The sequence below is a fragment of the Kitasatospora sp. NPDC050463 genome, from assembly GCF_040655255.1.
In the GTDB taxonomy this organism is placed as follows: domain Bacteria; phylum Actinomycetota; class Actinomycetes; order Streptomycetales; family Streptomycetaceae; genus Kitasatospora.
The window spans coordinates 1-56,046 of the sequence record NZ_JBFAJO010000056.1 but is presented as its reverse complement, the minus strand read 5'-3'; the positions used below and the strand labels follow the sequence as shown (position 1 = coordinate 56,046).

Sequence of the window (56,046 nt, the reverse complement as noted above, 5' to 3'; positions counted from 1 at the left end):
CGACGGTGACCTGCCAGGTGGGCGGCGCGAAGGCGTCGGAGTGGGCGTTGATCATCCACAGGTCGCCGCGCTCGCCTTCGGGGAGGAAACCGGTGCGGACGGTGTGGTCGGGTGTGGTGACGAGGACGTTGCCCAGGTCGTCGCGGCTCAGGGCCCAGCCCGCGTCGAGCAGGGGGATCAGACCGGGGTCGCCGGTGTGGGTGGGGCCGGCGAGGAAGCGCGGCGCGACCTGGTACTCGCGCGCCGGGGCGGTGAGGTTCGGCATGGAAGGCCCCAGGGGTCAGCGGCGCCGCGCCGCGGGCGCGGGCCGGGAAGCGGGCGGTGTGGAAGGACCGGACCAGGACGGCGGCATCGGGCGGGTGGGGGTGGTCCGGGAAGGGCGCCGTACGGTCACGAGGGCCAGGTGGCGGGTCGGTATGTCGCCGACGAGCCGCTGCACGGGCGCCGTGTCGCTGAAGGCGCGGGCCGCGTGCACGAGGGGGTAGAACGGCACGCCGATCGTGAAGTCCGCACGCCACGAGGGGTGTTTCGGATCGCCGGCGAGCATGCTCCACGACGGCGGGGCAAGGCCGGAGACCTCGACGTCGGGGGACTGGTATCCGACGCGGTGCCGGTAGACGGCGGTGTGGTCCGGCGCGACCTGGTCGTGGAAGCCCTTGGGAGCCTGGTCGGGCCGCCAGCCGCGGTCGGCCAGGACGGAGGCAGGAGTGTCGGGGTGGTAGTGCCGGCCCCCGCGCAGGTAGTCGCGGTGCCGGGTTCGCAGACCGTCGGCGAGGGCGGTGGCGAAGGCGGCGGTGATCTCGGCGGGGGTGCCGGTGCCGAAGCTGGCCCGCCACAGGGGATCGGAGCCGGCACTGGCGTACCCGCGTAGGGTCCAGGCCCCGGGCTGGCCGGTGGGCCCTTCGCCGGTGAGTACGGCGGTTCGGCACGGGCTGGTGAGACGGGCGGCGCCGTCAGGCGCGTGGTCACGGGACCAACCGTGGATGTCTGCCAGCGCGGTGACGGCGAGCAGAGGGTCGCCGGGACCGGCAAGTCGAAGCGGCTGGACAAGCAGAGGGACTGTGGAGCGCACCGGTGGTTCCTTGCACTGGTGGGGAGCGGGCCCGGCCGTCGAACGATTCGGCGCTCCGGCGTCCGGGCCCATGGCAGGGGAGGTGGGCGAGTCTGCGTCTGGTGATCACGGCGTTCACCGCCCGCGGGCAGGGCTGGCGGCGGACGGGGCAGCAGGGGTGCGGGGCTGTGGCTGGGAGGAGTGGCTGAACAGGGCGGCCGGCACCGCGCTTCGGCGGAGCGCCGCTGCGGTGCGGATGCCGTCGCTGCCGAGGGCCGGGGCGGGGAGGGTGCGAACAGCGGTCGGCACGGGAGCAGTGGGTACAGCCGTGTGGCGCTCTTCCCAGCGCTGGACGGAGGCGTAGACCGGCTCGAGTGCCTGTCCGGCCTCGGTCAGGGTGTACGGGTCGCCGTGCCGGGTGCCGGCCCGGGTGACCAGGCCGTCCTCCTGGAGCCGGGCGAGCCGGGGAACGAGCAGCGCCTCGTAGACGTCGGCGGCCTCGGCGAGATGGGTGAAGCGCAGGCTGCCGTGCTCGGCCAGCAGTTGGACGACCGTGGTGGTGTGGCGCGGCTGCAGGCGACTCAGCGCGTCCTCGATCCGGTCGGACCTCCCCTGGGGGCTCCGGTCGATGTGCTCCGACGACCACTGAACCAAGGACCGGTACACGGGGCCGAGGGTGAGTGCCCGCTGGCTGAGGCGGTAGGGCGCGGTCCGGTCGAACTCGGCGTCCCGCCGGAGAAGGCCGGCCTCGTGCATGGTGGCCAGCCGCTTGCTCATGAACGGCGCACCGACCGACGGGAAGTACCGCGCGAGGTCGCGAACCCGCATCTCCGGGCCGTACTTGGCGATGGTGTGGACGATTCCCGTGGTCCACTTCGGGGCGAGCTGGCGCAGGGCGCCTTCGACGCGCTGCGGATCGGCACCTGGGATGGTGGCAGTGGCGGGCTGAATGGGCATGATCGTTTCTCCAGGTCAACGGGTGCGGGCAGGAGGGGCCGCCGGCACGCCCGGGGCCGTGCTCGGCGTGGGCCCGCTACTCGGGTCGGCGGCAGCGCTGCGCAGAAGCGCGGCGTGCATCCGTCGGCGGTCGGAGGTATGCGCGGCATCGAGTGCTTCGAGTGCTGTCTCGCCTCGCTGCGTCAGAGAGAGCCGTTGGCCCGGCCGATACGAGGGAGTACTGGTGTCGGCGGCGATCAGGCCGGCCACGATCAGGTTCTCCACCGTTTCGAGGTGGACGGGTGCACCGCCGCCGTTGGTGTAGTTGATGTACTTGTCGCCGTGGACGGGGCTGGTGCTGAGACAGAGGTCGCCGCGTTCGACGTCCCGCAGCGCCTCCCGCTCGAAGCCCTCCGGGTCGGGGCGGGCTGCTGCACAGAGATCGGTCGATCCGTTGGCCGGCGACTGGCCGGGCGTGACGGGTGCGTTGTCCCGCACTCGCTTCCGTTCTGGCGCCGTCGACGGTGGTCCGGCTTCGGCGCATCGCTCGTAGGCGTAAATCGCGCGGGTGAGCTGCTGATAGGCCGCGCCTCGTCGAGCGGCGAGCAACTCGACCTGGAAACCGGTGGATTGGATGACGCCGTTGGTGCCGCGCATGGCGGCGTGGTCACCGCGGGCGATCGGCTCCAGGCGCTCGATCACGAGCTGGGCACGGGTGGTGAGGTCGCGGTGGAGGTCGTCGACGTCGCGGGAGGTGGTGGCGATCATCTGGGCGAGGTGGGCGATCGGGCTCTCGTGCAGGTGCCCTGCGGCCAGGGCCTGGGGGTCTTCGGCACCGAGCCGGTCGAGAAGACGATGTGGGCGCCGGGCTTCTTGAGCGGGTCGTGGGGGTTCACTCGACCGCCTCCATGCGGGCGAGCAGGGAGCGGACCAGGGTGGGGAGGCTGCCGGGGCCGTCGCTGATCCGTACGTCGCTGGTGGCCTCGTCGACGATGTACTGAGCGTCCTCGATCAGGCCACTGCTGATCTCCATGCAGGCGTCGGTGATCGTGGCGGCGGCCCGCATGGCGTCGGCGAGAACCTCGACGTAGGCGCTGGGCGTCATCCCGGCGGCGTCGGCAGCGGTGCGGATCGCGGCCAGCTCCAGCGCGCTGAAGGAGTAGTCGAAGCCCTCCTCGTCCTCGCTCAGATCGAGGACGGCCTCCGTCCCGGGCTCCAGCGCAGGGATGCCGGCGCGGGTGCAGATCGCGTCCACGGCCGTGGTGAGCTCTGCGAGAGACTCGGTCAGCCAGCCTAGGGCGGAGGCGTAGGAGGCGAGGGCGAACAGGCCGACGGGGGTGGCCGGCAGCGGTTCGTCGAGCAGGTCCTCCAACCGGAAGTTCAGTTCTTCGACTACGCGGGGCCCGGCGGCGAGCGGCCCGAGGACCGGGTGGAGGTAGGAGCGGGTGGCCGGGGTGGAGTACTCGGCGGTGAGGATTCCGGCGACGTCCTGGGCGGCGTCGGTGAGCCAACCGGCGAGGTCGGAGCGGGTGGGCGTGCTGTTGGTGGTCATCATCGGGCCTTCCGGGCAGAGGTGGTGGGGGCGAAGCCGGGCGAGGCGGTCGTGTATGCGGTGCCGGCGGGGCCGCGATTCTGCGGGGGGCGCGCAGAGCGCGCACGGGCCGCCTGGACCCGCGGCTCCTGCGCCGCCCGGACGCTGGCCTCCTGGGCCGGGTTCATGCCGGGGGCGACGGTGAGACCGGTGCGACCCAGCCGGTTCTGGGCTGAGCGGTAGACCGCGTAGTCGAGGCGCGGGCCGGCGGCGACGAGGTAGACCTCGCGGGCGTGCTTGGAGGTGGGCGGTGCCTCGCGGAACTGCACGACCAAGCGGTGGGTGGCCCAGTCGCCACCAGCCCCGAGGACGACCTTGTGGCAGCCCTCCAGGCGTCCGTCGAGGCGGCTGGCGACGCGCTCGCCGTGGACCATGTCCTGGAGGTGCAGCAGGGCCTGGTCCCGTATGGGTTCGGGAAGTTGGCGCAGGTCGGCGATGGCGTCGGGGTGCGCGGCGAAGGCGAACTTGGCGCGGCTCACAGCGACCTCCGGGAGGACCGCGGGGAGTTGACGGGTGTGGCCGGCGAGGCCGGGCTGGTGCTGGCCGCCAGGGGGAGCGAAGCGGTGCGGGAGAGTGCGGCGCTGGTCCGCAGGGCTTCTGTGTCGAGGCGGTACTCGGGTGCCTCGGGAAGCGGGGTGGAGCGGTGCTCCAGCCAGGTATCTGCGGCAGCGTGGTCGGCGAAGGCCCCCTCGCGGACCGTGTAGGTGAACTGGTCGGGCTGGAGGGTCTCCAGGAACAGCCGGACGGGCAGGTCCTTGTCCTGGCGGTCGACGGCGATGCTCCAGCCCTCGACATCGGATCCGTCGATGACCTGGTAGCCGACGACCTCAAGGTGCTCGCCGGAGCGCCGGATGCGGTCCTCGACCCGGACCGAGAGATCGTCGGCAGGGGTGGGGGCATCGATGGTCGGTGCGAGTGCGTCCGGCGGGCAGCCGCGGTTGACGAGCCAGTTCTGCGCGAACGCGAAGGTGGCGTGCTCGGCGCGGCGCATGCCGAAGGCGGCCTGGCTGCTGTCACGAATGATGTCGAAGGAGACGATGTTGGGCATGTTGGGGTAGCCCCAGGTCGCCGAGGTGTCGAAGGCGATGATGAAGCTGCGCTCGCCCGCGTCGTGCTGGGAGATCGTCTTGAAGTCGCCCACCCAGGTGCAGTCGTAGAGGTCGGCGCTGAGGTCGTCGGCGGGCTCCAGGCCGTCGAGCCGGAAGTCGATGGCCTTCATGCGGCGAGCCCCAGCTGGTCGGGCGACGCCAGGACACGGTGGTTGGGCCGGGCCGGGCTGGTGGTGCACGCTCCGAACGGGCCGTCCGGGGCCCGGAGCTGGAGAAGCGTGTGGTCGAGATGGTCACGGTGCCAGGTCGACGGGCCGCTGAGGCCGGCCTCGGTGTCGGTGAGCTGCTGCCACGCGAGCCAGAGCCCGTGGAGTCGGGCGACGGCCTCCTGGTGCTCGTACCAGCGCGAGCACCACGGCCGGGTCGAGCTAATCTCCCGGCCGTAGGTCGGCAGGAGCACGTGGGTGACCCAGTTGCCGAGGCCGGCAAGCTCGGCGGCGTACTCCGCGCCGCCCATGGCCAGGATGAACACCGAGGCCGGGCCGTCGCCTTCGGCCTCGGTGGCTTCCGACTCGGGCTCCTCGCCACTGGGGCCGACAGGGTCGGCGCCGAGACGGTCGAGGAGGACGCCGTGCTGGCGGACCTCGGCGATGGTTCGAGCGAGGGTGCTGGCGAGGTCGTCGAGGTCCTCGTCGGGGATGCGGATCGGCTCGGGCTCGGTGGAGCCCGTCGTCGGGTCGTCGGACATGGCACATCCAAGTGGTTCGGACGGGAAGGGAGCGCGAAGGAAGGCGAGGACGGTCCTCTGTGGCGGGTCACGGGCGTGCACCAGGTGTGTGGGTGGGAAGAGGATCCGCGGATTCGGCGGTTTGGTACGGCCGCCAAGTCGTTCTAGACGCAGGCCAGATGGGCCGTTCGGGCGATGAGCTGCGACCCGAGGGCGACGGCGTCGGCGAGGGTGTCCGCCACGTGGTGCCCGGCGGCGGCGAGCTTGGCGGGGTGGTGGAGGCCACCGGTGTGGAGGACCACGTGCGCGCCGTTGGCGTGGGCGGCGTCCGCGTCGTCCAGGGCGTCGCCGACCAGCAGCACCCGGTGGCCCTGGCCGGCGAGGCCGAGAGCGTCGAGGTGGGCGGCCAGCGGGGCCGCCTTCGTGCCTCCGGACGCACCGGTGCGTCCGTCGACGCGGTCGAAGAAGTGCCCGATCCCGGCCTCGCCCACTTCGGCCAGCAAGGCGTCGTGCGGGCAGAGCGACAGCAGCGACTGGGTGTGGCCAGCCTCGTGTAGCGCCGTCATCAGCTCGACCGCACCCGCCCTGACCCGGACGGGCTGTGCGCGAAGGTGCTCCAGGAACGCGCCGTCGCTGTCCAGCCACTCCTGCTCGGTGATCTCGCGCCCGAGTAGCCGGGCGTAGAAGTTCGGGATCGGCACGGTGTGCTTGGCCCGGTAGGTTTCCCGGTCGACGAGGTCGCCGCCGAGGGCGGGCAGCGTCGCGTTCAGGGCGTTGACGTGGTCGTCGAGGTCGTCCTTGACCGTGCCGTTCCAGTCCCACACAACGTGCATGGTGGGCAGGGGAGTTACGGGGGCGGTGTTGGTGTTCATGGTGGTTCTTTCAGCTGGAGCGGGGGGTGGTCAGGCGGAGAGCAGGTGGTTGAAGCGGCGGAGCAGCCAGAGCGCGGCGCAGGCCCCGGCGAGCGGGACGAGGGCGACGAGCAGCGGTCCGCCGGTGCTGGCGAGGGAGGCGAGGCCGGTGCCGGCGGCCTGGCCGATGCCGATGCAGGCGATGAGCCAGGCGAAAGCCTCGGTCGATTGGCCGTCGGGAGCGAGGCGGTCGACGGTCAGGAAGCTCGCGGTCAGCAGCGGGGCGAGAAAGGTGCCGGGCAGGATGGAGCCGAGTGCGGCGACGGTGGGCACTGGGTCGGGTAGCAGCACCATCCACCCGGCGGCGAAGCCGATCGAGGCGGCCACCAGGTGCCGGGCCGGAGCACCGGGCCAGACGTGGCGACCGTAGGCCAGGCCGCCGAGCATGCTGCCGACGGACAGCGCGGCGGGCATCACTCCGGACAGCCATCCGGCGTGGTGGCGCTCGGCGGAGGCGAGGGCGAGCACGTTCACCGCGCCCAGGGCGATGCCGGTCCCGGTGAGAGCGGCGAACAGGACCCGCAGACCCGGCACCCGAAGCGGCCCCAAACGGTCTGCCCGCTCGGGCGTGGTGGCCGGCCTCCACCTTGCAGAGGGCTTACTCGTGATCACCAGGCCGGTGCCGAGCAGGCCGAGCGCCGCGGTCGCCGCCAGTGCAGTAGGGGCTCCGGCCCCGGCAGCGAAGCCGGTTGCCAGCAGTGGGCCGACCACGAACACCAGACCCTGAGTGCTGCTGTCGAGCGCAAGCGCGGCACGCTGGCGGTCAGCGTCAGGAAGGACGTGCGGCCACAGCGCCCGAAGACCGGCCTCCAGCGGCGGAGTCGCGAGGCCGGCCACCAGGACGGTCAGCGCGCCGAGCACCGGGTGCCGGGTCGGGTCGGTGCACGGAAACAGCAGGAAGGCCGCGCTCGCGGCTGGGGCTGCGGTGTAGAGGACCACGGTCTGGCCGTAGCGGTCGACCAGGCGGCCGAGCATCGGCTGGCCGATCGTGGCGGCCAGGCCGTACAGCGCACCGAGCAGTCCGGCCATGGCGAGCGAGCCGTGCTCGGCTCGCACCAGCAACAGGATCGCGACCGGGGCCATGCCGGTGGGCAGCCGTCCGATCAGGGTGCCTGAGAGGAGGCGGGCGACGTGCGGGGCGCCCAGGACAGCCCGGTAGCTGCTGTCCTGGGCCCGGCCGGAGACGACGGGGGTGGTGCTCAAGGGGAGTCCTTCGGTCGTGCGGTCGGCGGCGCGCGGGCGGGTGCCTGGCGACCCGGGGCATGCGCAGGCATGGCAGCCCTCTCGGTTCGTGCGGCTGCCGGGAGAAGAGTCCGGAGAATCCGCGATTTGGTACGGCCGGGATAAGCCGGTAGAAGCCCCTACCGGACCCGGAACAGCGGGCAGTGGGACATCGGCGGCCCCAGCAACTCCAGAGCCCTGGCGGCCGAGTTCGGGCGCATCCGCGAGGAGCTCGGGGACTTCCCCGGCAAGGTCGTCGATGCCGCTCGGCTGCGGTCGATGCTGGTCAGCCCGGCGCGAACCTACTACCCCGGCATGCCGAACGACTGCTACTTCGAGGCGTCCACCGCGCTTTGTCTATCCCGGAGGCCGGGCACGGAGCCGGTGATGAACCACTGCCAGCCGGCGAAGTGCCCCAACTCCTGCGTGCTGCCCCGGCACTAGGAGGCAATCGATGTGGTGAACGCGGACGCCCGCGGCCTCTTGGCGATCCGGCCGATCACCGCGCTGCAGCGGGCAGCACTGCAGCAGCAGATCGAGCAGATGGGCCGCATGCGGGCCCAGGCCGGGCAGGAGAAGACAGGATGAGCACCATCGAGGACGTCGCAGCGGCCCTGGAAGCCGCGATGGACCGGCTTCTGGCCGACGAGCCGATCCGCAGCGATGGAAGCCTCACCGTCGCCTCCCTGGCGCGGGAAGCCGGGGTGAGCCGGGCAACGGCCTATCGCGCCGCAGAACTCCTCGAACGCTTCCGGAGCAAGATCGAGGAGCGCACCACCGACCCCGATGCCCCGGCGACGCTGCGAGAGCAAGTTCGAGAGCTCAAAGGGGAACTCCGCGAGGCCAAGCGCGCCCGGCATGAGGAGATCCAGTGTCTTCGTCGATCTGTTGACGCCCTGGCTCAGCAAGTCCAGGCGCTGACCCTGGACAACTGTGCTCTTCGGGACGCCCTCGCCCGGTCCGCGGCAGTCACAGCTCTACCCGTTCGACACCCCGGTTCGGTCGAACCGGTCACCTGACGAGGCATCACCGCAGGTCAGGAGGCTCGCTCAATCGGGTACTGCCGTCGCGAGTTGCTAGGTGGTGATTTTCGGCACCGCCATACGTCTAGGTCAGTGAGGCCCACAGTCCAGCCTCCTGCAGTCGCCGCCGCCAGCGGTGCACAGCAGAAGCCGCCACGACCGAAAGGAGCTCCGCCGATGCGACCACCCGCTCGCACCGGGAGTTCCCCAGACCAGCCGCCGCCCCCACAGCGGACCCAGCCCCCAGTACCTCTCCAACCCTTGGGCAATGGACTCACGAGACCACCCGACGGGAGTGACTTGGAGAGGTCAGAAAAAGTCGAGCCCTATCAATCGGCGACCATTGACGAAGGTCTCCCGAACTGGGCACAACAAGCGAGGGAGGACGGCAAGCTCTATGCCCGAGCCCGTTACCTAACAGGAAATCCCGACGACGCCGACGATCTCATCCAGGAAACGTACGAGAAGGTCTGGAAAGCGCGGGCGCCGATCAAGCCGATCGATAACCCGGTTGCTTATCTTCGCACGGCGCTGAGTCGACTTCATATTGACTGGCTCAGAAAGAAGAGAGTGCGGCCATATGAAGTCCAGGTCGACGATCTGCAGGACTTTGACAAGGCATGTGAGGGCGTCGAAACGCAGATAGACCTGTGTGACGAAGAGGTTCGCCAGGCTCTCCAGAGCCTGGGGGCTCGGGAGCGTCACCTGGCAATCCTGGTTGATATCGAAGGTTATACAGTCAAAGCGGCCGCCGAAGAGCTCAGGATGAGCTACACAATGGCACACAAATATCACCAAATGGCCACAAAGCAGCTCCGCACCGCTTTGGCGCATCGAGATTGGAAACTTAAGGAGGGCCGGCATGAGCTTGAATAGCGAAGGATACGGCCTGGAAGGGCTTCCTTCGAGAAGCGTCTCGTTTTGGAAGGTTGCCGTTGACCTATTCTTCTTCAAGGGTCACCGCTCAGCCCAAGTGAAGGCGGAGTCCGGTCGCAAGCCAGCGACCGGGCTCCGCCCCGGGGCGGCAGCAGCAGGCAATCTCGTCAACGACCTCAGGGCAGGGATCTGCCTGGTCAAGGCAGAGGAGGTGTCCGGCCGCAGGGGGGCGGCCGGGCCCCGCCCGGCGGACCGCGCGCCTGTTGATCTGTTGTGGGAGATCGCACCTTACGCTCAAAGGACTGTTGAGTGTGAGATTGACGTGCTTCTGGCTGAGCTCAATGAATCTGACTCGCCAGAAAAAGAAGAGCTTGCATACACCATGCTTCGACTAGCTGAATTGGTCGAAATGCGCCAGGGCGAACAGGCGGCAGCCCTTTGGTTTAGGTGTGCGGCAGCACTCGGCAGTAAGGACGCTCGCGACTATGTTGAAAACTATCTATAGTCGCTGCGCGCGGGTCTGTGGGAGGCAATGCCTGCCACAGTTGTGCGGCAACTCGGTCGACGTATTGGAAGAGCGAATGACTAGGGAGGTGGGTCAATGGCCTTGGAGCTAACATCAACTTACCGATCCAGCGGAAGATCTAACATTGGAGGACGGATGAGGTAGCAGTTCTCGCACTATTCCTTGAAGCAAGAATCACCGTCATTGCTGTGGCTCGTGCAGGCTTCTCGATCTCGCGTCGAGAGGGCGTGCCACCTGCTCGGACGGTTAGGCTTGCCTAAGGAAGCCTGAAGGGGCCTCCTAGCCGAGCTGACGGTTAGGAGGCCCCAGTGCGTCCTGGTTATTTTCCGTGTCCCCATACGTCCTAGTCGATGAGTGCAGATCTACCGACGATTAGGAGGACCGGGGTGACCCGAGCTAAGAAGAGCGGCCGACTGGACAGTGGGACCGCCCTAGCCGTTCTGGACGCTGTTGTGTTTATCGGAATCTTGGGGTGTGCAGTCGCCCTGGCCCTTGCGGGGGTTGGCGCGGCCATGCTCACCGCGATCGCAACCTTCGTTGCGATCGCGTTCCGTGCCTGGCTCGGCCGCCGGCGGACTGGCCAGCATGAGGGGCCGAAGTCCGAGATGGCGATTGACTGGAAGATCGACACGAACCGCGGTGCTTCCACCTCAGGCCGCTGGTCGCGTACCGACAGCGCTACGGCTGACGCGGACACCCGCTCGATTGAGTGAAGTCCTCAGGTGACGCCCTGATTGCTAAAGCGCTGGTGAGACATCGGTCTGCCCACATAACGGGGTGCAGCAGCAGGGTCTCCGACAGGGGGCTGTTCACGGGGTGCTCCGCGGGTGGAAGGAGGGAGAAGTGCGGCGGTGTGGTGCGGTGCCCGACCGGGCGAGGGGAGTTGCCGACGGGGCGGCCTTCGCGGTCGCTGGCCGTGGGGAGCTGCGGGCCAGCGCCGCGTGCACCCGGGCCGCAGGATCGGAGGGTTCCGCCGGGCCGGCCTTATCGGTGCCTGGGGAAGGGCGCCCGTTGGCCGTGCGCCAGCGGGCGTGCACCTCGTCGAGCGGGCCGAGGGCATGCAGGGCCTGGCCGATGAGACGGCCGGGTGCCATGGCCTCGTTCTCGGCCAAGGACCTGATCGTGGTGGCGGCCCCGGCGGCGGTGCGGACGACCGAGGAGCGGATGACCCGGTCGCCCAGCCACTCGGCCGAGCCTGCTCCCGGCCCGCCGAAGACGCTGTCGAGGTGCTCGTGCGAGAGGGTGCCGTTGGTCAGCAGGCCGCGCCGCTGGACCTCCCACAGGGCGGTGACCTCGTCGATCGGCTCGCCCCGGTGGTGGAGGGCCCCCAGACACCGGTAGACCTGGCCGTTGCCGGGCTCGGCGAAGTCGCCAGGCCGCAGCCAGTCATAGACCTCGGCCATCGCCGTGGGCTGGCTGACGAGGACGGCCAGCAGGAACTGCTCGTCCTCGGCCTGCGCGGGTGCGACGGGCGACGGCGTCGCCTGCGCGAGTCCCGCAGCGGTGGGTGCCGGAGCGAGTGGACGGGGCTCGGTGCCCCAGCGGCGGGCGAGATCGCCGAGCACACCCGCCAGGACGTCGGCGTGGTGCAGCACGCCGTCGACCTGCTGCTGCTCGGCATCGACCCGGGCGACGTGTTCCAGGCGAACGGCGTGCTCCGTCACCGTCCGGTGGATGGAGCCTTCGAGCACCATCCGGCCGTAGACCGGAGCATTCTTCGGACGCGGGCACGCGGCGATCAGGGTGTGTGCGTACGAGGCGCTCAGCCCGCGCACGTGGTGGCCGGCCTCGGTGACGGTGCCCGTCAGCCAGGACATCGGCACCGTGCCGTCCGCCTCCCGGGTAGGCAGTTCCTTGGCGTTGATCGTCCGCATCGCGGCGAAGAGGGCCTGGTGGGCCGGTCGGTAGAAGTCGGCTGGCGTCAGCCAGGGCAGCCTGTCGAGCTGGGCCGGGTCGAGCAGGACCGCGCCGAGGACGGCCTGCTCACCCTTGAGCAGGGCGTCCATCACGGTCCCTCCTTCCGGGCGGCTGCCCGCTCGTCCCGGATCCGGGCGACCTCGCGGTCGGCGGCGGCCATGGCGGCGGCGAAGCGATCCAGCTCACCGGTGAAACTCGGGTCGTTCGCCAGGATCGACCCGGTACTGGTGACGAGCCACCACTGGCCACCCCGACGGACGACCGGAGAGCCGGCCAGCCGCTCGGAGTGGGGGACAGGAGACGAAGAAGTGCTTTCGAACATGGTCAACTCCAGGACTCGACAGGGGTTAAGCAGCGAGCGCGAGGTTGCCTACCGCAGGAGCACCAGACCGGCAGGACCACGGGGAGCAGCCGTCGGCCTCGCCGTTCTCCATCTCGGCGTCGGCGATGGCGTCGAAGATGTCGCCCTGGCGGCCCGACCACTCATACGCGGTGACTCGGTCGACCGGCGCCTCGTCGAGCGGGCGGCGGCTGCGGTGCAGGTATGCCTGGCCGAGCAGTGGGGAGCCCTCGGCGGTCGCCCTGGCGTTGCCCGCCCGGATCGCGTGGTCGAAAGCGACGACGTCCTTCCACTCCTCGGGCGAACCGTCCCGCAGCGCCCGCCACTGGGCGTTGCCGTGGTACGGGCACGTTATTGCGAATATCTGGTAACGATGCCCAGAGCCCTGGGTAACTGCGCGGCTGGCGTCGCCAGACTTGGAGACATGGACGAAGCGGTGGTGGCGGACGACGGCGTTCGACTGTGGGCGGAAAAGGCGGGCCATGGTGGTCCGGTCGTCTTCTGCCATGGTGGCCCTGGCCTTTGGGACACTCTCGATGACGTGGCGGGGCTGCTCGTCGACAAGTTCGCCGTGTATCGCTGGGACCAGCGGGGAGCCGGGCGGTCGCAACGATGCGGGCCCTATTCCGTCAAGCGGTCGTTGGCGGATCTGGATGCGGTCCGGTCGCACTTTGGCCTGGCTCGCATTGCCCTGCTTGGCCACTCCTGGGGGGCTCAGCTGGCGCTGGAGTACGCGATCAGGTTCCCAGAGCGGGTGAGCAGCGTCGTCTACGTCTCCGGTACCGGCATCGACCCGAGGACAACCTGGCGCGACGAGCACGAGCAAAGGCTCCGGGAACGGCTGGGCGATCGACTCGGCAGGTGGGCGGAACTCAACAACAGAGAGCGGACCGAGGATGAGGACCGCGAGCTCTGCGTGCTGCAGTGGTCGACGGACTTCGCGGAGGACCACCGGGCGCTGGCACACGCCGAGCACATGGCCACCCCCTGGTTCGGAGTCAACTTCGAGTGCAATGCGGCCATCAACGCGGAAATACGAGCGTGGGATGCTCCGGAGCTGCGCGTGAGGTGCGAGGCTCTGCAGGTGCCGGTCCTCATCGTCGATGGTGCAGAGGACCTTCGACCGCGCAGTTCGGTGGACTCGCTGGAACAGGCGCTTCCCGATGTGTCCCGGGTGACCTTGGCTGAAGCCGGTCACCTGCCATGGGTGGAGGATCCAGGTGGCTTCCGAAAGGCTGTCAGCAGTTTCCTGGCTGCTGACCGCTGATATCGGGTCGTTAGGTCCGAGCGGCTCCAGCTCCGGCCTGGAGCCGTTCATTCGGTCTCCTCGGTATTGAGCTGGCCGGTCGCTGGGGGGAGGCTGCTGGTGAGGGCGGCGAGTGGGATAAAGGCAGGCTGTGTTGCTATCTCCTTGGGCGTGGGGCCGGCCGGGGTCGGGATGTCGGCGAGGCGATCGATCAGGGCGGCGACGGCGGCGCGGTCTCCTTCGAGGGCTTCGCGTTCGTCCTCAGTAAGGTTGAGCTGTTCGAGCATCTGCTCGATGCCGTCCTTGACCGCGAGCAGTTGTCCGCGCCGGGAGTCCTTGGGGACGTAGAAGGGGCAGCGGGCGCAGGCCAGGCGGTGCGGACACTTGGCGAAGAAGTCGTAACTGCAGTAGCCCTCGCCCAGGTCGTAGTACTTCCAGGGCTGGTCTCCGCTTGCTGCGGCGCCGGTCAAGATGGCGTCGCGGTCGATGAGGACCTGGATGGTGCGGACGTTGCGGGCGAAATATTCCGCCTTGCGGTAGGCGGCTGTCAGTGTGCGCTGGAGGATCGCGGCGTAATGGCGGGTGCTGGCGGCGTGCTTGTGTCCCAGCCATTGCTGCAGGTCGGCGAGAGATAGCGGCTCGCGGGCGTTCAGGAGTTGGGTGGCGATGGTGGCCCGGGCGCGGTGGCTGGTCAGGGCTCCGCGTGAGTCGGATTCGGGGATGCCGGCTTTGCTGCAGAGGATCGGGATGATCTTGTCGTTGAGGTAGGCCTTGCCGATGAGTTGGGCCCGGTGGCAGAACAGGTGCTGGCGCAGTCGACCGGTCTTCCGGTCGACGAGGTCGGGCTGGGGCGGGCGCACGGCCTGCCAAGCTTCGATGAGTTCGCCGACCAAGAGGTCGACCGGCTTGGTGAACGCTCCGGAGGTCTTGTTCTGCGGTATTCGCAGCAGGCAGATCCGGAAGTTCTCGCCAGTGGTGTCGTCGGTTCCTTCGTCCCAGTCGACGCAGTCCCGTTCCAGGCGGCGGATCTCGTCGACGCGCAGGCCGCCGAACAACCAGACGCCGACCAGCGCGCGGATCATCTCGATCGGGTAGTAGTTGCTGTGCCAACCGGATGCCTTGGCCGCGGGCGTGCCGTAGGCCAGGAGGTCGTCGGAGGTGAGGGTGAGTCCGGCGGCCATGAGTTTGGCCCAGGAGGCGTCGTCGATGATGCGGGGGTTGGGGCCCATGCCGGCGCGGATGGACAGCGGCAGGCTGAGCACCCGGCGGGGGTCGAACCGCGCGTTGATCCACTCCCACTCGATCAGGTCCGCGAAGAACCCGCGGATGCTGTCGATGCGCTGGGCCTTGCCCACTGCGGAGAGCTCTTGGCCCCAGCGGGACTTGTTGCGGTTGTGTCCGGCCCACTGGCCGATCACGGCGTGCAGGGTGTCGGCGACGTACTCGGCTGCGATGTCGCGCGTCCAAAGGTCCGGGGTCAGCGCCTCCGGGTGCTTCTCGACTGCCCAGCGGCCGGCGATCAGGATCACCGAGAACATCGAGCGGATCGTGCCGGCCTCGTGGGTGGAGAACTTCCGCCAGCGCATTGCCCATTCCAGCCACTCCGGCGGGACCGTGGCCAGGGTCTCGGGCTGAGGGCCCCGGTTGTGGTGGTTGCTGGTCAGAGGTTCGGCGATCAGTCCTTTGGCCGCCAGGATGCGGGAGAGCTTGAAGACGCCGTGGCGGCGGGTCTTCCCGGTCTCTCGGTTGTCCGCGACCAGTTCGCGGAGCTTCTCGTCGGTGACGTCTTCCAGTCGAGGGCTGCCGCAGCTGAGCAGGACGTCGACGGTCGCGGGGACCATCGCCTGGGCAAGAGCTTTCGGGGAGCCTTCCCACTGGCTCATCGTTGCGGCCACGTCGTCCAGTGCCGGCTGGACTGCGTCGGTGCCGAAGACCAGGTCCGCGATCTTCTTCAGATGGGTGGCGCGCGCTCGGTGGTGCAGTCGCCGGTGTCCACCGAGCAGGTTTCCCAGCGCGATGAGTTGGAAGCGGGCGTGTTGGTTGGCGGACTGTTCCGAGGTCGCCAGGGTGACCCAGACCTCCTCCTTCCAAGCCCAGTAGGCGCTCTGCTGGCGGTGCATTTCGCCGAGCAGGAGATGACGGGCGGCGACGGTCTGTTGCTCCGCCCACGATCGGGCGGACACTGTCTGCCGATCCGTGGACCAGACCTGGCCGATCTGTTCGACGGGGTCGATGAGGCGGGCCAGGGCCGTACGGCTGGCGAAGCGTACGTTGATGTGGGCGAAGTCGCTGACGCGGGCCAGCGCGGCCTTCTCGTTGTCCGTTAGCTCGGGGTTCTCGCCGTTGATGGCCGCGCAGATCTCGGCCAGCTGGGAGACGACCTCGCCGTGGACGGGGAGGCGGGCGGGGACGGTCATCGTTGCTCCGTCAGGGTGGCGAGCAGGCGCTCGCGGTCGATTTGGATCGAGGCGGCGGCGCGGTGCAGCTTGGCTGCCAGTTCCCGTCCGCTGAGGTGGATATAGCGCATCGTGGTCGACAGGTCGCGATGGCCGGCGTAGAGGGCGATCTGGTCGATCGTCCATCCGGCGCGGGCGAGGTCGGTCAGCCGCAGATGCCGGAAAGTATGCGTCGACAGGCGGGACACGCCGGCCTTGTCGGCAAGTCCTTCGACGACCTTCGACCAGCTCGAAAGTCCCAGTCCTGCACCATAGTTGCGCCGCGACACGCTCCGCAGCAACGGCCCGTCGATGCGGCCGAACAACGTCCGGCGCTCGCTCAGGTACGCGGCGAACAGTTGCGAAGTGGCGTCCCCGTAAGCGACCTCCCGGGATCGCTTGGACTTCGTGGTGGCCGCCCGCAGATGGATCAGTCGGTAGGCGGGTTCGAAGTCGCCGACATCGAGCTGCACCAGTTCCTCACGCCGAAGCGCACCGTCGTAGGCCAGAGCCAGCATCAGCCGGTTGCGCAGAGGCATCGCGTGTGCGGCGTCGAGGACCGCCTGCCAACCGGTCTCGTTCGGTATCCACGGTGCCTGCTCGACACGGCGGACCAGCCCCTGTTTGGGCCGGCGTCCGCCCCTGCCGGACTGGCCGCGGCGCACCGGGTTGCGCTCGCGCAGGCCGTCTTCTACCAGAAAGTCGTAGAACGAGCGGACGGCCACGACCCGTTGCTGAATCGTCGCGTTGGCCAATCCGGCGCCGGAGTCCAGGTGGACGACCTTCGCGGCACGCGGGTTCGGCCGCTCCAGCATGTCGCCGATCCAGGCGGCCACCACGTCCGGGCGGATCGTCAACGGGTCTGCACCGACCAGTGCGCAGAACCGCAGATGATCCTCCACAGCTCGCCCGTAGGCGTCGACGGTGTTGTCAGCCCGTCCGATGTTGGCCGTGAACTGCAGCCACCGTCGGCCCTCTTCATGCCTCGCCAGCAGCGGAAACCTGCTCCACATCACAAGAACCATGACCCGTAACCGTAGCCAGGTCAGATTCCACATAAGACACCCCAGGCAGGCCGACTTCGGGGTCGATCCGAAGCCCCGCGAGCGCAGCAGTCGCAGGCAGTCCGAGCGGGAGAAGCCCCGCTCGATCAGGGGGAAACGGTTCTTCATGTAGGCGACGTCGGCGTCCTTCGCCCGGTGGAACTCGTCGACGCTGATGCCGATCCACTGCTCGACGAACACCCCGGGCGGGATCCGCTGCGGGTGCGGGTAGCCGAGCAGCTCCCGGACCTTCTCCTTGATCGGCCGGATCTTGTACTGACCCGTGCACTGCCTACGTGACATGCCCTCGCCACCATCGGGGTTGAGGATGTGCAGCGGCATCGAGGCGAAGCGCTTGGCCGGGTCGAGGGCGTCGTCGCGGATGTTGCCGGAGGAGACTCGCAGGATCGGGATCCCGGCCGGTTCGGCGATCTCCCGTTCGAGTCGGTCGAGGTGCTTGTAGACGGCTCGGGGCTCCCAGCCGGTGTCGGCGAAGACCGCCAGGTCGAGACCGGGCAGGTGGCCCTCGGCGGCCAGGAGCAGCAGGACAGAACTCTGGACTCCGGCCCCGAGCGAGAGCACTCGAAGCGCGGGCTCGCCGGGTGCGGACACCCGGAGGCCGTCAGCGGGAGGCGGGGTGGTGACGGGCATCGGGGGAAGACCTTCGGTGGGGGAGGGGAGGGTCAGCGGCGGGCGGCGGATGGTGGCGCCGGGCGTGCGGGCGGCGGTGGAACGGCCGGGGCGGGAGATGGTCCGGGGAGGGCGCCGCTGGGCGAGGCGGCGGTGGCCGCGTGGACCCTGGCCTCGTCAGGTGCGGACCGGCTGCCGTTGCGCAGTGCTTCGACGGTTTCGGCGAAGCGGCGCTGCGAGGCTTCACGGCCCGACGGCGGTGCCCAGCGGGCGGCGTTGGCGGCGAGCACTGGGGCGAGTGCGCCGACCTCGCCGGCAGTGGCCGAACCGCGGGCGAGCAGCCGGTTCTGTGCTGACCACAGATCCAGGAACCAGCTCCCGTCGTCCAGCAGGCCCGCTTGCACACGGGCAGCCCCGGGGCCGTTCTGGTAAACCCATGTGCCGCGCCGCACGTGGCGCCAACTCGGTCCGGCGAACGCAGGATCGGGCTCCGTGTCCTTGGACAGGCGGTCGGGCCACCGGCTGGTGGTGCGCCGGGTGCTCACGACGCCAGACCGAAGTTGTCGCGGTCAGCGCCGGCCTTGGCGAGGGCGCGCTCGGTGATGGCCTTGGTGGCGCGGGCCGAGGCCGGGCCGATCTCCTTGGCGGCCCGTTCCTTGTACCAGGGCTTGAGGTCGAGCATCGCCACCCGCATGCCGGTGGCGAACAGAAGGATCTTGCCCTTGGGCAGCGCGCGGATGGCGTCCGGCGGCAGGATGCGCTCGGTGCGCATCGACACGGAGGTGGACTTGCCGCCGTCGCTCGTCGACACCGAGGTGGTCTGGACGTCGTGCTCGCCGATCTGTCGGGACAGCTTGTCCGCGAAGTCGGCGTCGTCGATGCCGCTGCCGATCACTTTGACGGTGGCGGCGGACCAGAGGGCGTCCATGCCGGCCTCTCCCCAGCAGCGCTGGCCCTGCCGGTAGCTCTGCAGGATGGTCATCGGGATGACGCCCCGGCTGCCAAGGTGGGAGTAGAGGTCCGGGAGGTCGCTGATGCGGCAGACGTTGGCGGCCTCGTCGAGGACGCACAGCGCGGGCGGGTCGAGGCGTCCGCCGGAGCGCTCTGCGACGATCACGGCCGCCCGCATCACCGCGTCGGCCGCAGCGGCGATGATCGCGCTGGCGCTGCCGCCGCCGTCCTTGCTGAGCAGGTACAAGGTGTCGCGGGAGGTGGCGAAGTCGAACGGCTTGAACTCCGGGAGGCCCTCGGTGGGGGTGACCCACGCGGCGATCTCCGGGTCCAGCAGGCAGCTGGCGTACTGCCTGGCCGTCTCGTAGATGCCGTCCCTGGTCTCCGTCGCGCCGGAGACAGTGCCCTGGAGCTGGGCGGAGACGGCGTGGTGGCCGGCATCGGCGAGCAGGTCGACCGGGGTGCGGTCGGCCGGAGAGGCCAGCCAGGCAAGGACGTCGGTGATCGGGCGGCAGTGGCTGGAGGCGGCGAGGAAGAGGGCGCCGAGCGTGTTGCTCGCCGCGGTCGACCAGAAGTCCGAGCCGCTGGACTCGTCCACGCTGGCGGTGACGAAGTGCCCAGCGAGTCGCTTCGCGCCGGCGAGGTCGCGGGCGTCGGCGAGGATGTCCCACCACATCTCGCGTGGGTGGTGGGCGATCTGCTGCGGGTCGAGCGTCCAGACGGTGCCCACCTTCGACCGGGCGTCCACTGTGGTGGTGTAGGCGTCGTTCGCCGCCTTGTTCGAGGTGAGCAGAACAGGACCGGGTGCGGCGAGAATCGCCGGGATCGCCAGTCCGGAGGTCTTACCAGAGCGCGGCGCCATGATGGCGACGAGGACGTCCTCCCAGGAGGCACGGACCTCGGCCTTGCCGGGGGAGAGCGTGCCGACCAGGATGCCCCGGTCGTTCGGCTCGACCTCTTTTACACTCCCGGTCGTTCAGGCTCGGGCGCAGGCTGCGGGCCTTCGCGGTGACTTCCTTGTCCAGCAGCGGGGCAAGGTCTGCCTTGCGGGCGAGGCCGGTCTTCGCGCCGCCGCGCCAGCGCATCCACAGCACCAGGCCCGTGATCGTCAGGACGATGGTGAGCAGGCCGGGGATGACGCGGGTGCCGACCAGCAGTGCGGTGGTGCTCAGCTGCGGCCACAGCACGTCGGGGTGGAGCAGGGCGTCGGTGGCGCGGAACGGGGCCCACGGGCCGCTGCCGACAAGGGCGTTGGCGATGTTGCCGGTCACCCAGGCGAGGGAGCCGAAGGCCAGTGCGGCGCCGAGGACGCCGAAGAGGAGGTAGAGGAGCGCGTCGGACCCGGAAGTGGTCGACGGCGCGCTGGTACGCGGGGCAGGCAAGGGGGTTCCTGGTGTGTGCGAGCGGGCAGGGGCGGGGCGCGCTCGGCTCTCGTGCGGTTCACGGGCCTGCTCCTTGCGGATCTAGAGGGAACGTTTCAGCTGGTGGCGGCCGGAGGTGTGACAGCGGACGGCTGGTCGGCGGACACGTTGTCGTGGAGGTCGAGGAGGTTCTCGCCGATGAAGCCGTAGACCGAGGTGATGGTGTCCAGACGCCGGGAGATGCTGAGGAACTGGTCGGCGATGGCTCCGGCCTCCTCGGTGTCGAAGGCGGCCAGCTTGTGTGCGGCGGTCCGCGCGAAGTTCTCGACGGCGACCAGGACGCCCTCGCCCTCGTTGAAGATCGTGTCGGCGATGCGCGCAATGTCGGCAACGTCCTCGCAGCGGTACAGAGAGTCGGAGAGCTCCTCGATATCGGCTTCGAGGGATTCGGTGGGGCTGAGCCGGTAGGTGAACCGCTCGGCGTGGCCGTGGATCGTCTTCAGCTCGGGCGGCATCGTGGTCACGTACCGGGCGGCGCTGAGCATGTGGTTGGCATAGGCGAGCGCCTGGCGTGTCGCTTCGAGCCCCAGATCAGCAGGAAGGGAAGGGAACTCGAAGGGGATGTCGGCGTCGCCGGTGAAGCCGGCATGCGCGAGGAGTTCGGCGACCAGACCGGGGTTGAAGTCGGCGTCGGCAGTGATGTTGCCCTGGGAATCCCGGGTGAACGTGACCACGGGTGCGGGAGTGAGCGCGGAGTACATGGAGCTTTCCTGTTCGGGAGAGGGCCGGGAGTCGGGTAGGGCTCAGCGAGTGCGGCCGAGAGTCTGCCCGCCGACGTGGGGGGAAGGCGCTGCGGTCGGTGCAGCGGGTCGGACGCCGGACGGGGCGGGGGCATTGGGCGATCCGGTGATGGCGGCCTGCCGCCGCTTCGCCTCGGGGTCGTTCGCGGGACGGCCGGCCCCCATCACGTCGTGCAGCAGCTCCCGGGTCCGCAGGACCTGGACGAAGTCGTGGTTCCGGGAGGCGCTCACTTCCTCGGGCAGTGCAGCGATGCCGTCGACAGCGGCCTCCAGATCCTCCTGGACCTGCGACAGCATCCGGTGGGCGGAGGCCAGTCGGGTCCACACCTCGAAGGCGTGGTTGCTGTGCGGAGCGTCGAAGTCGAGCCGGGCCCTGGCCCAGTCGGCGGACGCGGCGACCAGCTCGGTGAGCTGCGGCACCGGACCGACGAGGGCGCTGGTCGTCTCTTCGACAATCCCGGCGACGTCCTGGGGGCTGGCCGTCACTTCGAGCCGGGAGATCATGCCCGGCATCGAGTAGGGGTCGACGGAGGGCGGAGGGAAGTACCGGACCTGGAGGGGCGGGTCGGGATCCGGTCCGTGGGCGAGGCGGATGTTGTGCCGCATCGCGGCCCCGAACGCCTCACCGATCGACGGGTAGTGCTCAGGCATCGAGCCAACTCCTCTGAGACGTAGGGGGGTGGTCACCGCGTGCGGACCGGTGTCCGGGGCCCCGCTACGGACGGTGGTGCGGTTTCGGGCACCGCGGTGGCGTTCATACCGCGGGCGGCGACGGCCGGCGAGGTGGCGCGGGCGGCGCGGACTGCGGCTGAGTAGGAGGCGGACGCCCGATGGTCGGCGGCACCTGCGGTGTGGGACTTGGCGCCCTGCACCTCGTCGACAGCCCCGGCCAGTTCGGCCTGGGCAGCGACGAGGTGATCGGAGGCGACGCCGAACCGGTCCGAGAGTTCGTACTGCTCGGCGTCGAGGTCAGTGATCTGCTCGGACGCGATCTCCAGGGCTTCCTGAAGGCGGACGAGCGCTCCGTCGTCCGGGTCGAGCAGGTTGTCGAGCACGCCGGCGAGTTCGTCGAACTCGGTGGCGGCGCGGAGCTGGTCGGTGAGGTGGAGAAGCTGCTGCCCTGCGGTGTTGAGCGGCTCGATGTCGAGCTGGGGGTCGAGGTCGACGTCGTACCGGGCGGCGCGCAGCATCTCTGCCGCGTGGGTGGCGATGGCGGCACGGTCGGGTCGGGCGGTGGTGGTGGGAAGCCGGTGGCGTCGGCCGTGCCAGTCCTCGATCTGCTTGAACCCCGCGTGCTTGAGCAGCGCGGCGGACAGGTCGTCGGCGGAGCCCTTGGCGACGACACTGCCGCTCGGTTCGAGGCTGATGGCGATCACGGGCGTGGGCATGCGGTAGTCCTTGGCAGTGGTGACGGAGGGTGCCGATCGGTTGAGGTGGCCGAGGTCGGCGGCGATGCGGTGGCATTCGGCCTGCGCGTGGAAGGCGTCCCGGTAGGTGCTGTGCACGCCGCCGTCCTCGCGGACGACGGTGGCGACGATGTGCACCGAGCGGTCGAGGGTCCGGATCGCGGCCCATCGGCAGCCGTTCGGGTCGCCTGCGGGGGCGAGCCCGGTCGCGGTGACCAGGCGCCGGGCGACGTTGGCCCACTGGGCGTCGGTCAGGTCGGGGTGGCGCGGGTCGGAGCGCACGGAGCACAACCACACCGGGCGCTCGGGTGCCCGGGAGCCGATCCGGGCGGCCGGGGCGTCCAGGACGCCGCCGCCGAGGACCTCCTGCGGGTCGCCGAAGAGGGGGAGTTGCTTCCCTGCTCCGCGGTAGTCGGCACCGATCAGCCGGGGCCGCAAGCGGTAGCGGGGGTCATCGTGCCCGTAGAGGGCGGGAATCAGCGCGGCCGTGGTGGTGGCGCGCTGCAGATGGGCGATCACGGCGTCCCCTCTCGGACGGGCGGCGGGGCCCGGCGGGCGGGCTGGCAAGGAGAGGATCCGCAGATCCGGCGGTTTGGCCTGGCCGAGGTTCGGTGGTAGAAGCCGCCGGCCGGGAGCAGGCCGGTGTCGGCGTGGCGACGCCGTGCTGTGGCCGGTGCCCTGCGCCGTGGCAGGGCACCGGCACGTCACACGAAGGGGTTCTCGGTCGGCCGGTCCGCGTCCACTGCTGCGTCCAGCAGTTCCTCCAGGTCGCGGGGCTCGGACGCGCGCTGGTCGATCCACCAGCCGGCGCGCGTGACCGTACGGGCCCGCTCCTCGATCTGCTCCCAGTCAGTCTCGGACAGGCCGTCCTCCAGGACGAGGACCGTGTAGGCGGCGGCCAGGAGCTGGTGGCGGCAGCGCACGCCCCAGGCCCGGCCCCGGTCGGTGCCCTCCAGCGGCGGCATCCGGTACTGCTCGGACCAGGCGTCCGACTCCGCCTGCTCGGCGGCGCGCTTCGCCTCCAGCCAGGCGGCCTTGTCGGTTTCGCCTCCGTCCTTCGCCGCCCGCCAGCAGTCGGTGCAGTCCTGCTTGGCGAGCCAGTCGGCGAACCCGGCGCGGCGGTCGGCCGGGCGGTCACCGAGGTCACGCTCGCTCTCGTGCCCGCACGAGTGCGAGATCTTCCATACCTTCTTCACTGCCATCTCGGGTCCTTCGTCTGGTTAGGGGCGGTCTGGGGTCAGCGGGCACGGGCGAAGGTAACTCGCGGATCTGCTGCAGTAGGTGGCGGGCCCGACGGAACAGCGCCCTTCGCGGTGGTCACCGAGCGGGCCGCCGGGCTCTTGGCGAGCGCGGCCTCGTCGACGCGGAACCTGCGCGTGGTGAATGCCTCGCTGGCCGGGGCCCTGCGGGCGGCGACGGAGTCGGCGAGCTGCGGATGCATCGCCACCTGGTAGTTGCCCCGCTGCAACGCCACCGTGGTCCTGGCCACCGCGTCGAGGGACTGCGCCCGGGTGGCGGCCGGCGGGGCGAGGTAGATGTCCAGCTCGCGGTGGTGGCGCCAGCCGTCGGTCTCCAGGAAGACGGCCGGGCTGAGCGGCTGGTTGCCGCCGACGGCGGCGACGACGCCCAGCCGCGAGTGTTCTGCGAAGGCGACGTCAGGGCCCGTGTCCACTTCGTGGGCCGGTGGTTGGCGGGGCGCGTCGATCCGCGTCGGCGCTGTTTCGGTGGCGTTCGTGGGCGCAAGGGACAGGTCGGTGTCGACGCGGTAGCCGGCCCCGTTGAGGAGCTTGGCGGCCCAGGCCGCCCGCTCGGTCGGCTCGCGGTGCTGGTCGGTCAACGTGTACAGGCTCGGGTGGCCGGGGACGGGCTGGAACTCGAGCCGCTCCAGGAACCACTGGGCGGCGGCCGACTGCGTGGGCAGGGCCGCGACGATGCCGTGATCGGGGTGGTGGCCGAGGGCGACGTGGGGCAGGAGGTCGGGTGAATCGGCAGACATGAGGGGGCTCCGCTTCGGGGCACGGGCGGTGGTCGGTTGACGGGGCGGGGTCTGCTCGTACAAGGCATGTGCGTGCTCCTTCCGGGCGGTGGTGGTCAGCGGCGGGGCCCGGCCGGGCGCACAGCGGCGGCAGCCGCAGCCAGGGCGGGCTCGGCGGGGTGGCCGGTGAGGGTGCGGATTGCCGTCGGGGAGGCGGCGAGGGCGGCGGCAGCTCTGGCCTCGTCGGCGGCCGTCGCGCGGACGGGCGGGGGTGCCGACCGGGAGCGGCCGGGATGCGGGGCGTGCCGGTCGGCGAGGTCGCCGCGCATCGCCCGGACCTCCCGCACGTAGCCCCCGACGTGCTCGGAGATGTAGCGCAGGCGCGCGGCGTAGTGCGGATCAGCGGCGCCGCCGAGGCCCGCCCACCACTCGGCGGTCTGGTCGAGGACACCGATCACCTGGACGCCGTCGCCGGGGGCGGTCAGCTCGCTGAGCGCCTCGACGACCTCCCGCGTGTGGCCGGCCTCGGCGATCGTCCGGCCGACCGAGGGCAGCGAGACCCCAGGCTGGTTGCGCGGGGCTGCGGTGGGTCGCGGATCCACAGGGCGCAGGTCAGCGGGGAAGGCGTATCCGTACCCCTCGTCGCGCAGGAGGTCGAGAGCCCGGCCGAGCGCTGCCTGCCGTTCGCCGGGATCAGCCATGGCAGCGGGCAGCCGGTGGTAGGTGTCGCGGAAGCGGACGACTGGGACGAAGCCAGCCCGGTGCAGTAGCGACGCGGCGCGCTGCTGCAGCGCCGCCGCCTGCTCCCGTGTCGCGACACCCAACTCGTCGAGGCGGGCGTCGACCCCGGCCAGCAGGTGCGGAACGCTCCCCGCGTTGAACTGCGCCGGGCCGCCGGCCTGGCTGTCGTAGACGATCTCGAACAGATCGGGGTCGTCGGGGTTCGAGCGCGTCACCAGCCAGCCCGGAGGAGTGTCGTCCGGGTAGTCGGACTGCTCCGGCGAGATCGTCAGATGGCTGCCGTCGGGAAGTTCCGCGTTGACGATGTAGTCGTCGAGGCCGAAGTCCACGGTGCAGTCGAGTCCCCGCTGTTCGAGCGGGACGGTGATGTCGGCGTAGCGCTGGCGGTTGGCAGTGTCTCCGGGCTTGTCAGGGGTGAAGGGCCCGAAGACGCGGGCGTTGATGCCTCCGCCCTTGTCGCTGAACAGCACGGCTACGCAGTCGGGATCCACGGGCTCTCCTTTGAGAGGGCGGCCTGGCGGAGCGCCGGGGCCGGCGGGCGGTGAGGGGGCGAGAACGAGGATGCGGAGATCCGCCGGTTTGGCGGGGCCGCAATCCGGTGGTAGCGCCGGTCAGGGCGAACGGCGGCGTCCGGGCGAGGCCGCAGCGATCGGCGGCCGGCTCCGGGGCACCGGGGCCGGCCCCTGCACGCCCTCCCGGGCGGCGGCCGGAGCCACTGAGGTGGGAGCGGGCCAAGGCGGACGCGAGGGGGACCGGCTGACAGCGGCGGCCAGCCGGTTGCTCTGGGAGACAAGTTCACGGCCGAGGCTGTCGTTGACGAGGTGCTGCTCCTCGCCGAGGTCAGCGACTCGGTCCGCCAGAGTCTCCAACTCGGCCCCGTACTGACGCGCGTCGTGGTCCCGGCACCAATCTGCAGCAGCGCTGAGCAGTTCGTGGAGCTGGTCGGCCATACCGAAGCTGCTGCTGACGACTTGGCCGCACAGGCTCGGGAACTCCGTCTCGTCGGCGGCAGCCAGACGGCGCGTGGCGCGGTCGAGGCTCTCCGACGAAGGCGCCTGCACCCGGGAAGGGGACGGGCGGTAGAGCGGCGAAGCGTTGTCGGGGAGCAGGGCCGGATCGCTCGCCAGTTCGCCGGGCCTGCGACGGCTCCCCTCCTATACCCAGTAGCCCAGGTTGCTCATGATGGTGAAGTCCCTGCCCAAGTCGGTTGGCGGTTGGAATCATTGCCTGCGGTGCCGTAGCCGCATAGGGCGCGAACGGTCAGCGAGTGCGGCGCACTGCCGGTGCGGCGGGGGCCGCCTCGGCCCCGGCACCGCGGCGTCCGCCGGTGCTGCGGGCGAGGGCGACGGCGGTCCTCTGCCGGTCGGCCCCGGCCGGGGTGTCCGGCAGGGCCTTCCCATCCCGGCTGCACTTCATCTCGACGTAGCCCAGAGGCGCCGGGCGGGTGAGCCGTTCCTCCGGAGCCGGGCGGAAGACACCGGTGGTGTGCAACCACCCGTTCCTGTCCGAGCCCTCCGCGGTGAGGACCAGCTCCCAGGTGTCGTCGTGGCCGCTGCCCGTGGCGATGTGCTGGGCGGCCATCAGGGACTCGAAGGCGGTGAAGTCCTCCTCCGTCAGCTCGGAATGGTCGGTATAGACGGTGCGCGGGCGGCCGGTGTGCGACGATTGTCCTCAACTCGGCTTATTTGACGGGTAGTTGATTTAGGCCGCCATGCGGAAGTCGGTGTCGTAGAGACGGCGCTCGCGCTGGTGGAGGAGGTGCTGCACGATGAAGCTGAGGCCCGCCACCTTCCACAGGCCACGCCCGCGGGGCAGAGCGGCGATGGCGTGGGCTTCGACGCCGGTGAGGCCGAGCAGGACCATGGACGCCGCGATCTGGTCCGGCTCCTGCCGGTAGATGATCCGGGTGCTGCAGTCCGCGAGGAGGCCCTCAGCCAGGACCCGGCCGCGCGATCCGGCGTCCCCTGCGGACAGAAGGTCGGAAAGCCGGTGCAGGATCAGCAGGTTGGCGATGCCGAGGCCTCGCGACAGCTTCCACTGCTGCTGCATGCGCTCCAGGAGGCCGACATGCCGCATGATCCGCCACGCCTCGTCGTAGATCACCCAGCGGCGGCCACCGCCGGGGTCGGCCAGCGCGGACTCTATCCATGCGCTCGCGCACGTCATCGCCAGCACCAGCGCCGTGTCGTCGCCGCTGGAGCCCAGGCGCGACAGGTCGATCGACAGCATCGGCGCGTCCGGGTCGAAGCTGACGGTCGAGGGCGCGTCGAACATGCCGCTGAGGTCGCCGTGGACGAGGCGGCGCAGGGCGTGCGCCAGGTCGTCGACAGACCGGCCGAGGCCGCCGGCCTCGTCGCCGAGGGCGGCATCCAGGCGCTCGGGGCGACCGAGGGCGTGGGCGATATCGCCCAACAACGGCACGGTGCCCGCGGCCTCGGCCTCGGCGACGACCAGGTCGAGTGCGACGTCGAGCCCGGTGTGCTCCATCGGCAGCAGATCGCGCTTGAGCACGGTGGCCGCGAGGCTCGCCAGCAGCAGGAGGCGCCGCTTGCGGACTTCGCTGGTCCAGTCCTCCTCGCTCACCCCGGCGGGCCGGGCGGGTGCGTCCAGCGGGTTGAGCTTTCCGGGCAGGCCGGGGCCGAGCGCGATGGTCTGGCCGCCGAGGGCCTCGGCGAGAGCCGACCACTCGCCCTTCGGGTCGGACGGGATGTAGATCTTGTACCCGTGGGCGATGGCCCGGGTGGCGATCGACTTGGCCAGCGCCGACTTGCCCATTCCGATCACCCCGCACAAAACCGCATTCGGGTTGGTGAAACCCTCTATTCGGCCGGAGTTGTACAGGGCGAACGGGTCGTAGCTGAAGCTGCCCTCGGCATGGAGATCCCGGCCGATGAAGATCCCCTCGGAGCCGAGTCCGGCCTCGGCGAGGAACGGATACGCGCCGCCCGCGACGGCGGTGGTCATCCGGTGCTTGGGCAGGCGGAGCTTTCCGCCGCGTGCCGAGGCGCGTCCGGGCCGGCCGGAGACGGGGTAGGTGGCCTGCAGTTCGGGGTCAACGCCCTCGAACTCCTTTCGCTCCGAGGGGGCTTCGGCGCGGCGGGCCTTGGTGCGGGCCTCGGCGAACTCGGCCCGTGCGGCGCGCTGCTGGGCGCGGGAGGTCTTGCGGGGGACAAACAGGGGGCTGGCGGTGGCGCGGTTCCTGGGCATGATCACGGATTCCGGGTCAGTGGCGGACGAGGCCGGTGAAGGGCGAGTGCAGATCGGCGGGGGTGGTGCGGCGGCGGACCAGCTGGGCGGCCTCCTGGTGGCGGCGGCAGATGCTCAGCTCCGGGGCACCTTCAGGGCGGCGGGCCCGGCAGGCTTCGGCCTCGGGGACCTCGCCGGTGCCCGGCCGGGGGGAGGAGTGGTATGCGGCGTGGAGGTGCTCGGCGGCCTGCCACAGGCGGGTGCGGGTGGCCTTCAGGTGATCGCCCTCGACCGGCAGCAACGGGGAGGCGCGCTGGGCATGCGCGTCGAGGAGGCCATGCAGCGCGACCAGGTGCTCGTGGAGGGAGTCCAGCTCGGCCCGTGAAGCGACGAGCGGGCCTGCGGGGATGTTCAGGGCGCGGTGGAAGTCGATCGCGGCGGTCGCGTACGGGACGAAGTCCTGCGCGGTGGCGGTGGTGGCCGGCATCGGGGGTGCTCTTTCGGTGAAGGGGGTGGCCGGCATCAGGCGGCGAGGGCGAACGGCAGGGCGGAGGCGGTGAACGCCTCGGCCTGCTGCCAGGTGAGCGGGCGCAGGTCGAGCTGGGCGCCGACGGCGGCCGTCTCGACCACCGCGCACGCGGAGCGCAACTGCTCCTCGGTGTCGGCCGAGACGGTCAGCAGGCCGGTCAGGGCGACGTCGGCGTGGCCGGCGATCAGCTGCCGCTCGCGGGCCTGGATGTCCTGGTACTCGACCGAGTCGGCCTCGGAGGCGACCTGGCCCTTGCGGGCGCGCTCGGCCGAGTCGGCGATCACGCTGGCCTTCTTGCGCTGGACGTCGCGCATCGCGGCATCCAGGTCCTTCGGCTCGTAGGCGAGGGAGACGGTGCGGCGCACGCCGGGGGCGAACATCACCTGGTGCAGGAACCCGGGGCTGGTCTCGGTACGGGGCCAGTTCTCCACCCAGTAGGTGGTGTGGTGGGCGGAGTCGGTCGAGATGTGGTCGGCCTTCTCCACCACGACCACCGGACCGGCCGCTGCCGGGTCGGCCGCCGGGCGGCCGTCCTCGGACCAGCGGTCCAGTGCAGCAAGGGCCTTGGGGTCGTAGGCGGTGCGGGCGACGGCGGCGATCTCGGTGGCGGACAGCCAACCGTTCGGGTTGAGCCCGGCGGTCCGGGCGGACTGCTCGAACGCCGAGGTCAGCTGCGCGAGGACGCTGAAGCCTCCCATCAGGCCGCCGCCGGCCTGGTTGATTAGCCGCCGGGCGGCCTTGAAGTCCAGCGCGATGGCGACGTAGGACTCGTGGGGGGCGGCGGCCGGGCCCGCGCCGCGGATCAGCTCGTAGTAGAGGGCGCCGGCCAGCGGGGCGTCGGGCTTGCCGTGCTCCTCCCAGTACCGGCGCAGGGCGTCGCCGGAGTCGGGGACGGTCCGCTCGATCACCTGGATGCGGGCGACGTGGCCGGTGCGGGCCAACGCGGCCAGAGAGCGGCCCCAGCCGTTGACGTTGGCGTTCTGGGTGCCGGGGTCGAGCAGGGCGTACGCGCGGCTGCTGACCTTCACGACGGCGGTGAGGGTACCGGCGTGCGGGTCGTGGACGGCGCCGTAGCGGCGGTCCGGGGCGGTGAGGACGCGCAGGCTGGCCGCGCTGCCGGGCAGGTGCAGCAGTCCTTCGCGTACCGGCCGTCGGGAGGGGCGGGCGAGCCAGATCAGCTGGCCCCGGAAGCGGCGGAGCGCGTACCGGACGCCGATCGGTGCCCAGTCGGCCAGGGTGCGGCCCCGGTAGCGGATGAGGACGAAGGCGGCGACACCGGCCCACAGGGGTATGAGCTGGAGCGCGCCGACGACGCCGCGCGTGACGAGGACGGCGAGCAGGAGCAGGCCGGTGGCCGAGACGGTGATCAGCTGCGAGGCGCTGAGGCCGAGGAGGATGCCACGGCGGCTGCGGTGCGGGAACTTGACCGACGCGGGAGCGTCGGGCTTCGGGATTGAGGACATCGAGGTTCCAGAGGGGGTGAGCGTGCGGGCGGTGGGCGGGGGCGTGGCGCTCTTCTGGACTTCATGGCCGGACTCCTTCGGCAAAGGGAAAGGGTGGTGGGGCCGGGGTGGGCCGCAGGACGCGGCCCACCCCGGGTGGTGGTTCGGTCAGGAACCGGACGCGGGTGGCTGATGCGGGTAGATGAACCTGACCGGGTCCGGCGCGGAGGTCCCGGTGGAAGGCGGTCCGCTGGCCGACGGGCCTTCCGGAGCCGGAGCCGACGGCGACGGCGTGGCCGGGGCCGAGGGAGCCGGCGTGGCCGGGGCCGAGGGTGCGGGCGAACCCGTGCCCGGCGGGGCGACGGTGCCAGCGGTGAAGAAGCCCCCGGTGCCCGGAGTGGCGGCGGCCTGTGCGTCGCCACCTTCGGCCTGCGGCTGTCCGCCGCCGCCCTCGGAGGACGGGCGGGTGACCAGGGCAGGGATGCCGGGCCGGGTGACCAGGGCCCGTCCGCGGTCGCCGGGCGCGCTCGGGTCCTCGCCGAAGCGGAAGGTTGTCGGCTGCTGGGCGGGGCCGGCGTCGATGCCTTCCTTGCTGATGCGCCCGGTCGGGTCGATGCCGCCGGCACCGCCCCCGTCCATGCCGGGGACCTGGCTCGGCCCCTGCGGCATGGGGGTGCCGGTGCCCATCTGCATCGCGAGGCTGCCTGCGGTCTTCGTCGCTCCTGCCGCGACGGCCATCCCGGCGACGCCGGTGCGGTGGAGGTCGTCGTGGCCGCCGCCGTCGGTCGCCCAGTGGACGAACTTGTAGACGGCGTAGGGGCAGAGCAGCACCAGCACCATGATCACGATTCCGGCCATGGCGTCGGACAGCGCGCCGAGGCCGTCCTTGGCGTCCGTCTTGCCGATTGCCGAGACGCCCACCAGGAAGACCACGGTCATCAGCAGTTTGCTGACCACCAGGGTGGCGGTCGCCTCGATCCAGCCGCGCCGCCAGCGCTTGGCCACCTCCCAGCCGCCGCCGGCGCCCGCGAACGCGGCGAGCGCGACCAGGACCAGGACGCCGACCTTGCGGGCGACCATGACGCCCCAGTACAGGAACGCCCCGATGGCGCAGCCGACCGCGACCAGTGCTGGGATCGCCCAGCCGAGGGGGAACATCGCTCCCAGCTCGGACACCTTGACCAGGCGCCTGACCGCGTTGTCCACCGATGTGTTCGCGGCTTTGAACAGGCCGGCGGACAGGGCGTCCACCGTGGTGACGGCCACGGCGGTGAAGCTGATCGCGCAGAAGGAGAAGAGGACGCCGGTCATGGTGCCCCAGGCGGCTTGGGCGAGGGCGCGTTCGTCCCGGCGCCAGGCGGCGAGGATGAGCTGGGCGCAGAACGTGCCCACCGTGAGGATCAGCCCGATCGGCAGGATGAGCTGGTAGTTGTCCCTGAACCACGGGGCGCTCAGGTCGATGGCGGTGGTCTGGTCGACCGCGCGAGCGGCGAGGTCGGTGGCGCTGGCCGCCAGCTCGCCCATGCTCTTGGCGATCCACGCGCCGATGCCGTCGGTGATGGACTTGCCGGGGTTGGAGACGAAGCTGACCGCGTCGACCACGGTGCAGACTTGGCTCATCAGGGGTATGTCGCAGACGCCCACGAAGGGCACCTCCTTCGTGGTGTCAGGGCGCGACGGACGGCATTACGCCGACCAGAGCGCAGGGACGGTCGGGGCGGCACTGCACCGCGAGGGTGGCCGAGCGGTCCTCGGCGCCGCCCTGGGGCGAGCCGTTCCAGGCGATCGACTGCTTGCCGGAGACGGTGACGGCGTAGACGTACGCCTGGGTGATTGCCCCCGGATCGGCCTGCAGCGCGCGGGTGAAGCTGTCGGGGAAGTGCGCCTCGGCCGCGGTCGCGGTGGCGAACTGGCCGGAGTCGGCCATCCGCCCCCACAGCATCGGCGAGGGCACCTGGCGCTCGACCGAGTCGGCGTCGACGTACTGTCCCTCGGTCGTCAGCCACCGGTGGAGCGCGGCCACCAGCTCGGGCTGGGAGTACGCGCGGGTGTCGTACGACCACAGGGCCACCGCCGCCGACTTCCCGAATGCGATCGGGTCACGGGTGTCCGGCGGCGAGGGCAGAGCTGCCGACCGGCCGCTCGGCAGAGCCGACGGCGAAGCCGGCGCGAAGGTGGTAGCGGGCGAAGTCGGCTGTGCGGAAGAGTGGTTGGACGGCTCCCGGTTGTCGCGGGTGAGGTAGGAGAACAGGCCGGCCAGGGCGACGAGCGCCACCAGGACCACGGTGCCCAGCAGCGCCCGGCGGCGCACGAGGGCGCCGCCGGACTTCCCGCTGCGGGAAGCAGAGGAGAGAGAACGTTTCTGCATGATCACTTGACCTGGCTGCCCAGTGCGGAGAAGAAGGCCACCACACCGTTTGCCGCGCCCAGCAGCAGCGCGGCACCCGCACTGACGAGTACGCCCTTCTTGCCGTTGGCCTCGGCCTGGTGGCCGCCCGAGTGGTGGCCCCAGGCCCACACACCCGCGCTGACCGCGAGCGCGCCGACCACCGCGATGATGCCGAACAGGTTCAGCGAGCCCATCACCTGCTTGAGTACCGAGAGGCCGGGCAGGCCGCCCTCGTTGGGCTGGATGCCCGGGTCGTAGGCGAGCTGGGTGACCGCATCGGCGAGGTAGGTCATGAGAACTCCAGGGGAATGCGGGCACGCGAAGGTGCACCGAAGAGAAAGGGGAAGAAGGAGAGAGAGCGCCGGTCAGAGGACTCGGCGGGCAGCGAGGATGTCCGCCTGCCAGGAGGCGAGGGTCGAGACCTTGACCACGTCACCGGTCTTGGGGGCGTGCACGACGAGCCCGCCGCCGATGAACATCCCGACGTGCTCGGGCCGCAGGGCGGTACCCCGGGTGAACAGCAGGTCGCCGGGCTTCAGGGCGCCGGCGGAGACGGCGGTGCCCTCGGTGACCTGCGTGTAGGTCGTCCGGGTCAAGGTGATCCCAGCGGCCTTGTAGGCCATCTGCATGAGCGAGGAGCAGTCGCACCGGCCCATCGGGTCGGTGCCGTGGGAGTCGGTGCACGAGCCGCCCCACTGGTAGGGCGTGCCGAGCTGACCGAGCGCCCAACGGATCGCGGTCTGCACCTGGGGCGGTGCGTCGGCCGGGATCGCGTAGCCCTCAGGGAGGGTGCCGGGCGGGATCGTCCCGAAGCCGCTGCCGTCGCCGCTCGCGGTCGAGCAACCGCCGCCCGCCGAAGGGGCGGTGGGAGACGGGGTGGCCGGGGACGGGCTCGCGGTCGGCGACGGTGACGGGTTCGAGCCGTTGCCGGGGTTGGCCAGCAGCGGTGCGATGGCCTGCTGCAACGCCGTCGCCAACGGCTCCCACTTGGCGTAGGCGTCCGGGTAGCCGCTTCGCTGTACCGCCTGGGCGGCCTGGGTGATCGTCATCGACTGCCAGCCGGAGACCTGCTGGAGGCCGTCGTAGAACTTCGTCGAGGCGTACACCGGCTGCATGATCTGCTCCGGTGTGCCCCAGCCCTGCGACGGTCGCTGCTGGAAGAGGCCCAGGCTGTCGCGGTCGCCGTAGTTGATGTTCCGCAGACCGCTCTCCTGGAGCGCGGTCGCCAGCGCGACGACCTGCCCGCGGACTGGGATGTGCATCGCGATGCCGGTGGCTTGGATGGCCTGGGCGTTGGGGATCTGCTCGGCCGGCTTGTCCAGCCCCGCGACGCCCGGAGCGCTGAGCGGGCTCGATCCGTTCAGGATCGCCTTCACCTGTTGAGCGACGGCGGCGGTATCCACAGGCTGTGAATCACTGCCAGGGACGCAGGTGGCGGAGGCGCTCCCGGCGGCAGCGACCACGATCGGCAGGGCCAGAACCAGAGGGCCGGCCGCGACGAGGCTGAGGAAGCTGCCCGCAGTCTTCCTCATCGTCGCCGCCGTTCTGCGAAGCGGACGACGGCAGGAAGTGGCGGATCGAGGCAGGGCTGTGCCAGGGCATGCTGCATCGCAGCGGCTCCTCGGGGGTTCGTAGGAGACGCGGTGCCGGCCTCTCGTGCAAAGAAGTCGCCGGCACCGCGCCGGTGGTGAATCCGCCGCTCAGGGCGGGCCCGGGTCAGGGGAGTTGGTAGCTCCGGGACGCCGGTCTCGGGTCATGCGCGGCAGCCAGCCGCGCTCGTAATCTCAGCCGGAACACGGGGTCTCCTCGAAGAGTGCGAAGGGGAGCGCAGACCCGCAGGGTGCCCCGCTGGACGGGACAACACGCATCAACACGAGCCGTCCCGGGCCGAGTTGGCCTCCTGCCCGGTTGGCATGGCGAGACAGTAGACCCGAAGTCCGGCCGGACCAAACAGGGACTTCACCAGCCACGACTCCCCTCGCGCCGCCGTTAGGTCCGGCCGGGAATCGCGGCTACCGTCCCGCTCATCCCCGCTCCCGGCGGCAGCCGCCGGGCACCGCCGGGAGTGGGTCCACCCCTGCCCTGAGAGAGGCCCCCATGAGCAACTACACCCTCCACCGAGGCGACGCGCTGACCGTCCTCAAGTCCCTTCCCGACGAGTCGGTGAACGCCGTCATCACCGACCCGCCGTACAACAGCGGCGGGCGGACCAGCTCCGAGCGCACCAGCCGCGACGCCCGCGCCAAGTACGTGACGTCCAACTCCGCGCACGACCTGAAGACCTTCCCCGGCGAGAACCGCGATCAGCGCTCCTACCGCTCGTGGCTGACCGAGCTGCTGACCGAGGCGTACCGGGCGAGTACCGAGCACTCGGTCGCGATGGTCTTCTCGGACTGGAGGCAGGAGCCGACGACCAGCGACGCGCTGCAGATGGCCGGGTGGACGTGGCAGGGCACCATCCCGTGGATCAAGCCCGCCAGCCGACCGCGCAAGGGCGGCTTCAAGCAGTCCGCGGAGTTCATCACCTGGGGCGTCAAGGGCACCCTCGACAACAGTCGCGCGATCTACCTGCCCGGCCACTTCATCGCCAGCCAGCCCCGCAAGGACCGGGTCCACATCACCCAGAAGCCGCTGGAGATCATGCAGCAGCTCGTCCAGATCTGCCCCGAGGATGGTGTCGTCCTCGACCCCTTCACCGGCAGCGGTTCTACCGGCGTCGCCGCCCTGCGCGAAGGCCGGCGCTTCGTCGGCGCCGAACTCTCCCCGCACTACGCCGAGATCGCTGACCAGCGGCTGCGGGCGGAACTGACCCAGGACGACTTCGTCCTCGCCGGGCCGGAGGTGTGAGGGTGAGAACCACAGACAGTCGGCACCGCAGGGGCCGCAGACGCAGAAGGGCGGTTGGAGCATGAAGCTCCAGCCGCCCTCGTGCTTTCGTCAGGCAGCCTCGACGGCCCGCCGGATCAACGGCACCGCCTTCTCCAGGCCGGCCGCTGAGGTGATCCGCACCTCCAGGTCCCCGGTGCCCAGATGGCCCTTCCCGCGCATGTCGCGCGTGAAGCCCTCCTCTAGCTCCACCGTGTCCGGGTCCAACCGCAGGTACAGCAGAATCGCCCGATGCGAAGCCGACGGCCGGAAGATCACGCTCGCTACGTTCTGCAGCCGCCGGTAGGCGATGTAGTGCCGCAGCGGAACGACCTCCACCTCGCCCGAGTCGGTGAGCACCTCGTCCAGCTCGCCGTACAGCGCCCGCAGGCACTCCGGCACCTCGACCAGAGCTGGCGGCCCGTCCGCCTCGGCGACAGCTTCCAGCGCCGCGGGCGCGCTCGATCTGCGCACGGACGCCGTGTTGGTGGGGGCGACGACCGGCTCGACCAGCTGCAGGCTCAATAGCCCGCCGTCGAAGACCCGGTAGCGGACCAGCTCGATCGGCCAGCGCCGACCGAGGTCACCGACCGTGACCCGGTCGTGCCACGAGTACCCCGCCGCCACGCACAGCGCCCGGGGCGAACGCCAGTCGATCGACTCCACGGCCTGCTCGCCCAACTTCTCCCGGACCAGGGCCTCGAACTCGTGACGGCTGCTCTTCAACCAGGTCAGGTACGACATGGCCTGCAGCACGACCCCGCTGTCGCTGCCCTTCTTGAACTCCACCACCACCGGCACGCCGTTCTCGTCCAGCCCCAGCGAGTCCACCCGCCCCCGGTGCCACGGACCGGTCGGGTACTCCGACGCCAGGAACCGGATGCCCAGCATCTGCTCCATCCCGGCCTCCACCCGGCGCTGAAGCTCCACCTCCAGCGCCACCGTCGAGCCCCGCAGCTCCACGTCCCGGCCGTCCGCCCCGACCCGAAACACCTTCAGATCGCTCACCCAACCCCCTTTGCGCGATCGTACGAGGAGACCAATCGAAAAGAGGACTGCTCTATTTCCGGAGTGTCACTACCTGAGTCCCCGCCGCAGCCAGGTGGGACGTCAGACCTCTGGGCCAACATCCAAGCGCGAGCAGGCCCAGTTTCGTCGCGCGGTGAGAAGCATCAATTCGGGGGCCTCGAACCGGGGCTGTCAGTAAGGTGGCCGCGTCCCACCAGTGATGCGACGAAGGGCGATCCTCGCGTGTACGCGCTCGAAGACCTGAAGAACCGAGTCCGCTCACGGCAGTCACGTCGCTACATCGACGAAGCCATTAGCGCCTACGGAGCGGGTGCTTACCGTTCGGCGATCATCGCGGTCTGGATCGCCGTGGCCGCCGACATCATCGAGAAGATCCGCTTCTTGGCTGAGGAAGCCATGCCGGTGGCCGTCGAGCTGCGTGACAAGCTGGACAGGGCGATCACGGACAAGAACATCGCGGGCCTGCAAGCATTCGAGCGTGACCTCCTGAACGCCGCCGAGAAGCGGCTGAACCTCATCGGCTCGCGGGAGGCCACAGAGCTCGGGCGCCTCTACGAAGACCGACACCTGTGCGCGCACCCAGCATTCGTGTCGGGTGACGACGACCTCTTTGCGCCGACAGCCGAATTGGTCCGAACCCACCTTGCATCCGCCGTTGATGCACTCCTGTCGCACCGCGCCGTTACTGGCCGGAAGACAATAGAGCGGTTCCAGCGCGATGTCCAAGAGGAGTCCTATCCTCGGGACGACCACCGCCTGGAGGAGTTCCTCCGGGCCGGCTACCTTGACCACGTCAGCCGCCCGGTCTTGGGGAACCTGATCAAGGTCGCCTGCAAGGGCACCCTTGATCCAGCCAACAGCATCGCACTGCGGTGGCGATACAGCCGAGCGGCGCGGGTGATGCAGAAGATCGCGCCTGCCGCGTTCGAGGAGGAGGCGGCAAAGCTGCTTGAAGCCCGGCAGGATGCGCTGAACGACGACGGGCTGTTCCTTCTCGTTTCGGGCCTCTGCTATGTCCCTGGCACATGGGATCTTCTCCACGAGGGAACGCGCAACCGGATCGAGCAGCTTCTCAGCGCCCACTCAATCCTCCAACTCGTGGTCGGCCACCAGCTGTTCCACGGGCCGCTCCCCTGCACGCCGGTGGACAGGATGCTGCTTGCCAGGGTGCCCGACATGGTGGGTATCTCCGCAGCACAGCTGGTGCCGGGCCAGCAGCTCGCCGACTACCTGGGTCCGCTGCCCGATCGGCGCCTCATCGGCCCTATCGTCCAAGCGCTCGCAGATGTGAAGTCGTACATGGACGGTGAGGCTGTACTGAAGTTGCTAAACGCCTTGACCACAATCCTGACTGGCGAGGACCTTCAAGGGATCCTCATGGTCTGCGCTGAGAACGACCAGGTTCGGGGTTCGGTCCTTGGGCACAGGCAGCTGGCGATCTTGCGCTCGCAGACACACGATCTGGACGACCACGCAGAGCAGGCTTGGGCGAAGTGGGACAGCCAGTGGCAGTCATCTACCCCGGCCGATGGGACCGCGAGCGAGTAGAACGCAAAGGAGAATGCCAGCGGCCAGGTTGAAGACCAACTGGCCGCTGGCACCGCCGCGAAAGAGTCGGCTGGACCCAGCTGTCCCAGCCGGGCGCCGTAGCTCCGGCAGCGGGGACGTCAGCGCAGACCGAGCAATCTCAGAGCGAGGTCAATGAGGACGAGCGGGAGCGAGTTCGAGAGCGCGCGTGTGCCCTCTTCGGCGGCCATGTGCAGAAGATCGCTGCGACGGGCGGCCGAGTTGCCGCAGGAGCATTCGAAGCGGACGGCCTCGTCGGGGGTCCAGATTCGGCGTTCGGGCGTGGGCGGGCGGGGGATGACGGCGGGCTTGGCGGGGTTGTGGCCGATCCGATGGCGGACGACGGCCGCGCCGAGCGCGCTGGAGAGCGTGGCGAGGATCCGGTGGACGGTGACGCGACCGCGGCCGGCCTTGAGCTGGGTGCGCGCGTAGTGGTCGATGTGCTCGTAGGCGAGGTCGTCGAGGGGGATGCGGCCGAGCGCGGGCACGAGGTCCTGGAGGACGTACGCGCGGTAGCGGGCCAGTGTCGTGGGCTTGAGCCACTGCTCCTGGACGGCGAGCCAGGCGAGCAGGTATTCGCCCGTGCTCTGCCGCGGGTCCGGGTTGTAGCCGAAGGCCTTGCCGTCAGGGAAGCGGCGCAGGTCGGCGCGGGCGGCGTGCTCGTTGTCGTAGCCGCCGCGGCGTACGGTGTGGCGCCGGTCGTCGGGCCAGGGAACGTCGACGGCGTAGGTCCAGGTCCCATGGTCGGGGTCGGCGGCCAGGCGCGGGCAGCGGGCGCCGAGCTGTCGGCGGCTGTGGTCACGGCAGCCGCAGCGCCGGTAGATCCGGCTGCGATCGTCGGAGCGTCGCATGATGATCACCTCGAAGGCTCGGGCGGAGAGCTGCTTTCAGTCTCGTTCGGCTCGTCGGGGGCGCCCCTTGTCGCCGATCCAGGGGATCGCCGCAGGTCAGAGGCATGATTTGCCGGTGGTGATCGCGTGGTGGTCGCCGCCGGGTCGGCCGGCGGCGCCCGGTGCGGGCCGCCGGGTGAGCCGCAGAATGACTGGCGCAGGTGGCCGGCTGGCCCGTCGGCGGCGCCATCCTCCCTTTGGTCACTTTCTGTGACCAAAGGGAGGGGCAAGGGCACGACACCGGTACGCCTACAGGGAGTAACTGGCGTCGTTTGGTCGGGCCGGCCCCTCGTCTGAGGGCGAGTAGGTCAGATGAGGCGGTCGCGGTCGCAGGTGGCGGTTTCGCGGACGAGCTGTGTGAAGCGTTCGCGGCTGCGGTTCTGGCGCTCTTCGGCCTATGCGTCGTCCCAGTTCTCGGGGTCGTCGAGGTCGCCTCCAGCGGCGTCTCTCTTCTTCGGCCAGCAGACCGAGCTCTACGGGGTGCGTGCTAGGACGTGGCCGGGAGAGCGGCGCGTTCGCTCCGGCAGCGATGCGCGCGTGGGCCGCCTCGTCGCGCCGGAAGACGGCTACGCGATGGACCTGGCCGTCGATACCGCGACGGCGATGGACATCGAGGCCGGACTCCTGGAGCACGACCGCATCGTCACGGGCGACCGGCAGTTCGCGCAGGCCGCCTGAGGCCGCACCGGAACAGCGTCGGCCTACGCCGGAGTAGTCCCCGGTCGCGGAGACCGGGGACCACTCTTCAGCAGCCGGGTTGGAGGTGCGCTTTCCGCGTCAGGACACGGTCACCGCCACGCCGGGACTGGTGCTGCCCGCGAAGCCGCCGCCGGCGGTGTTCTGCAGCCAGACCGGCTGGCCGCTGCTGTGGCTGGCCCGCTGGTAGGCGCCGACCCAGGTGATCGAGGTGGGGGTGAGAGCGGTGATCACGTGGGTGTCGTCGGTGAGCGTGGCGGTGCCCATCCCGATCGTGTCGCCGACCCTGAGACCGGCGGTGCTGGCCACCTTGCAGGTGGTGGCCGTGCTGGAGCAGGAGCTGGTCAGGGTGGTCCGGAACGGCGAGGAGGCGGTGCCGGTGTCGCTGGACAGGTCCGGGGTGTAGATGGCGGTGATGGAATGCGGTCCCGAGCCAAGGGAGTTGGTGGTGTAGGAAGCGTTGCCGGTGGAGTCGAGCGCCACTGGGGTCCCCAGGTTGACGCCGTTGTCCTGGAACTGGACGGTTCCCGTCGCGGCCCAGGACCGGGTGGCCGCGCCGACGTTCGCGGTCAGCGTCACCGGCTGTCCCGCGATGACTGTGGCGGGTGAGGCGGTGACGGTGGTGGTGGTCGGCGCGCACATCGGGGAGAGCTTGTTGAGCTCCGCGATGGTCGAGGCCCAGCCGAACTCGAAGTTGTCGCTGACGTAGTAGTAGGTCGCGCCGTTGGGCATCATCGCGATCGTGATGCCTCCGTACCCCGACATGAACGGCACGCGCAGTCCGCAGCCGGGAACCTGGCCGGTCGTGGGGTAGGCCCACAGGCCGTTGCTGTAGCGGTAGCCGCCGGACGCGGCCGTCCCGTCACCGTGCCCGGTCAGGTCCGCGCTGACGGCGGCGACGCCGGTGTCGATGCTGCTGCGCTGCATGGCGGCGAGCATCTGTCCGCGGTCCGCGAGCTGTGTCCCGCCGGCAGCACCGTTGTTCTGGAACAAGGTCGCCAGCTTGGCGATGTCGTCGACCGTCCAGAAGAGTCCGTAGGCGGCGAACGGGCGGCCGGTCGTCGGGGAGGTTCCGGCCGCGGAGGCGTTGTCGGTGCGCTGCGTGGTCAGGGTGCCGGCGTTGAGGTGGAGAGGCGTGTAGACCTCGTCGCGCATGAGGTTGAACAGGTCGGCGCTCGGTCCGCGCTGCGACTGCAGGTATCCGGTCTCGGCCTGGGCCAGCAGGAAGTGGTCGACGCTGTGGTAGGTCCAGGTGTTGCCCTGTTCGCCCGGGTGGTGGGCGTATCCCAGTGCGTAGCCCATCTTCCCCGTCGTCGCGGTCCCGTAGGGCTCGGCGTTGAGGAAGTTGGTCGTGTTGGTGCCGTTCTCGTCGTTCTCGTAGAGCTCCGAGTTGAAGTTCCCCGTGGCCATGTCGGCGGCGTGGTTGAACGTGACCGGTGCCGAGTTCCAGTTGCCGCTGGACGCCATCTCGGGGACGTAGTCCTTGAGGTTGAGGTTCGGGACACCGGATCCGAAGTCCTGCACCAGTCTGGCCATCGACAGTCCGGCGAACGCCGACTTGGCCGTGGAGTAGGAGGGCAGGCGCATGTCCTTGCAGAAGGCGTAGGTGCCGTAGCGGGTCTGACAGCCCTTGTTCGCGGACGTGCCGTCCGCCACGTAGTTCACGCCGTTGTAGACCACTCCGAAGGAGGTCATCGCCGAGGGGGTTATGCCGCTGCCGAAGGTGGCGAGATTGATCCCCGCCGCCGGATAGTCGGTGGCGAGGGCGGACAGCGGCTTGGTCGGCATGCGGTTTCCGACCTCCGCCGCCTGGGCGTTCTCCAGCGCGACGGCGTTGGGCACGCTGTGAGCGTTGTAGGTCGCGGCGAGCTGGCCCCACATGTCGAACTGGTGCAGCGCGCACGTCTCAGTCGTCACCTGGTAGGCGACGTTCGAGACCGCGGTCGCGTTGTACAGGAAGCTGAGCTCGCCGTTGTGGACGCAGTTCTGGTTGCGGTCGACGAGCGCCAATGGCAGGGATGCCCGGGAGAACGTTCCGGCCGCACCCGTGTCACCGTTCTCCGACCAGGCGCGCCCCGGCCCCACGATGACGTTGTACGTCGAGCCCGACTGCGTGTCGCCGGTGATCGTCAGACCCTGGACCGCCGGGATCAGGTGGCTGCCGTTCTGCACGAGGTCGAGGCTGATCGGCGGCAGGTGCTTACCGCAGCCGGTGCAGCTCTTGATGCTCTTGAACCCTCCGCTGCCAGCGGGGTTGGTGAGGGTGAGGGTTCCCTCGAAGGTGAACTGCGGCGGCGCGGCTGCGGCCGGCAGTGCGAAGGCGGCATCGTCGACCGGGCCGTTGGGGTTCTGGGCGGTCGTCAGCTGACTGTAGGGCAGCAGGGTGCGCGAGACGGCGCCGTTCCCGGTCAGCGGGTCACCGGGTACCGGGTTGGCGGTAGCCGCTGCCGCGGGCAGCGGGGCGATCAGGCCGGTGGCCGCCAGCGCTCCCGCGCTGAGCAGCAGGAGCGAGCGCCGCCAGCGGCTGCGGTCGGCTGATCTTCGGTGCATGGTTCCTCCTTGGGTGGGGGCTGTGGAGTCGGGTGCGAAGAGGGCACCTGGGTACGGAGTAGCGATGGTGTGGTGGCGGCGTCGCCGCTCTTGCGTGCTTCGGTCGTTCCGTCGGGCCGCCGAGCGGACCGGGGCCGCGCACGACGTCGCCGCCCGCATGGCCCCTGAAGGGTGGGGCAGGAATGGGAGTGCTACGTCGAGCTGGCGCTTTGGCCCGGTGCTGGGGCTGACGGTGCCGTAGGCGTCAACCCGGGAAGGTCGAGCGTCGAGGAGGAAGGTGACGGGCTGCTCGCCTTGCCCTTCCTCAGTCGGCCGGCAACGCTCAGGGCAGTGCGTGGGTGAGGTCTGCGGTGACCGCCGTCTTCTGGCTGGCCGACGCAGCATCCCGCTCCTTTTCGCTCCCACGGCAGACCGAGGCAGCAGACAACGGGGTTAATCCGAGCGGCTGGGAAACGTCGGAGGTCGGGCCGGGGCGGAGCGCAGGGACATGGAGGGCTCCAGGAGGGTGTGCAGGCCGCTCGTCGGCGGGGGCCGCGGCGCTGCTGTGGGGGTTGCGGGTATTTTGCTGGCCGCTCACCGTGCCGTCCAATGCCAAAAGTGTGCAGCCGTGCCTGCCTTGGAGGCATAGTTGCAGGTCAGGCAGCGGCGCTACGTCATCGCGGTCTACGACCATGGCTCCACGAAGAAGGCAGCCGAGGTGCTCTTCGTGGGCGAGCTGTTGCTTTCACGACAGATCAGGCGGCCGGAGTGCCGGCTGGTCGACCTGACGATGCTCGCCGAGGCGATGCAGTAGAACCCGGCGAACCGAGGCATCACCGCGACCGCCGACACGACCGGCAAGACCTGGCAGTACCGGTGCGGCCTGTTGGCGGCGGCATCACCACGGCGATGCTGCCCAACGGCTCCACGTACCAAGCCCTCAGCGACAACGACCAGTTCAACTGGTCGGCGCCGCGCAGCCGGGTGTCGCTGGGTGGCGATTTCAACGACAGCTTGGTGAGGTCCCCCAGTGAGCCGGCGGCTGTTCCGGCAGCGGTGCCGTGGAGCTCGCCAAGCCTCGCTGCATGGCGGCGCGTAGGCGCCGGGGGGCGGCACCTCCTCGAGGTTGAGCTTCCCCGCGGCCGCTCACATCTGCGCGACAAGCGAGGCGCTCAGCTCGGTGGCGTGGTCACCGGTGTGGCCGGCCCGATCTCCCCTCCGGCCGCTCTACTGCGCGGTGTCGCGGCGCGCGGTCCCGCGCGATCGGCAGGAAACGGTCGCCCGGCCGCCGTCAGCCGCGGCCGGCCCCGGTGTGGTCGGGCGGCTCGCGGCCCCAGCTGGCCCTCCGCCTGCGGATCTCGCGCGGTGGCCCGGCAACGAACAGCGTCCGGTGCCATGCACGGTGCCTGATCTCCCCGATGCCTCCGAGGCATGGAATGCAGCACGAACAGGCATTGGACGACATGGTGAGTGGCCAGCAGGATTCAGCGCAACCCCCACAGCAGCGCGGCGGCACCGACCGCAAGCGGCTGGATTTCGAGGAGCCCGATATGTCCCTGTGCCGTGCCAGAGCCTCGACCTGCGCCCTGACGCTGACCCTCAGCCTGGCCCTGGTGTCCGCCTCGGCCTGCAGCAGCTCCGCAGGATCGAAGTCCGCCTCGGCGGCCGTCCTGAAGGTCGCGACCACCGCCGACGTCACCACCTGGGACCCGGTGAAGTCGTTCTCCACCGAGGTCTTCTACCTGGCCAACGTCTACGAGCCGCTGCTGTGGAAGAACCCCGCCGGCTCCGCCCAGCCCTACCGGCCGGCGCTCGCCACCTCGTGGGAGGCAAGCCCCGACAAGCTGACCTGGACCTTCCACCTGCGCGCCAGCGTCACCTTCCACGACGGTGAACCGCTGACCGCGGCCGCGGTCAAGGCGTCCGTCGAGGCCGCCGCGGACCACGGCGGCGCCAGCTTCATCTGGGCGCCGCTGAAGAGCGTCGAGACGCCCGACGAGCAGACCGTCGTGATGAAGCTCAGCCACGCCGCGCCGATGGACCTCATCGCCTCCAGCATGTATGGGGCGTGGATCGTCAGCCCGAAGGCGCTGGCTGCCGCCAAGGCCGACCCGAAGTACTTCGACTCCGGCAAGGACGGCGGCACCGGGCCTTACACGATCGGGGAGTACACCTCGGGCCAGCGCGTCGTGCTCAAGAACTACGCGAGCTACTGGGACGGCTGGAAGAAGGACTCCTACACCACCGTCGTCAACACCATCACTCCCGAGTCCGTGGTGCAGCAGCAGATGCTCACCAGCGGCCAGACGGACCTGGCCAGCAGCCTGCCGCTGGAGAACATCGACCAGTTCAAGAACCACGAGCGTTTCACCGTCAGCACCTGCAAGACCGCCTCGGACTACGTCGGCTTCTTCAACACCACCCGCAAGCCGCTGGACGACGTCCGGGTCCGGCAGGCGTTGTCGTACGCGATCCCGTACGAGGACATCATCACCGTCGGCGCGCACGGCTTCGGCACGCAGTCGCGCGGCCCGGTCCCGCAGGGCGTCTTCCCGTACTCGGACAGCACCCCGCAGTACCACCAGGACCTGGCCAAGGCTAAGGAGCTGCTTGCGGCGGCCGGCTACCCCGAGGGCGGGGGCCTGACCCTGAACGTGACCTACGCCGCGGAGAACCAGGCCCAGGCCCGCTTCACGCCGCTGATCAAGGACGCCTTCGCCAAGATCGGCGTCACCGCCAACGTCCAGGCGCTGCTGTTCAACCAGCAGTGGGACCGCGCGAAGGCCGACCCGAAGTCCGCGCAGGACATCTTCCTGCTGCTGTACTGGCCGACCTACTCCGACGCCGGCTCGGACAACCTCTACTCGCTGTTCCACTCCAGCGACAAGCCGTCCTTCAACCTCAGCTACTGGAACGACAGCACGTACGACAAGCTGCTCGACGACGCCGGGGCCGCAACCGCGACCGACAACGCCAAGGCCATCAGCGAGTACGGCCAGGCCCTGAACCGTCTGTACGACCAGGCGCCCGGCTTCTTCCTCTACGACGTGGCGAACCCGCTGGTCGTGCCGAAGAACGTGAAGGGCGTGGCCTGTAACCAGGACTACTCCTCCAACTACTTCTTCCACGACCTGACCCGCGCGGGGGCCTGAGCATGGGGCGCTTCCTGTTGCGCAGGGCTGCGGCGGCGGCCGCCGTCCTACTCGGGACCACTGTCGTCACCTTCGTGCTGGCCCGTGTCGTGCCCGCCGACCCGGCCCTCGCCTACCTCGGCCCGAAGGCCCGGCCCGAGCAGATCGCCGAAATCCACCACCAGCTGGGCCTGGACCAGTCACTGCCGGTGCAGTACGCCCGCTACCTCGGCGGACTGGTCCGCGGCGACTGGGGCATCTCGATCGGCACCAAGCAGCCCATCACCTCCGAGATCTTCGGACGGCTCCCGGCCACCCTCGAACTGCTGACCGCCGCCATGACCGTCGCGCTCGTGCTCGGCATCGCGCTCGGCGTGATCGCCGCGGTGCGGCAGCAGCGGCTGGCCGACCACGTCATCCGCATGCTGGCCATCGGCGGCGTGTCGATGCCGGCGTTCTGGCTCGGACTGCTGCTCCAGGTCACCGTGTTCGGGCAGCTCGGCCTGTTCGCGCTGACCGGGCGCAACGACCCGGACCTGGAGTTCACCGACCCGATCCGGAAGATCACCGGCTTCCACCTGGTCGACGCGCTGCTCACCGGCAACGCCCCCGGGTTCACCGACACCCTCACCCACCTGGTCCTGCCCGCGCTGACGCTCGCCGCTTACCCCATCGGCGTCATCGCCCGGATGACCCGCGCCTCGATGATCGAGGTGCTGGCCGCCGACCACATCCGCGCCGCCCGCGCCTACGGGCTGCGTGAGCGGATGACGGTCGGCCGGATCGCCCTGCGCGGCGCGCTTCCGCCGGTCGTCACCGTCGCGGGCCTGACCCTGGCCTACTCGCTGACCGGAGCGTTCTTCGTGGAAGTGGTCTTCAACTGGCCCGGCCTCGGGCAGTTCGCGGCGACCGCGCTGCTCAACGCCGACTACCCGGCGATCATGGGCGTCACGGTCCTCGGGGCCGCCGCCTACATCCTGGTCAACCTGGCCGTGGACATCGTGCAGGCCCGGCTCGACCCGAGGGTGAGGCTCGCATGACGCTTCTCGCCGCAACCACCGGCCCGGTCGACGCCGTCCGCACCGCGGACACCCCCACGCCCACCCGCCTGCGCCGGATCGTCACCGCGCTGCTGCGCGACCGGCTCGCGCTGGTCGGCGTGGTCCTGGTCGGCGCGCTGCTCGTCCTCGCCGTCTTCGGCCCCTGGCTCGCGCCCTTCCCAGACCAGGGCCGCGGCGTCGCCGACGTGGCACACCGCAACCTCGCGCCCGGCACCGGCGGCCACCTGCTCGGCACCGACCCGCTCGGCCGCGACGTGCTGTCGCGGATCATCATCGGCGCCCGGCCCGCGCTGCTGACGCCGCTGCTGACAGTGGCCCTCGCGGTCGCCGTCGGCGTCCCGCTCGGCCTGCTCGCCGGCTACCGCGGCGGGCGGCTGGACGAGGCCGTCATGCGGATCGCCGACATGTTCCTGGCGTTCCCGCCGCTGCTGCTCGCCATGGTGATCGCGGCGATGCTCGGGCCCAGCCTGATGCACGCCGGCATCGCCCTCGCCATCGCCTGGTGGCCCTGGTACACCCGGCTCGCCCGCGGCCTCGCCGCCGGGCTGCGGGACCGTCCGTTCGTCGACGGCGCGAGGGCACTGGGCCTGTCCGACACCACCATCCTGGCCCGCCACCTGCTGCCCAACGCCGCCGCGCCGATCGTCGTGCAGGCCAGCATCGACATCGGCACGGTGATCCTCGCCTCCGGGTCGCTGGCCTTCCTCGGCCTCGCGGCGCAGGCGCCCACGCCGGACTGGGGCCTGATGGTCTCCGACGGGCGCAGCTACGTGCTGTCCCAGTGGTGGCTGTCCGCGCTTCCCGGCGCGGCGATCTTCCTGGCCGTGCTCGCCTTCAACGTCCTCGGCGACGCGCTGCGCGACATCCTCGACCCCAGGGCGGTGACTCGATGACACTGCTGACCGTCGAAGACCTGACGATCGAATTCCCACGGCCCGGTGGCCGGTCCGGCGGCGCGATCCGGCCGGTGCGCGGCGTCACCCTGACCGTCGAACCCGGGCAGACCCTCGGCGTCGTCGGCGAGACCGGCTGCGGCAAGACCCTCACGGGCCTCGCCGTGCTCGGCCTGCTGCCGCCCGCCGCACGGCCCCGCGGCAGTATCCGGCTGGACGGCCTCGAACTGCTCGGCGCGCCGCCGTCACAGCTGCGCGCAGTGCGCGGCAGCGCGATCGCCATGGTCTTCCAGAACCCGGCGACCGCCTTCGACCCGGTCCGCCCCCTGCGCACCCAGTTCGAGCGCGTCATCCGGCGCCACCGCGGCGGCTCGCGCGAGCAGGCCAGGGCCCGCGCCGCGAAACTGCTCGCCGAGGTCGAACTGCACGACACCGACCGTGTGCTTAGCAGCTACCCGCACCAGCTGTCCGGCGGCATGCTGCAACGCGCGATGATCGCCCTGGCGCTGTCCTGCGAGCCGCGGCTGATCATCGCGGACGAGTCCACCAGCGCGCTCGACGTGACCGTCGCCCAGCAGGTCAGACGGCTGCTACTGCGGCTCCAGCACGCGCACGGCTTCGGGGTGCTGTTCATCACCCACAACCTCGGCGAAGCCCGCGACCTGTGCGACCGCGTCGCCGTGCTGTATGCGGGCGAGGTGGTCGAGACCGGGCCGGTCGAGGACGTGTTCACCGCCCCCGCGCACCCGTACACCAAGGTGCTGCTGGGCGCGGTGCCCACCGTGGACGGCGACGTTGCGCCGCTCGCCTCGCTGCCCGGCGAGGTCCCGGCCGACGTGCTGGCCGTCACCGGCTGCGTCTTCGCCAACCGCTGCCCGCAGGCCGCCAACCTGTGCCGCAGCACGCCGCCCCCGGCACGATCGCTGCCCGGCGACCGCAGGGCCCTTTGTCACTTCGCCGATCCGGAGGTCGCGGCGTGATCCCCGATACCCCCCGCACCACCGACACCCCTGACGTCTCCGGCGTCCCCGCCGTCCTGCGCGTGCAGGACCTGGTCGTCACGTACGGCCGGCACCGCGCGGTGGACGGGGTCGGCTTCCGCATCGCACCCGGCGAGTCGTACGCCGTCGTCGGCGAGTCCGGCTGCGGGAAGACGACGCTCGCCCGGACCGTGCTCGGCCTGCTCAGGCCCGCGTCCGGCGAGGTCGCCCTGGAAGGAGTCAGGCTCGACCAGGCCAGGGGCCGCGACCTGCGGGCGCTGCGACGGCGGGTGCAGATCGTCTTCCAGAACCCGTTCGCCGCGCTCAACCCGCGGATGACCGTGGCCCGGCTGGTGGACGAGCCGCTGCGGCTCGCGCAGCCCGGCCTGACTGCGGCCGGCCGCGCCGGGGCCGTCTCGGCGCTGCTGGCGTCGGTCGGTCTGGCCGACCGGTTCCTCGGGCGGCGCCCGCACGAGCTGTCCGGCGGCCAGTGCCAGCGCGTCGCGATCGCCCGGGCGCTCGCGATGGACCCGGTGCTGCTGGTACTGGACGAGCCGACGTCGGCGCTGGACGTGTCGGTCCAGGCGCAGGTGCTCAACCTGCTCGCCGACCTGCGGCAGCGCCAGGGCCTGGCCTACCTGCTGATCAGCCACGACCTCGGCGTCGTCCGGCACCTGGCCGATCGGATCGGCGTCATGCGCGCCGGGCGGCTCGTCGAGGAGGGGCCGGCGCAGGAGGTGCTGAACGCGCCCGCGGCGGACTACACCCGGGCGCTGATCGCCGCCGTTCCCGGCCGGGGGCGGGCCGCCCTGGTGAGGGGCGCGGGGACGGGCGACGAGGCCGGGGCTGCCGGGAGCCCGGGCGGCGGCGCTCCGGCGGGCGATACCCGTGCCGACGATGTGCCGACCGGACCAGTGCCCGCACTCGCATCTGGCGCAGTGGCCGTACCCGCATCCGAACCGAGCAGCACAGGGAGCAGCCAGTGAGCCGCATCGTCGGGATCGCCGTCGCGCAGGTGGCGCCCGTGCCCAACGACCCCGAAGCCACCTTCGCCAAGTTCGAGAGTGAGGTCCGCACGCTGGCCTCCTCGATGCCGGCGCTGGACCTGCTGGTCTTCCCCGAGTACTACCTGACGGGGATGGGCAGCTTCGACGCGCCGCCGCCGCCCGGCTACATCGAGCGCGTCGCCGAGGAGATTCCCGGGCCGCTCACCGAGCGGCTGTGCGCACTGGCCGCCGAGACCGGCAAGTGGATCGTCCCCGGCACGATCGCCGAGCGCAACGGCGACCAACTGCACAACACCGCGCTGGCCATCTCGCCGGAGGGCGAGATCGCCGCGCGCTACCGCAAGCTGTTCCCCTGGATGCCGTACGAGCGGTCGGTGCCCGGCGACGAGCACGTGGTCTTCGACATCCCTGGCATCGGCCGGTTCGGCCTGGCCGTCTGCTACGACGGATGGGTTCCGGAGATCATGAGGACGCTGGCCTGGATGGGCGCGGAGGTCATCCTCCAGCCCACGTACACCCGCACCTCGGACCGCGCGCAGGAAGTCGTCCTGGCCCGCGCCAACGCGATCACCAACCAGGTCTACGTCGTCAACCCCAACATCGGCGCGCTGTTCGGGACCGGCCGATCGGTCGTCACCGACCCCGAGGGTCGCGTGATGGCCGAGGGCGGCAGCGGAGAGGAGTTCCTCACGCTCTTCCTCGACCTCGACCTGGTCTCCACTATCCGCGAGCACGGCACCGCGGGTCTCAACGCCCTGTGGAAGCAACTGCGCGACGCCGCCCCGCCCTTCCCCCCGGCCCTGCTCGGCTACGACGCCGGCGCCGTCATGCGGGGCCTCGGCCCCCTCCACACCGCTACGGAGCCTGCCGAAACCCACTGACCGCAGCAGCGACCCGCCTGCGCGTTTCATCCGAGGTCGCGTCCGGATCACGACCGGAAAAGCGAAAGTGCCTTCTGAGCTGCAACGATGAGGCTTGTCCAAGGTCCCAGTCGTTCCAGCCGGAAGGCACTTTCGCGTACCCCACCCGCTTCCTCGCCCGCGTGCGCGGCGTGTGGCAAGGCGGGATCCGGGCCCGGTCTCTCGGTCTGACGCTCCGTCCCGACCATGGCCGCAGAGCCGTCTGGGTCCTCCCCGATCAGGGCTGACACCCCGCACCATCGTCCGCCGTGAACGGTCCCGTCGGGGTGCCCAGCTGCTCTGTTCGACCAGGACGAAGGCATGCACCGCCCGGTCTGCCTTCCCGACACCTCCGCCTCAGGCATCAGCCGCGGAACCCGCCGAATCCACCTGCGAATCTCCACCACCTGGCCCTGGCACCACCGACCGCCGCGCTCAACTCCCTGCCCGCACTGCCCTGACCGGATACCTGACCCGACGACATCGCCGCCGACCATCCACGACTCAAGGGCCCTGGAGCACCCGGCCGCAGCGCCGGGCCCTCGGCCTGCCCAACGAGCGGGGGCGGCCCGGTGACCTCCGACACGGGGCCACCCGGATCAGCCGGCGCGTACGGAGACAAGCAGGTTGGCTGTGCGCTGCGCCCTGGCCGGTCCGGCCGCGCGACCTCGAGCCGCCCGGCCGGGGCCCCGTTCGTGGTGTCCTGAGCCCACCCTTCTCCCGTACAGCCAGCTGACGTCTGCGGCGAATTCCGACGCATCCCGTCGATGACGCGGCGTTCGCATTGCGCGTGGCGGCCGCGTCGCCGCAGTCCACCTTCGAGAGGCGCTCCAACTCGTCACGCCCGGCGGCGCCGGCACCTCAAGAGCGTCAGAAGATGATCGGGTCAAGAGCGTCAGAAGATGATCGGGGTGCGGCAAGCTCCTGCCGCCGGCGAGCATCGACCCGGTCCAGATCGGCCGCCACCTGATCCCCGCCATCCCTGGCCTGGTCGTCACAGGTGACACGCAGTCCGGCTCGACGTGCGACCCCATCGCCGGACCCGCGGTTGCCGGTCGGAGAACGGCGACACCGGCGCAGTGGACGCCTTCTCCCGTGCCGCCCTGCCGTCGGCACCGGTTGTAGCCAGAATCGCTTCCGCAACGGCGAGTTGAGCTTGTTGGTCAACGCGACCACCGTCTCCGAGGCCGCCTAGCAGGTGAGGACGGCGACCTGCCGGCGCCACCCGTTCACGATGTGACGAGCTGTCCGCCCGCCTTGCCCCAGGGTTCAGGGCCCCGTAACTCACTCGCCGGTCCCGCTCCTGATCCGCGCCTCCTCGAACTCGGACACTGGGTCGCCCCCGACGCTCCAGGGCCAGGCCGCGACCGTACCGTTGATCGCCTCGAAGACCGGACGGGCCTCGCTGCGCCGGTCGGCGGCTATCAGCGCGTAGGCCAGCAGGTTCAGGTCGGCGAGGGCCGCCGCGTGGTGGAGGAACCCGGGCCGGGCCCAGGTGTGTGCCGTACGGTCGAGGGTCTGGGCGGCCGATGCGTGGGACCAGCGGTGGCGTGCCATCAGCGCCTCGACGCCGCCCCGGGTGAGGACGGAGTGGTACTGCAGAACGTGGGCGGTGAGCTCGGTGGCCGCGCAGGGCGCGTTCGCGGGTGTGCTGGCGCGGACCGCATCGAGGAAGTCCAGTACCTGGACGCGCGATCCCATTTCCTCCGGCCCCAGGTAGCGCAGCATGCTCAGGTGCGCCTCGCGGTTCCAGCGGTCGCGGGCCAGTACCTCGTTCCAGACGCCGAACACCTCCCGCTGGCTGCGGCGCTCCAGCCGGGACAGTCCCAAGAGGACCACCCAGGGAGTCGGGTCCTCCGGCGCCAGGTCGGCGGCGCGCAGACAGCTCTCGGCGATGCCGGCCGCGTCCTCCAGACGCCCCCGGGCGCGTCCGCGTTCGAGCTGCACCCATGCGGAGAGGACGAGCGCGCTCGCGTTGCGCGGCTCACGAGCGGCCCAGCCACGGGGCCCGTGCGACTCGGACAGGCAGCACGCCAGCACGGAGAGCTGGTGGGTGCGGCGGTCCCAGTCGGCCTTGCTCTGGTCCAGAAGACGGGATATCTGGCCCATGAACAGGTCCGTCGCCCCGATCGTTCCTGTACTTGTCGTCGCTTGGAGGGACTTCAGTAGCCGGCCGAGGGCAGCGTCGTCGACCTCCAGGACGAGACGTGCCCGTCTGCGGCGGCTTGAGAGAAATGCCATGCACGGAGGCTAGAGGAGGCGAGCCGTGACGCAAGCTGTGCGCCGGGATCGTTATCGATTACCTCCGCAATCCAGCTGTGGCCGGCGAGAGGAGGCGGGCGACGCGCCGGTGGACCTCGTCGCGTCCGCTGGCGGTCGTCCTGCGCGCGGCCCGCGGCGTGGTGTCCAGTCTTCGGGAGCCGGCAGCCATGCGGGAGGTTACCGCGTTGGGAGCACCGGGGTCACCGTCCGCTGCCTGCCCGGACTGCTGCCTGCCGGGCATGCATCCGCCTCTCCGCCGTCTGTCGGGCCGGCGTGCGGTCATGCCGCCTCGCGCCCTGGTGAGGGCGGGGGCCCGTAGTCGTCGCTGCAGTTCAGTGGCGGGCGGCGACCTCCGGTCCGTACTGCTCGACGCAGAAACGTGCCAACCCGGCCGCGAATGCCTCGATGCTGCGCAACGCGTAGTGACCTGGGTCCCACGCCGCGTGCAGGTGGATCTGCAGCGGTTCGCCCGTGCTGTCGAGGATCAGCAGGGGGTGCAGGTCGAAGCGGGGATCGTCGGAGACCACCGCGACACCGTGGCCCGAAGCCGCCATGGCCTGGGCGACGTGCGGGGTGTCGCATTCGAGCACGATGTCGTACGAGGCCTCCGCGTCCTGCACGGCATGGTCCAGGATGCGGCGGGTGCCGTGTGCCGAGGTGAGGACGATGAGGGGCTGCGCGGCAAGGTCCCCGATGGTGACGCGGTCCCGGTCCGCCCAGACGTGGTCGGCGCGGACGTAGGCCCACAGCGGCAGGCGGGCCACCGGGAGTCCGGCGAAACGGCGCCGCGGAGGTGCCGAGGAGATGGCGACGTCGGCGCCCCTGGCCAGGGCCTGGTACGCATGTGCCGGACTCTCCGCCTGCACGGTGACCAGCGGATCCTCCGGTCCCCAGGTGGCGAGGAACGGTGCGATCACGTCGGTGATGGTGGTGGGCGGCGCTGCCACGGTGATCCGCATGGCACGCCCCGCAGCCAGCGCACCGACTGCGGCCTCGGCGGTCTCCGCGCGGGCGACCAGGTCGCGGGCCAGGGGAAGAAAGCGCCGGCCGGCCGCGGTCAGGACCATCTGCTTGCCGCCCCGGTCGAAGAGCGTCATCCCCAACGACCCTTCCAGGGCGCGCAGTTGCCGCGAGAGCGAGGGCTGGGCGACACGGACCACCTCGGCGGCCTTGGTGACGGAACCGGTCTCCACGATGGTCAGGAAGTAGCGCAGCACTCGGATTTCCATGGCGGTGGTCCCTCGGGAGACGGAGGAGGCAGACACCTTCATGCCTCAAAGGCATGATAGTAAACCCTACCAAGTATTTGAGGCTATGGCTGGCTGGATGCATTCTGGTCCCACCGGAATATCCGGTTATCGACACTCGAATCTCCGTCGACTTCTCGTCGTACATATCCTTTCGATTGGCTGGTTCCCCCCATGGCCCGCCCCCTGCCCCTGATCCTCGCCCAGGCGCCCGGTCGCCCGGCCGACGACCTCGCGGGCTTTGCCACCGACGTTGAGCGGCGCGTGAAACTCCACGCACCCGGCGCCCTCGTCGTCTACCCCGAACTCCACCTCGGCGAGAACGCCCCCGGCGTCCCGGCCGCCCCCGAGGAGGGAGCCGAGCCGCTCGACGGCAAACGTGATGCGGTCTTCGCCGAGCTCGCGGGTGATCTGGGCATCTGGCTGGTACCCGGCAGCGTCTACGAACAGGGCGCCGACGACCGCATCCACAACACGACACCGGTCTACTCACCGCAGGGCGAGCGCGTCGCCGCCTACCGCAAGATCTGTCCGTGGCGCCCGTACGAGACGACCACGCCCGGCACCCGGTTCGAGGTCGTCGACCTCGCCGGCGTCGGCCGCATCGGGCTTTCCATCTGCTACGACACCTGGTTCCCGGAGATCTCCCGCCACCTGGCCTGGATGGGCGCAGAGCTGATCGTCAACGTGGTCCGCACGGCGACGAGCGACCGCGCGCAGGAAGTCGTCCTCAACCGCGCCAACGCCATCGCCAACCAGGTCTTCGTCGCCAGCGTCAACTCCGCCGCCCCCTCCGGTACCGGCCGCAGCCTCGTCATCGACCCCCAGGGCACGGTGCGCGCCGAAACCGTCGACGCCGGCGACTCCACCCTCACCGACGTGATCGACCTCGACGAGGTCAGCAACGTCCGCCGCTACGGCACCGCCGGCCTCAACCGGATCTGGGACCAATTCCGCCCCGGCGACCCAGCCCTCGAACTCCCGCTCTACGGGGGCCGCATCGACCCCGCCACCTGGCACCCCGCCTGCCCCACCCAGGAGCCCCCACGATGAACAGCGACACGACTGCGAACACCATGAGACTGAAGGGCGACCTGAGCCTGCTCTCAGTCGTCCTCTTCGGCCTGGCCTACATCTCCCCGGGCATCGTCGTCACGGTCTTCGGCGTGGTCGCCGCCACCAGCGGCGGCGTGGCCCCGACCGCGTTCGCCGTCGCCACCCTCGCGATGCTGCTCACCGGGCTGAGCTACGCGAAGATGGCGCGCGCCGTGCCCGGCGCGGGATCGGTCTACACCTACGCCCGCAAGATGCTCGACAGCCGCATCGGTTTCCTCTCCGGCTGGGCGATGCTGCTCGACTACTTCTTCATCCCGATGGTCGGATGGCTGATCACGGCGATCTACTTCCACGCCCAGTTCCCCGAGATCCCCAAGTGGGCCTGGCTGATCGTCTCGGTGGGCATCACCACCGCCATCAACGTCTTCGGCATGAAGCTCGCGGACCGCGTCAACAAGGTCCTGATGTTCATCGCCCTCGGGTCGCTGGTCCTCTTCGCCACCCTGTGCGTCGTCTTCCTCGGCAAGCACGGCTCCTCCGCCCCCGCCACGGACGCCCTGTGGAACTCCGGCACCTCGGTCGGAGCGGTCACCGCGGCCGCCGCCATCGCCGCATACTCCTTCCTCGGCTTCGACGCCGTCTCCACGCTCGGCGAGGAGGCCAGGGGCGGGGCGAGGACGATCGGCCGCGGCATCATCGGCTGCGTCATCGCGGCCGGAGCGATCTTCATCGTGCTGTCCTTCGTGATGCAACTGGTCCACCCCGGCGCGAAGTTCGCCGACGTCGACGCGGCCGCCTACCACCTGAAGATCCAGGTCGGCGGCCAGGCCTACGCCAAGACCATCAACTTCGTCACCATCGCCGGATCCATCGCCTCCTGTATCGCCCTGCAAGCCTCCGCCGCCCGTCTCATGTACGTCATGGGACGCGACGGCGCACTGCCCAAGGCCGTCTTCGGCAAACTGTCAGGGAAGACCGGCACGCCCGTCCTGAACCTGCTGCTGACCGCGGCCGCCGGTGTCATCGCCATCAACCTCGACCTGACCACCGCCACCTCGTTCATCAACTTCGGCGCCTTCCTCGGCTTCGCCCTGGTGAACGTCTGCGTGATCGCCCACCTGATCCGAGAGCGCCGACACGGCCGCACCCACAGCCTCTTCTCGTACCTGGTGATGCCGGCCATCGGCGCCGTCGTCTCCCTCTACCTGCTCACGAAGCTCGGTCACGTCGCACTCCAGATCGGCGGCGTGTGGCTGGCGATCGGCATCGTCTACCTGGCCGTCCTGACCAAGGGCTTCCGCCGGCCCGCACCGGAGATGACCTTCGACGACGACACCGCGGCCACGGCAGAGTCATCGTGGAGCTCCTCTCCCCGGGCGGGGAGCCGAGGCTGATCCGACCTGGCAACCGCCAGGGCCATTCGCAGCTCATCACCCAGTCCCTGTCTGACGCCACCGACGGACCGGAGGCACCCGGGGGCTGGGACAGCGACAACAACCTCGCCACCGCCCTCGGCCCTTCGTCGTACGGCAGGGCGCGCTAGTGCCGCATCAAGCAACGTTCGCCCCGTTGTGACATCCCGTCCGGTTGTCGTGCCGGACGGGATGTGCCGCCAGAATGATCACGTGGCTGAG

53 protein-coding genes and 2 pseudogenes (1 of these 55 only partly in view) are annotated in these 56,046 nt (G+C 70.4%); 18 read left to right on the top strand and 37 right to left on the bottom strand.

The features are described 5' to 3' along the window. The 10 genes from AB0J08_RS29335 to AB0J08_RS29290 all read right to left on the bottom strand — a co-directional run. Positions 1-265, bottom strand: the 5' portion of a protein-coding gene (locus AB0J08_RS29335) for a DUF317 domain-containing protein (protein ID WP_360640784.1). It extends 584 nt beyond the left edge of the window; only the first 265 of its 849 coding nucleotides appear in the window; it begins with the start codon at positions 263-265; its stop codon lies beyond the left edge, outside the window. Positions 266-280: 15 nt separating this feature from the next. Next, complete coding sequence (locus AB0J08_RS29330) at positions 281-1,072, bottom strand: DUF317 domain-containing protein (protein WP_360640781.1); 792 nt, start codon at positions 1,070-1,072, stop codon at positions 281-283. Between the two features lie 114 nt (positions 1,073-1,186). Then, the gene (locus AB0J08_RS29325; protein ID WP_360640779.1) at positions 1,187-2,008 is read right to left on the bottom strand and encodes a winged helix-turn-helix transcriptional regulator; all 822 of its coding nucleotides are present in this window, start codon (positions 2,006-2,008) and stop codon (positions 1,187-1,189) included. Positions 2,009-2,023: 15 nt separating this feature from the next. Continuing rightward, the gene (locus tag AB0J08_RS29320) at positions 2,024-2,755 is read right to left on the bottom strand and encodes a hypothetical protein (protein WP_360640777.1); all 732 of its coding nucleotides are present in this window, start codon (positions 2,753-2,755) and stop codon (positions 2,024-2,026) included. 124 nt (positions 2,756-2,879) lie between these two features. Continuing rightward, on the bottom strand, positions 2,880-3,539 hold the full coding sequence (locus AB0J08_RS29315; protein WP_360640796.1) for a hypothetical protein: 660 nt from the start codon (positions 3,537-3,539) through the stop codon (positions 2,880-2,882). Further along, positions 3,539-4,057 carry a hypothetical protein gene (locus tag AB0J08_RS29310; protein WP_360640775.1) on the bottom strand — a complete coding sequence of 173 codons (519 nt, stop codon included), beginning with the start codon at positions 4,055-4,057 and terminating at the stop codon, positions 3,539-3,541. The genes AB0J08_RS29315 and AB0J08_RS29310 overlap by 1 nt, the downstream gene beginning before the upstream one ends. Then, complete coding sequence (locus AB0J08_RS29305) at positions 4,054-4,797, bottom strand: glycosyl hydrolase (RefSeq protein ID WP_360640773.1); 744 nt, start codon at positions 4,795-4,797, stop codon at positions 4,054-4,056. The genes AB0J08_RS29310 and AB0J08_RS29305 overlap by 4 nt, the downstream gene beginning before the upstream one ends. Beyond that, entirely contained in the window at positions 4,794-5,375 is a 582-nt protein-coding gene (locus AB0J08_RS29300; protein ID WP_360640771.1) for a DUF4913 domain-containing protein, read from the bottom strand. Before AB0J08_RS29300 ends, AB0J08_RS29305 begins: the two co-directional genes overlap by 4 nt. A gap of 143 nt (positions 5,376-5,518) precedes the next feature. Then, a complete protein-coding gene (locus AB0J08_RS29295) occupies positions 5,519-6,226 on the bottom strand; it encodes an HAD family hydrolase (RefSeq protein WP_360640769.1) in 708 nt (235 codons plus the stop codon). Positions 6,227-6,256: 30 nt separating this feature from the next. Next, positions 6,257-7,468 carry an MFS transporter gene (locus AB0J08_RS29290; RefSeq protein WP_360640767.1) on the bottom strand — a complete coding sequence of 404 codons (1,212 nt, stop codon included), beginning with the start codon at positions 7,466-7,468 and terminating at the stop codon, positions 6,257-6,259. 474 nt (positions 7,469-7,942) lie between these two features. On the opposite strand from AB0J08_RS29290, the gene AB0J08_RS29285 reads away from it, so the two are divergent. The 5 genes from AB0J08_RS29285 (at position 7,943) to AB0J08_RS29265 (ending at position 10,623) form a co-directional block, all read left to right on the top strand. Next, positions 7,943-8,074, top strand: coding sequence for a hypothetical protein (locus AB0J08_RS29285; protein WP_360640765.1), 132 nt, complete (start codon positions 7,943-7,945; stop codon positions 8,072-8,074). Then, positions 8,071-8,505, top strand: a complete 435-nt coding sequence (locus tag AB0J08_RS29280) for a hypothetical protein (protein ID WP_360640763.1) — start codon at positions 8,071-8,073, stop codon at positions 8,503-8,505. Before AB0J08_RS29285 ends, AB0J08_RS29280 begins: the two co-directional genes overlap by 4 nt. Before the next feature lie 303 nt (positions 8,506-8,808). Further along, the gene (locus AB0J08_RS29275) at positions 8,809-9,384 is read left to right on the top strand and encodes a sigma-70 family RNA polymerase sigma factor (protein WP_360640761.1); all 576 of its coding nucleotides are present in this window, start codon (positions 8,809-8,811) and stop codon (positions 9,382-9,384) included. Then, entirely contained in the window at positions 9,371-9,889 is a 519-nt protein-coding gene (locus AB0J08_RS29270) for a hypothetical protein (protein WP_360640759.1), read from the top strand. The genes AB0J08_RS29275 and AB0J08_RS29270 overlap by 14 nt, the downstream gene beginning before the upstream one ends. A gap of 533 nt (positions 9,890-10,422) precedes the next feature. Beyond that, complete coding sequence (locus AB0J08_RS29265; protein WP_360640757.1) at positions 10,423-10,623, top strand: hypothetical protein; 201 nt, start codon at positions 10,423-10,425, stop codon at positions 10,621-10,623. A gap of 96 nt (positions 10,624-10,719) precedes the next feature. Here the strand turns inward: AB0J08_RS29265 and AB0J08_RS29260 are convergent, their stop codons facing one another. From AB0J08_RS29260 to AB0J08_RS29250, 3 genes are read right to left on the bottom strand one after another with little or no spacing between them, the layout of a single operon-like run. Beyond that, complete coding sequence (locus AB0J08_RS29260; protein ID WP_360640755.1) at positions 10,720-11,916, bottom strand: DnaB-like helicase N-terminal domain-containing protein; 1,197 nt, start codon at positions 11,914-11,916, stop codon at positions 10,720-10,722. After that, a complete protein-coding gene (locus AB0J08_RS29255; protein ID WP_360640753.1) occupies positions 11,916-12,149 on the bottom strand; it encodes a hypothetical protein in 234 nt (77 codons plus the stop codon). The genes AB0J08_RS29260 and AB0J08_RS29255 overlap by 1 nt, the downstream gene beginning before the upstream one ends. 25 nt (positions 12,150-12,174) lie before the next feature. Beyond that, positions 12,175-12,651, bottom strand: a complete 477-nt coding sequence (locus AB0J08_RS29250) for a hypothetical protein (protein WP_360640751.1) — start codon at positions 12,649-12,651, stop codon at positions 12,175-12,177. Between AB0J08_RS29250 and AB0J08_RS29245 the strand changes: the two genes are divergently transcribed. Beyond that, complete coding sequence (locus tag AB0J08_RS29245) at positions 12,541-13,434, top strand: alpha/beta hydrolase (protein WP_360640749.1); 894 nt, start codon at positions 12,541-12,543, stop codon at positions 13,432-13,434. The two genes, AB0J08_RS29250 and AB0J08_RS29245, sit on opposite strands and share 111 nt — an antisense overlap. Positions 13,435-13,481: 47 nt before the next feature. On the opposite strand, the gene AB0J08_RS29240 is transcribed toward AB0J08_RS29245, so the two are convergent. The 19 genes and pseudogenes from AB0J08_RS29240 to AB0J08_RS29150 all read right to left on the bottom strand — a co-directional run bounded on the left by AB0J08_RS29240 (position 13,482) and on the right by AB0J08_RS29150 (position 33,833). Beyond that, complete coding sequence (locus tag AB0J08_RS29240) at positions 13,482-15,830, bottom strand: tyrosine-type recombinase/integrase (protein ID WP_360640747.1); 2,349 nt, start codon at positions 15,828-15,830, stop codon at positions 13,482-13,484. Beyond that, positions 15,827-16,663, bottom strand: a complete 837-nt coding sequence (locus tag AB0J08_RS29235) for a site-specific integrase (RefSeq protein WP_360640794.1) — start codon at positions 16,661-16,663, stop codon at positions 15,827-15,829. The genes AB0J08_RS29240 and AB0J08_RS29235 overlap by 4 nt, the downstream gene beginning before the upstream one ends. Before the next feature lie 246 nt (positions 16,664-16,909). Then, a pseudogene (locus tag AB0J08_RS29230) lies at positions 16,910-17,437 on the bottom strand (hypothetical protein); the annotation flags it as partial. 137 nt (positions 17,438-17,574) lie between these two features. Further along, a complete protein-coding gene (locus AB0J08_RS29225) occupies positions 17,575-17,925 on the bottom strand; it encodes a hypothetical protein (RefSeq protein ID WP_360640745.1) in 351 nt (116 codons plus the stop codon). A 137-nt stretch (positions 17,926-18,062) separates the two neighbouring features. Further along, positions 18,063-19,854, bottom strand: a pseudogene (locus AB0J08_RS29220) (TraM recognition domain-containing protein). Positions 19,855-19,949: 95 nt separating this feature from the next. Continuing rightward, positions 19,950-20,594, bottom strand: coding sequence for a hypothetical protein (locus tag AB0J08_RS29215; RefSeq protein ID WP_360640743.1), 645 nt, complete (start codon positions 20,592-20,594; stop codon positions 19,950-19,952). A gap of 42 nt (positions 20,595-20,636) precedes the next feature. Beyond that, positions 20,637-21,284 carry a hypothetical protein gene (locus AB0J08_RS29210; protein WP_360640741.1) on the bottom strand — a complete coding sequence of 216 codons (648 nt, stop codon included), beginning with the start codon at positions 21,282-21,284 and terminating at the stop codon, positions 20,637-20,639. 32 nt (positions 21,285-21,316) lie between these two features. Further along, positions 21,317-22,558 carry a hypothetical protein gene (locus AB0J08_RS29205; RefSeq protein ID WP_360640739.1) on the bottom strand — a complete coding sequence of 414 codons (1,242 nt, stop codon included), beginning with the start codon at positions 22,556-22,558 and terminating at the stop codon, positions 21,317-21,319. A gap of 185 nt (positions 22,559-22,743) precedes the next feature. Continuing rightward, entirely contained in the window at positions 22,744-23,241 is a 498-nt protein-coding gene (locus AB0J08_RS29200; protein ID WP_360640737.1) for a hypothetical protein, read from the bottom strand. Positions 23,242-23,276: 35 nt separating this feature from the next. Next, the gene (locus tag AB0J08_RS29195; protein ID WP_360640735.1) at positions 23,277-24,035 is read right to left on the bottom strand and encodes a hypothetical protein; all 759 of its coding nucleotides are present in this window, start codon (positions 24,033-24,035) and stop codon (positions 23,277-23,279) included. 95 nt (positions 24,036-24,130) lie between these two features. Further along, positions 24,131-25,246 (bottom strand): hypothetical protein, encoded by a 1,116-nt coding sequence (locus AB0J08_RS29190; RefSeq protein WP_360640733.1) that lies wholly within the window; start codon positions 25,244-25,246, stop codon positions 24,131-24,133. A gap of 769 nt (positions 25,247-26,015) precedes the next feature. After that, complete coding sequence (locus tag AB0J08_RS29185; protein WP_360640731.1) at positions 26,016-26,336, bottom strand: hypothetical protein; 321 nt, start codon at positions 26,334-26,336, stop codon at positions 26,016-26,018. Between the two features lie 120 nt (positions 26,337-26,456). Then, on the bottom strand, positions 26,457-27,962 hold the full coding sequence (locus AB0J08_RS29180) for an ATP-binding protein (RefSeq protein WP_360640729.1): 1,506 nt from the start codon (positions 27,960-27,962) through the stop codon (positions 26,457-26,459). Positions 27,963-27,978: 16 nt separating this feature from the next. Then, entirely contained in the window at positions 27,979-28,428 is a 450-nt protein-coding gene (locus AB0J08_RS29175; protein ID WP_360640727.1) for a DUF6238 family protein, read from the bottom strand. Between the two features lie 35 nt (positions 28,429-28,463). Continuing rightward, positions 28,464-29,933 (bottom strand): SCO6880 family protein, encoded by a 1,470-nt coding sequence (locus AB0J08_RS29170; RefSeq protein ID WP_360640725.1) that lies wholly within the window; start codon positions 29,931-29,933, stop codon positions 28,464-28,466. Between the two features lie 147 nt (positions 29,934-30,080). Then, positions 30,081-31,532, bottom strand: coding sequence for an ATP-binding protein (locus tag AB0J08_RS29165; protein WP_360640723.1), 1,452 nt, complete (start codon positions 31,530-31,532; stop codon positions 30,081-30,083). Positions 31,533-31,578: 46 nt separating this feature from the next. Beyond that, the gene (locus tag AB0J08_RS29160; RefSeq protein ID WP_051966948.1) at positions 31,579-32,280 is read right to left on the bottom strand and encodes a hypothetical protein; all 702 of its coding nucleotides are present in this window, start codon (positions 32,278-32,280) and stop codon (positions 31,579-31,581) included. Positions 32,281-32,282: 2 nt separating this feature from the next. Next, a complete protein-coding gene (locus AB0J08_RS29155; RefSeq protein WP_360640721.1) occupies positions 32,283-32,594 on the bottom strand; it encodes a DUF6112 family protein in 312 nt (103 codons plus the stop codon). A gap of 72 nt (positions 32,595-32,666) precedes the next feature. Next, positions 32,667-33,833 carry a C40 family peptidase gene (locus AB0J08_RS29150; RefSeq protein ID WP_360640719.1) on the bottom strand — a complete coding sequence of 389 codons (1,167 nt, stop codon included), beginning with the start codon at positions 33,831-33,833 and terminating at the stop codon, positions 32,667-32,669. Between the two features lie 565 nt (positions 33,834-34,398). Here AB0J08_RS29150 and AB0J08_RS29145 point away from each other — a divergent pair. Next, positions 34,399-35,148, top strand: coding sequence for a site-specific DNA-methyltransferase (locus tag AB0J08_RS29145; protein ID WP_360640717.1), 750 nt, complete (start codon positions 34,399-34,401; stop codon positions 35,146-35,148). A gap of 90 nt (positions 35,149-35,238) precedes the next feature. Here AB0J08_RS29145 and AB0J08_RS29140 read toward each other — a convergent pair whose 3' ends face one another. Next, entirely contained in the window at positions 35,239-36,174 is a 936-nt protein-coding gene (locus AB0J08_RS29140; RefSeq protein ID WP_360640715.1) for a DUF5655 domain-containing protein, read from the bottom strand. Between the two features lie 243 nt (positions 36,175-36,417). On the opposite strand from AB0J08_RS29140, the gene AB0J08_RS29135 reads away from it, so the two are divergent. After that, the gene (locus AB0J08_RS29135) at positions 36,418-37,743 is read left to right on the top strand and encodes a hypothetical protein (RefSeq protein WP_360640713.1); all 1,326 of its coding nucleotides are present in this window, start codon (positions 36,418-36,420) and stop codon (positions 37,741-37,743) included. Between the two features lie 119 nt (positions 37,744-37,862). Here the strand turns inward: AB0J08_RS29135 and AB0J08_RS29130 are convergent, their stop codons facing one another. Continuing rightward, positions 37,863-38,612, bottom strand: coding sequence for a hypothetical protein (locus AB0J08_RS29130; RefSeq protein WP_360640711.1), 750 nt, complete (start codon positions 38,610-38,612; stop codon positions 37,863-37,865). A gap of 576 nt (positions 38,613-39,188) precedes the next feature. Here AB0J08_RS29130 and AB0J08_RS29125 point away from each other — a divergent pair. Further along, positions 39,189-39,329 (top strand): hypothetical protein, encoded by a 141-nt coding sequence (locus AB0J08_RS29125; RefSeq protein ID WP_360640709.1) that lies wholly within the window; start codon positions 39,189-39,191, stop codon positions 39,327-39,329. Between the two features lie 99 nt (positions 39,330-39,428). Here the strand turns inward: AB0J08_RS29125 and AB0J08_RS29120 are convergent, their stop codons facing one another. Then, the gene (locus tag AB0J08_RS29120; RefSeq protein ID WP_360640707.1) at positions 39,429-41,897 is read right to left on the bottom strand and encodes an Ig-like domain repeat protein; all 2,469 of its coding nucleotides are present in this window, start codon (positions 41,895-41,897) and stop codon (positions 39,429-39,431) included. A gap of 628 nt (positions 41,898-42,525) precedes the next feature. Between AB0J08_RS29120 and AB0J08_RS29115 the strand changes: the two genes are divergently transcribed. The 7 genes from AB0J08_RS29115 to AB0J08_RS29085 all read left to right on the top strand — a co-directional run bounded on the left by AB0J08_RS29115 (position 42,526) and on the right by AB0J08_RS29085 (position 49,829). Beyond that, positions 42,526-42,690, top strand: a complete 165-nt coding sequence (locus AB0J08_RS29115; protein ID WP_360640705.1) for a hypothetical protein — start codon at positions 42,526-42,528, stop codon at positions 42,688-42,690. A gap of 736 nt (positions 42,691-43,426) precedes the next feature. Then, the gene (locus AB0J08_RS29110) at positions 43,427-45,028 is read left to right on the top strand and encodes an ABC transporter substrate-binding protein (protein WP_360640703.1); all 1,602 of its coding nucleotides are present in this window, start codon (positions 43,427-43,429) and stop codon (positions 45,026-45,028) included. 2 nt (positions 45,029-45,030) lie between these two features. Then, positions 45,031-46,047: an ABC transporter permease gene (locus AB0J08_RS29105; protein WP_360640701.1), complete on the top strand. Its 1,017-nt coding sequence runs from the start codon at positions 45,031-45,033 to the stop codon at positions 46,045-46,047. Further along, on the top strand, positions 46,044-46,961 hold the full coding sequence (locus AB0J08_RS29100) for an ABC transporter permease (RefSeq protein WP_360640699.1): 918 nt from the start codon (positions 46,044-46,046) through the stop codon (positions 46,959-46,961). Before AB0J08_RS29105 ends, AB0J08_RS29100 begins: the two co-directional genes overlap by 4 nt. Beyond that, entirely contained in the window at positions 46,958-47,941 is a 984-nt protein-coding gene (locus AB0J08_RS29095; protein WP_360640697.1) for an ABC transporter ATP-binding protein, read from the top strand. The genes AB0J08_RS29100 and AB0J08_RS29095 overlap by 4 nt, the downstream gene beginning before the upstream one ends. Continuing rightward, on the top strand, positions 47,938-48,927 hold the full coding sequence (locus tag AB0J08_RS29090; protein WP_360640695.1) for an ATP-binding cassette domain-containing protein: 990 nt from the start codon (positions 47,938-47,940) through the stop codon (positions 48,925-48,927). The genes AB0J08_RS29095 and AB0J08_RS29090 overlap by 4 nt, the downstream gene beginning before the upstream one ends. After that, entirely contained in the window at positions 48,924-49,829 is a 906-nt protein-coding gene (locus AB0J08_RS29085; protein ID WP_360640693.1) for a carbon-nitrogen hydrolase family protein, read from the top strand. The genes AB0J08_RS29090 and AB0J08_RS29085 overlap by 4 nt, the downstream gene beginning before the upstream one ends. 1,302 nt (positions 49,830-51,131) lie before the next feature. Here the strand turns inward: AB0J08_RS29085 and AB0J08_RS29080 are convergent. After that, the gene (locus tag AB0J08_RS29080; RefSeq protein WP_360640691.1) at positions 51,132-52,088 is read right to left on the bottom strand and encodes a hypothetical protein; all 957 of its coding nucleotides are present in this window, start codon (positions 52,086-52,088) and stop codon (positions 51,132-51,134) included. Positions 52,089-52,441: 353 nt separating this feature from the next. Further along, positions 52,442-53,338 carry a LysR family transcriptional regulator gene (locus AB0J08_RS29075; RefSeq protein ID WP_360640689.1) on the bottom strand — a complete coding sequence of 299 codons (897 nt, stop codon included), beginning with the start codon at positions 53,336-53,338 and terminating at the stop codon, positions 52,442-52,444. Between the two features lie 192 nt (positions 53,339-53,530). On the opposite strand from AB0J08_RS29075, the gene AB0J08_RS29070 reads away from it, so the two are divergent. Both AB0J08_RS29070 and AB0J08_RS29065 read left to right on the top strand, forming a co-directional pair. Continuing rightward, positions 53,531-54,409 (top strand): carbon-nitrogen hydrolase family protein, encoded by an 879-nt coding sequence (locus AB0J08_RS29070; protein ID WP_360640687.1) that lies wholly within the window; start codon positions 53,531-53,533, stop codon positions 54,407-54,409. Continuing rightward, positions 54,406-55,806, top strand: a complete 1,401-nt coding sequence (locus AB0J08_RS29065; protein WP_360640685.1) for an APC family permease — start codon at positions 54,406-54,408, stop codon at positions 55,804-55,806. Before AB0J08_RS29070 ends, AB0J08_RS29065 begins: the two co-directional genes overlap by 4 nt. Positions 55,807-56,046 lie beyond the last annotated feature (240 nt).

Coding starts and splice junctions, on each gene's coding strand:
- AB0J08_RS29105 (WP_360640701.1), top strand. CDS start 45,031: ATGGGGCGCTTCCTGTTGCGCAGGGCTGCGGCGGCGGCCGCCGTCCTA.
- AB0J08_RS29320 (WP_360640777.1), bottom strand. CDS start 2,755: ATGATCGCCACCACCTCCCGCGACGTCGACGACCTCCACCGCGACCTC.
- AB0J08_RS29240 (WP_360640747.1), bottom strand. CDS start 15,830: ATGACCGTCCCCGCCCGCCTCCCCGTCCACGGCGAGGTCGTCTCCCAG.
- AB0J08_RS29095 (WP_360640697.1), top strand. CDS start 46,958: ATGACACTGCTGACCGTCGAAGACCTGACGATCGAATTCCCACGGCCC.
- AB0J08_RS29270 (WP_360640759.1), top strand. CDS start 9,371: ATGAGCTTGAATAGCGAAGGATACGGCCTGGAAGGGCTTCCTTCGAGA.
- AB0J08_RS29065 (WP_360640685.1), top strand. CDS start 54,406: ATGAACAGCGACACGACTGCGAACACCATGAGACTGAAGGGCGACCTG.
- AB0J08_RS29130 (WP_360640711.1), bottom strand. CDS start 38,612: ATGCGACGCTCCGACGATCGCAGCCGGATCTACCGGCGCTGCGGCTGC.
- AB0J08_RS29070 (WP_360640687.1), top strand. CDS start 53,531: ATGGCCCGCCCCCTGCCCCTGATCCTCGCCCAGGCGCCCGGTCGCCCG.
- AB0J08_RS29235 (WP_360640794.1), bottom strand. CDS start 16,663: ATGCTGGAGCGGCCGAACCCGCGTGCCGCGAAGGTCGTCCACCTGGAC.
- AB0J08_RS29155 (WP_360640721.1), bottom strand. CDS start 32,594: ATGACCTACCTCGCCGATGCGGTCACCCAGCTCGCCTACGACCCGGGC.
- AB0J08_RS29295 (WP_360640769.1), bottom strand. CDS start 6,226: ATGAACACCAACACCGCCCCCGTAACTCCCCTGCCCACCATGCACGTT.
- AB0J08_RS29200 (WP_360640737.1), bottom strand. CDS start 23,241: ATGGCAGTGAAGAAGGTATGGAAGATCTCGCACTCGTGCGGGCACGAG.
- AB0J08_RS29160 (WP_051966948.1), bottom strand. CDS start 32,280: ATGCAGAAACGTTCTCTCTCCTCTGCTTCCCGCAGCGGGAAGTCCGGC.
- AB0J08_RS29185 (WP_360640731.1), bottom strand. CDS start 26,336: ATGGCCGCCCAGCACATCGCCACGGGCAGCGGCCACGACGACACCTGG.
- AB0J08_RS29165 (WP_360640723.1), bottom strand. CDS start 31,532: ATGAGCCAAGTCTGCACCGTGGTCGACGCGGTCAGCTTCGTCTCCAAC.
- AB0J08_RS29180 (WP_360640729.1), bottom strand. CDS start 27,962: ATGCCCAGGAACCGCGCCACCGCCAGCCCCCTGTTTGTCCCCCGCAAG.
- AB0J08_RS29175 (WP_360640727.1), bottom strand. CDS start 28,428: ATGCCGGCCACCACCGCCACCGCGCAGGACTTCGTCCCGTACGCGACC.
- AB0J08_RS29255 (WP_360640753.1), bottom strand. CDS start 12,149: ATGTTCGAAAGCACTTCTTCGTCTCCTGTCCCCCACTCCGAGCGGCTG.
- AB0J08_RS29120 (WP_360640707.1), bottom strand. CDS start 41,897: ATGCACCGAAGATCAGCCGACCGCAGCCGCTGGCGGCGCTCGCTCCTG.
- AB0J08_RS29215 (WP_360640743.1), bottom strand. CDS start 20,594: ATGTACTCCGCGCTCACTCCCGCACCCGTGGTCACGTTCACCCGGGAT.
- AB0J08_RS29210 (WP_360640741.1), bottom strand. CDS start 21,284: ATGCCTGAGCACTACCCGTCGATCGGTGAGGCGTTCGGGGCCGCGATG.
- AB0J08_RS29280 (WP_360640763.1), top strand. CDS start 8,071: ATGAGCACCATCGAGGACGTCGCAGCGGCCCTGGAAGCCGCGATGGAC.
- AB0J08_RS29325 (WP_360640779.1), bottom strand. CDS start 2,008: ATGCCCATTCAGCCCGCCACTGCCACCATCCCAGGTGCCGATCCGCAG.
- AB0J08_RS29145 (WP_360640717.1), top strand. CDS start 34,399: ATGAGCAACTACACCCTCCACCGAGGCGACGCGCTGACCGTCCTCAAG.
- AB0J08_RS29170 (WP_360640725.1), bottom strand. CDS start 29,933: ATGTCCTCAATCCCGAAGCCCGACGCTCCCGCGTCGGTCAAGTTCCCG.
- AB0J08_RS29100 (WP_360640699.1), top strand. CDS start 46,044: ATGACGCTTCTCGCCGCAACCACCGGCCCGGTCGACGCCGTCCGCACC.
- AB0J08_RS29305 (WP_360640773.1), bottom strand. CDS start 4,797: ATGAAGGCCATCGACTTCCGGCTCGACGGCCTGGAGCCCGCCGACGAC.
- AB0J08_RS29195 (WP_360640735.1), bottom strand. CDS start 24,035: ATGTCTGCCGATTCACCCGACCTCCTGCCCCACGTCGCCCTCGGCCAC.
- AB0J08_RS29245 (WP_360640749.1), top strand. CDS start 12,541: ATGCCCAGAGCCCTGGGTAACTGCGCGGCTGGCGTCGCCAGACTTGGA.
- AB0J08_RS29315 (WP_360640796.1), bottom strand. CDS start 3,539: ATGACCACCAACAGCACGCCCACCCGCTCCGACCTCGCCGGTTGGCTC.
- AB0J08_RS29265 (WP_360640757.1), top strand. CDS start 10,423: ATGCTCACCGCGATCGCAACCTTCGTTGCGATCGCGTTCCGTGCCTGG.
- AB0J08_RS29260 (WP_360640755.1), bottom strand. CDS start 11,916: ATGGACGCCCTGCTCAAGGGTGAGCAGGCCGTCCTCGGCGCGGTCCTG.
- AB0J08_RS29110 (WP_360640703.1), top strand. CDS start 43,427: ATGTCCCTGTGCCGTGCCAGAGCCTCGACCTGCGCCCTGACGCTGACC.
- AB0J08_RS29075 (WP_360640689.1), bottom strand. CDS start 53,338: ATGGAAATCCGAGTGCTGCGCTACTTCCTGACCATCGTGGAGACCGGT.
- AB0J08_RS29250 (WP_360640751.1), bottom strand. CDS start 12,651: ATGGCCCGCCTTTTCCGCCCACAGTCGAACGCCGTCGTCCGCCACCAC.
- AB0J08_RS29150 (WP_360640719.1), bottom strand. CDS start 33,833: ATGAGGAAGACTGCGGGCAGCTTCCTCAGCCTCGTCGCGGCCGGCCCT.
- AB0J08_RS29300 (WP_360640771.1), bottom strand. CDS start 5,375: ATGTCCGACGACCCGACGACGGGCTCCACCGAGCCCGAGCCGATCCGC.
- AB0J08_RS29080 (WP_360640691.1), bottom strand. CDS start 52,088: ATGGCATTTCTCTCAAGCCGCCGCAGACGGGCACGTCTCGTCCTGGAG.